The organism is Hyphomicrobium sp. DY-1, assembly GCF_047497105.1.
In the GTDB taxonomy this organism is placed as follows: domain Bacteria; phylum Pseudomonadota; class Alphaproteobacteria; order Rhizobiales; family Hyphomicrobiaceae; genus Hyphomicrobium_B.
This window is the reverse complement of record NZ_CP134870.1, coordinates 3,643,279-3,700,949: the sequence shown is the minus strand read 5'-3', so window position 1 is coordinate 3,700,949 and position 57,671 is coordinate 3,643,279. Positions and strand designations below refer to the sequence as shown.

Genomic DNA, 57,671 nt, shown 5'->3' with positions numbered 1-57,671 from the left:
CGATTTCGTACACAAGCATATTCGCTTCGACTATCAACAAGCGCGCTCCACCCGCACGGCGTTCGAAGCTTACAAAGAAGGGACCGGCGTCTGCCGCGACTTCGCGCATCTCGCCATCGCGTTCTGCCGCTGCCTCAACATTCCTGCGGCATACGTCAACGGCTACCTCGGCGATATCGGCGTGCCACCCGATCCGGCTCCGATGGACTTCAGTGCCTGGTTCGAAGCCTACGTCGACCATCGCTGGGTCACGTTCGACGCGCGCCATAATGTTCCGCGCACCGGCCGCATCGTCATCGCGCGCGGCCGCGACGCTGCCGACGTCGCGATGGTGACATCATTCGGCCAGCACTATCTGGCCGAGTTCAAGGTCATTTGTGAGGAAGTCGCGCCCCAGCGCGCCGAAGAACTCTCGTCACGCGCGGCTTAAAAAACACGCGCCGAGCGGCCGGCTGCCCGGGAGTCGCCGGGCGCAAACAAAAACTAATCCTTCGCGCGTTCGACGTACGAACCGTCTTCCGTCATGACGACGACGCGCGTGCCAGCGCCGATGTGCGGCGGCACCATCACGCGGGCGCCGTTCGAAAGCTTCGCGGGCTTATAAGAAGATGACGCCGTTTGGCCTTTGACGACCGGATCGGCTTCGACGATCTCGAACGTCACGCGCTGCGGCAATTCCACCGAAATCGGATTGCCCTCGTGCAGCGACACGAGGCACGTCATGCCTTCCTGCAGCCACTGGCCCTGATCGCCAAGCACATCCTTCGGAATGGTGATCTGGTCGAAAGTTTCGGGCTGCATGAAGTTGTAGCCCATATCGTCTTCATAGAGGAAATTGAAGTCTTTTTCGTCGAGGTAGGCGCGCTCGACCTGATCCGTCGTACGGTAGCGCTCGGTAACCTTCACGCCGTCGGCGATGCGGCGCATTTCGAGGTGCGTGACGGGCGTACCCTTGCCCGGATGGATATTTTCCGCATGCATCACGACGGCAAGCTTGCCATCCAGATCGAGCACATTGCCTTTGCGGACCGAGCTTGCAATAACCTTCACCACGGGTACGTCTCCGTTTTAATCAAAGCGCTGCGGCCGCCTCATGGGCGGCCAGCCGGCGGAAGCCTTCAGGGAATCTGTCGCGTCTCATACCCGCTTAGCCCCTTGCCGCCAAGTGCGGCAACCCTGTCCTGAACGCCCAATTTGCAAGCATGTCGCATCAATCCCCCTGGTGGAGCCCCGAACGCCACGCCGACCGCCGCCCATTTCTGGTTGGGCGGGGCCGTATCAAGGCCGCAATTCGCAATTGGTTCGTGGGCCAAGGCTTTACCGAGGTCGAGCCTAGCATCCTGCAGGGGTCGCCCGGGAACGAAACACACCTCCATGCCTTCCGGACGGATATGATCGGCACGGATCTTTCCCGGCACGAACTTTATCTGCATACATCGCCCGAACTTGCGATGAAGAAACTGCTGGCCGCAGGCGAAACTAAAATCTTCGCTTTCGCACCAGTGTTTCGCAATCGCGAACGCGGCAGCCTGCACAGCCCCGAATTCACCATGCTCGAATGGTATCGTGCCGACGAGCCCTACCAAACGCTCTGGGACGATTGCGCGACGGTCTTGAAAATCGCCTCCGAAGCAGCCGGGCACTTGGAATGGACCTTACGCGGCAAGACCTGCAATCCCGGCGCGGCGTTCCACGCGCTGACGTTGGAACAAGCTTTCCTTCAATTTGCCGGGATGCCGCTGCGCGAAGCGATATCGCAGAACATTCTCAACCGCGCAGCACTTGCCGCCGCCGCGGAAGCTGTCGGCATTCGCATTGCCGCTGACGATACATGGTCGGATATCTTCAGCCGCGTACTCGTCGAGAAGATAGACGACCGCCTCGGGTCGCCTGCGCCGACGATCCTCTATGAATATCCCGTCGCAGAGGCTGCGCTTGCACGCCCCGTATTGAGCGATCCGCAGGTCGCCGAACGCTTCGAGCTTTTCGCCTGCGGCGTCGAACTTGCGAATGGCTTCGGCGAGTTTACCGACGCCGACGAACAACGCCGCCGCTTCGAAATGTGGATGGCTGAGAAACAGCGCATCTACGGCGAGCGTTATCCGATCGACGAGGATTTCCTCGCAGCTCTACGCGTCATGCCGCCATCGTCAGGCTGTGCACTCGGCTTTGATCGTCTCGTCATGCTCGCCACCGGCGCCGAGCGGATTGATCAGGTTTTATGGACGCCCTTTCCGGAAACAGGCAAATAAGCTCAGCCAAAGTCCCCCTCTCCCCATCTAAAGTGCAGGAGAATGGGGAGAGGGAGAACAGACCGATGACCAAAGAGATCCACACCGGCGGTTGCCAATGCGGCGCGGTCCGCTTTCGCGTCGAGGGCGAACTCATCGACGCATCGGTCTGCCATTGCCGCATGTGCCAGAAAGCGTTTGGCAGCTTCTACGCGCCACTCGTCAGCGTGCGCGGCGCCAATCTCGTCTGGACGCGCGGCGAACCGAAAAAATTCCAATCGTCGAACGCGGCTGCGCGTGGCTTTTGCGCCGAGTGCGGCACGCCTCTGACCTACGAAGCGCCGGACGGCGTCGCGATCGCGATCGGCGCTTTCGATCACCCAGAAACAATCGTCCCGAAAATCCAATGGGGCACCGAAGCCAAGCTACCCTATGTCGATTGGGTTGCGGGTCTTCCGCAGCACGAGACGCTCGAAGACCCGAACGCGGCGCCGTTCCTTAAAACGCTCGTCTCCTACCAGCACCCCGATCACGATACGGAGATCTGGCCGCCCAAATGACGCTGCTCGAACGCAAGCTGACATCGATTGACGATCTCATCGACGCGGGCCTCGCCCGCGCCGAAGATCGCGCCGCGCTGCGTGATGTCGCCAAGCGTTACGCCGTTGCGATCACACCCGCCATCGCCAATGCGATCGATCCCTCAGCTACGGACGATCCCGTTGCCCAACAATTCGTCCCCAGCGCCCACGAACTCGAATTGCATCCGCGTGAGCGCGACGACCCCATCGGTGATCGCATCAAAAGTCCGGCCCCCGGCATCGTTCATCGCTACGCCGATCGCGTCCTACTGAAAATCGCGAGCGTCTGCCCGGTCTACTGCCGTTTCTGTTTCCGCCGCGAGATGGTGGGACCGGACAACGGCGAAGCGCTCTCCGCCGCGGAACTCAGCGCGGCGCTCGACTACATCGCGAAAACGCCGGCAATCTGGGAAGTGATCCTGACCGGCGGCGACCCCTTCGTGCTCTCGCCGCGCCGCGTCCGCGAGATCACGGAGGCGCTTTCAAATATCCCGCACGTTAAAATCCTGCGCTGGCACACCCGCGTACCGATCGTCGATCCCGAGCGCGTGACGGACGATCTCATCTCGGCGCTGAAAGCATCCCGGCTGACGGTATTCGTTGGTTTGCACACAAACCATCCGCAAGAGTTGACCGCTTCGGCACGCAGCGCAATCGCGCGTCTCGTCGATGCGGGCATTCCGCTCGTCAGCCAGACGGTGCTGCTCAAAGGCATCAACGACAACGCTGACACGTTAGAAACTCTGATGCGCAGTCTCGTCGAGCTTCGCGTGAGGCCCTATTACCTCCATCACGGCGATCTCGCGCCCGGCACCGCGCACTTCCGGACAACGATCGCCCAAGGTCGCCAGCTAATGCTCGAACTGCGCCGCCGTCTCTCAGGTCTTGCGCTTCCGACTTACGTGCTCGACCTTCCCGGAGCGCACGGCAAGGTCCCGGTCGAGCGCCATTCGAAGACTGCAGCAAACGGCAATGAAATTTTTATCGACCGCAATGGGGGGATGCACGTTTACGAGGACGCCTGCGCCGCTCCCGACGTTCCCTGATCGCGAACTGGAACTAAATCCTGCGCCATGCGCTCGATAGGAAGCGCTCCGGCGGCGGGACACCGTCTTCCAGGTCCAGCGCATCGACGGCATCGAACCATTCATCCCGCAGACTCTGCGGCAGGCGTGTCCCGCACCAGGGGCAGCGATCAATCAAGACATACGACGCCGTGCCGTCGTGGATGATCAGCCCGTATTCGTTCATGACCTCATTGTAGACGATCAGCGAATCCGCGCACGCGAAGGGATCATCATGGTCCTTGCAGTCGAATCGCAATGCATCGACCATTGAGGCGCAACAGTGCTGGACGGCCCGACTGGGAGGCGCCCAATCGAGATTCAAGGGCATCCAAAGCACCCGTCGCCCTGGAAATAGCGCCTTCGACATATCCTGCGACCCTTCCCACGCGGTCTTCCCAATTTGTCGTCTTAGCATGCCGGAAAAGCTAGTGAATTCATCTGAAGACAGAAGATGGCGCGCTTTCAGACTTTCGTGCCAATTCAGCCCAATGGCGGGACCACTTTTAATTCCCGCCGACCTCTGAACGCGTTTCCCCCTCTGTCGCCAAAACGCTTTCGCGTTGCGCTCTCCGTCGCTTCGGTGCCAAACTGACGCACGTTAAGAACACGCCTCAAGAATGGGCGGGCTTTCCACGGAGGAAACATGAACGAGCAACCGCAGCGGGAGAAATTCTTCGGCGCCTGCCCCCACGATTGTCCAGACACCTGTGCAATGGTCTACGAGGTCCAGAATGGCCGCCTCGTCGAAGTTCGCGGAAACAAACAGCATCCGATGACCCGCGGCGGCCTGTGTGTGAAGCTCAAGGATTTCGCCGACCATCATCATAATCCAGACCGCCTGCTCTATCCGCTGAAACGCACCGGCCCCAAAGGCTCAAAAGAATTCAAACGCATTTCCTGGGATGAGGCCATTTCCGAGATCGGCGCGCGCTGGCGCGACATCATCGCGGAGCATGGCTCTCAGGCGATCATGCCCTACAGCTATCTGGGCAATATGGGCCTCGTGCAGGGCATCAACTCCGGTGACCCGTTTTTCAATCGCCTGGGCACGACCGTGAACGAAAAGACGTTCTGCGCCTCGGGCTCTTCGACGGCATGGCTTCTGACCGTCGGACCGACCGGCGCGGTTGATCCGGAAAGCTTCGTCCACGCCAAATTCATCGTGATCTGGGCGTCCAATTCGATCTCGACCAATCTGCATCATTGGCCGTTCGTGCTCGAAGCGCAGAAACGCGGCGCGAAGCTCGTTGTGATCGACGCCTATCGCTCGCGCACGGCAAAAGCCGCGGACTGGCACATCTGCCCGAAGCCCGGCACCGATGGCGCGCTGGCGATGGGCTTCATCAATTCCATCATCGCCCAAGGCTTGGTCGATCAAGACTACGTCGACAATCACACCTACGGCTTTCCCGAGCTGAAAGAACGCGCCGCCGAATTCACGCCCGAGTACGTTGCACGCACGACCGGCGTCCCCGCCGGGGACATTGAAAAATTCGCTCGTGAATTCGCAACAGCGCAGCCCTCCGTCATTCGCTTGGGTGTTGCGCTCGAACGCAGCGCCGGTGGCGGCCAAGCGATCCGGGCCGTCTGCAGCTTGCCTGCCCTCGTCGGTTCCTGGCGTCACGTCGGCGGCGGCCTGCTGCAGATGCCGCTGTGGGATTTCCCGATCGATTGGGTAAAGGCCGCGCGCCCCGAATGGATCAAACCCGGCACCCGCGTCGTCAACAACCTGCGTCTCGGCGCGGCGCTCACCGGTGAAATGAAGCTCGATCCGCCGATCAAGAGCCTCTTCGTTTTCTGCACCAATCCGGTCAGTCAGGCGCCAGAGACGAACAAAATTGTCGAAGGCCTACAGCGCGAAGACCTGTTCACGGTCGTCGCCGAACACTTCCTCACCGACACGGCGAAATATGCCGACATCGTCCTGCCTTCGGCGATGGCGGGAGAAGCCGAGGATATGATGTGGTCGTGGGGCCATTTCTATCTGACGTACAATCAGAAGGCCGTCGAGCCGCCAGGCGAATGCAAGCCGACGAGCGATCTCTGGCGAATGCTTGCGAAGGAAATGGGCTTCGACGATCCCGTCTTCAAAATGACCGACAGCGAATTATGCGCCGAGTACATCAACTGGACCGACCCGAAGATGGGCGGCGTCGACATGGAGTATTTTAAGACCCACGGCTACTTCAAGATCGACGTCGGGGCAGCCGACACCCGCACACCGCACGCCAACGGCAACTTCCCGACGCCGTCAGGCAAGGTCGAGTTCCTGTTGCACGACGCCAAAAACTTTGTCGCCGGGCCCTTCCGCGCCATGTACGAGGGCGAGCAATCGGGCGAACCTGTTGATCCCCTTCCCGGCTTCGTGCCGCCGCGCGAAACACCAGAAACGAACCCGGAGCGCGCCAAACTTTACACGCTCAATATTATCTCGCCGAAGAGCCATGCATTCTTGAACTCGTGCTACGCCAACGAGCCGCACAAAGTTAAAATCCAAGGCGACCAGTTCGTGATGATATCACCGGGCGACGCTGAGAGACGTTCGGTGCGCGACGGTGATCCGGTTCGCGTCTACAACGATCGCGGCGACTTTGAAGGTGTCGCGCGCGTGACAGACGATGTCCCCGATGGCGTGGTGGTCGCGACGCTCGGGTATTGGCGGTCGCTCAATCGTTCGGATGGCTCCGTCAATTGCATCTCGTCGGACGCCTGGAGCGGATTAGGCCGCGCCCCGACGTTCTCCGACAACCTCGTCGAAGTTCAGCGCGTGAACTAAGGCGCCATCTGCAAACGGAAATCGGACCTGGGCGGCACCGCGTTGCCCAGGCCGCCTGTTCCCCAGGTGACATTCCAGACAGCCCGGTTACGCTAAAAACCACGAAAGGACGAAGCGAGCGGTGTCTGCCCATCGCCGTCCGGCAGCGATGGAGCTTCATGTCACCCGGTCACGCGGCGCTTGCCGCGATCACCTACCTGCTTGTGAAACATGCCGTCGCGGACTTCATCCTGCAATCGGATGGGATTTTCCGGCAGAAAGGGCACTATGGCGCGCCCGGCGGCCTGCTGCATGCCTTCATCCACATCGTATTGACGGCGCCCGTTTTTTGGCTGTTTCCGGGTGGCGGCCTGCCCCTTGCCGCCGCTCTCCTCGCTGGCGAATTTCTCCTGCACTATCATATCGATTGGCTGAAACAGCGGCTCGTCGCGCGCGAAGGCTGGACGCCGAAAGATACGGGCTTCTGGTGGGCCTTGGGGATTGACCAGCTTCTCCACGGACTGACCTACATCGCCATTCTCTGGCTTTGGCTGCCCGCTAACTAACCCCCAAAGTGCGTTTTTTTGCTTCGTGTCACCTTGCGCAGTTTATGGCATCCCTGCCATATGCGGCGCGGAGTCGAAAAATGCTGTTCGGCGGCAGCAGAAATATTTTCTTCACGATGTAACGTTTGCTCGTCGAGCAGCGAAGACGACGAAGAAGGGCTATTTTGGACCGAAAGGCTCGAGACGCTCAGTGGTCGGCCTTGATGCGCGCGGCGATCGCGGGCAACGAGAACGCTTACCATAAACTCCTGTCCGAACTGTCGATGGTTCTGAGAGGGGTTGTTCGGCGCGGCTTTGCCGGCGTCGGTGTGCCGCGTGATGACGTAGAGGATGTGGTGCAAGACGTTTTGCTTGCCATCCATTTGAAACGGCATACATGGGATCAATCGATGCCGCTGGGCCCCTGGGTCTCGGCGATCTCGCGCAACAAGATGATCGACGACCTGCGCCGTCGCGGCCGACGTCCCGAAGTGGCCGTTGATCTCACCGAATTCGACATCGAAGGCGACGATCAGCAGGCCTCCATCGACGCCCGCGACGTGGATCGCATCCTCGATGGTCTGTCGGAGAAAAACCGCGATATCGTGCGTTCCATAAGTATCGATGGGCATTCCGCACGCGACGTCGCGGAACGCCTTGGAATGACGGAAGTCGCCGTACGCGTCGCATTGCACCGAAGCCTGAAGGCCCTCTCGGAGACCTATCAAGAGAAGAAGATATGAGAACCGAAGATCTGATCAAAGCCCTTGCTGCCGACGCTAAAAGCGTCGAGCCGCCTGTCGCCCAGACCTTGGCGACGGCGGTTGGCGTTGGCACGTTGATCACGGCCCTCGTGTTTTACGGTCTGTTCGGCATTCGCGATCACTTCATGGAACTGGTGACCTCGTCGCCGCGCTTCCTGTTCAAATTCGTTCTGACGCTGAGCGTCGCCATTCCCGCGTTCTTCTTGGTTCGCGGCTTGGCGCGGCCGGACTTTAAGCCGGGCAAAATGATGTGGTGGCTGGCCCTGGCGCCGCTGGTGCTTGCCGTCGGTGTCCTCCTCGAACTTTTCGCGCTGCCGAGCGATGCCTGGCGCGCCAATATGGTCGGACACAACGCCGTCTTCTGCCTGATCGTCATTCCGCTGCTGTCGCTGACGCCGCTGGTCGCCGTGCTTTATGCCTTGCGCAACGGCGCGACGACCCACCCGGTCATTGCCGGTGCCGTCGGCGGCCTGCTATCGGCCGGCATATCAGCAACGCTTTATGCAGCGCATTGCCCGGATGACAGCCCGCTGTTTCTGGCGGTCTGGTACTCGATCGGCGTTCTCGTGATGACGGGCCTCGGCGCGTTGCTTGGACCGCGCGTCCTTCGCTGGTAGTTGGCGCCGCTGCGGCGCTTACATCAAATCGCGCATGCGGTAGTAGAGCATCCCGAGCGCCAGCATGTAGTTGCCGAACACGTCGCTCAGCGGCAACCGGATGTGCTTGATCCGCGACATCAGGTCGAACTGCTCTGTCGTACCGCAAATGGCGTCGGAAACGATTTCGGCCATGATGTGCGTAGCGTTGACGCCATGCCCCGAATAACCCTGGAAGTAATAAAGATTTGGCGATAGTCGCCCGACAGCGGGCACGCGATTGACGACGATCGCGATCGTCCCGCCCCACTTGAATTCCACCCGCGCATTCTTGAGCTGCGGAAACACCTGCACCATTCGCGGATGCATGACCGCAGCGATATCTTTCGGATCGCGGTTTGTATAGTTGCAGCGACCGCCAAACAGCATGCGGCGATCCGCCGACATCCGGAAATAATCGAGCACCACGTTACTGTCGGCGACCGCGAGATTTTGCGGATCGACGGACGCCGTCTCTGAGCCCGTCAGTGGTTCGGTCGCGATGATGTAGCTGCCCGCGGGCAGCATCAGCCCCTTGAGCCCGGGCTGGCCGAACTTTTCAAAAATCTCGCCGCCGATGATGACGGTTCCAGCTTCGACGCGGCCTCGCTCGGTCTGAACCCAGGGCTTTGCGCCGCCAGACAGATTGACGACCTTCGTTCCCTCGAAAATCTCGACGCCGAGCGAAGCCGCCGCCGCCGCTTCCCCGCGACACAGATTGAGTGGATGCACATGGCCGCTGCGCCGGTCGATGTAACCGCCATAGTAGGATTCCGTGCCGAGAACTTCGGGCATCCGATGCTTCTCGACGACCTCGATCTGATCGCCGTCGCCATCTTTCATTCGGCCTTCGACGTAGGCGCGCATATGATCCATATGCTTCGGCCGGGCCGCGACCTCCATCCAGCCGTAAGCCAGATCGCAGGCGATGTTATATTTAGCGACCCGCTCTTCGATAATCTGATGCCCGCGATAGCGCATGTCGCGCACGAGCTTGGCGCCCGCCGAACCAAGCTGCCGCTTGATTGCCTCTTCGCCGCTGATGCCGCCGATCATCTGACCGCCGTTGCGTCCCGACGCGCCCCACCCGATGCGATTGGCTTCGAGCAGAACGACTGACCGTCCGCGCTCCGCCAGCGTCAGCGCCGCCGCCACGCCGGAAAAACCGCCGCCAACGATGCAGACATCGGCTTTAACGGTGCCTTCGAGCACCGGATAGCGCGTCTGGTCATTGGCCGTCGCGGCGTAATAGGAACGTATGTAATCTTGTGCTGTCACGATGGCCCGGTGCTTAGCGCGCTCTGGCGCGAATGACAAATGCGACTTCTCATCCCCAGCATCGCGCGCCGCTCCCTATTCCGCGCAATCGTAACCACCCCGCAATGGCATGGAAACAATGCCGCCAAGCGGCCGTTGGGCCGCCCGCTCATCGCAACTCAGCCCGTCGCGCCGAAAGCCTTCCGCCGCTCGCGCTCAGCCCGATCCGTCTGCCGCTTGGTAAAGAACGCCGCCGAAAGGACGCCGACTGTCACGATGCCGATCAGGATCGTTGAGATGGCGTTGATCTCGGGCGTCACGCCAAGTCGAACTTGACTGTAAATTTTCATCGGCAGGGTCGTCGCACCGGGACCTGTTGTGAAACTCGCAATCACGAGATCATCAAGTGAAAGCGTGAACGCAAGCAACCACGCCGATACGACCGATGGCGCAATGATCGGCAGCGTTATTTGAAAGAACGTGCCGACGGGCGTCGCTCCGAGATCCATCGCAGCTTCCTCGACCGACTTGTCGAAGTCCTGCAGACGCGCCTGTACGACGACGGCCGCGTAGCACATCGTGAACGTGATGTGCGCGATCGTGATCGTCCAGAAGCCGCGATCGAAACCCAGCGCCACGAACACCAGCAGAAGCGATAGGCCAGTGATAACGTCCGGCATGACGAGCGGCGCGAAGATCATTCCCGAAAAAAGCGTCCGACCATGAAACCGTCCCATGCGGACAAGCGTGATGGCCGCAAGCGTGCCGAGCACCGTCGCAACCGTTGCCGAAACGACGGCGACACGAATGGTCACCCACGCCGCATCTTTGAGACCCTGGTTCTGAAGCAGCGAGCCGTACCACTTCGTCGACCACCCGGCCCATACGGTAACGAGCTTTGACTCGTTGAAGCTGAAGATCACCAACAGCAGGATCGGAATGTAAAGGAACGCAAATCCGAAAGTGATCGAAGTCGCGTTGAACCAGGAAAAGCGTCCCTTCATCGTCCGGCCTCCCGCTGCATTTCCTGCTGCCGCTGGAATAGGACGATCGGAATGATCAGCACCAGCAACAGCAGCACTGCCACCGCCGACGCCAACGGCCAGTCGCGGTTATTGAAGAATTCCGTCCACAGCGTCTTACCGATCATCAGCGTATCCGAGCCGCCAAGCAGGTCCGGGATGACGAACTCACCGACCGCCGGAATGAAAACAAGCAGGCATCCAGCGAATACGCCGGGCATCGACAATGGAAACGTCACTTGCCAGAAGGCGCGCCACGGCTGCGAGCCGAGATCCTGCGCGGCCTCAAGCAACGAGGGATTGATCTTCTCGAGGCTGGCATAGAGCGGCAGGATCATAAAGGGCAGATAGGAATACACGATGCCGATATAGACCGCCGTCGTCGTATTCATGATTTGCAGGGGCTCGCTGATGATGCCGAGCTTCATCAGGAACAATGACAGAAAGCCCTCGGGCTTCAGGATCGCGATCCAGGCATAAATGCGGATCAGAAATGACGTCCAGAACGGTAGGATAACGAGCATCATCAACGTCGGCTGCCAAGACTTCGGCGCCCGCGCCATGCCGTAAGCCATCGGGTACGCGACAAGCAGTGTCAGGATTGTCGAAAAGAACGCGATCTTGAGGCTCGAGAGATACGAATTGATGTAAAGAGAGTCGCTGAAAAGAAACGTGTAGTTCTCGAAATCGAGCTGCGAGAGGAACGTGCCGATTCCCTTCGACCAACTGAACGTTGGCGTGTACGGCGGGATCGCGGTCGCGACATCGGAAAGCGACAGCTTGAAGACGATAAAGAACGGGATGAGGAAGAAAACGAGCAACCAGAGAAACGGCGCGCCGATCACGTACCAGCGTTTCAGATCGGAAGTTTTTGAACGCATATGTGAAACCTCAGCCCGTCAGCACCACGCCAGCATCGACCGGCCAATCGAGCCAGACGCCGTCCTCCCAGGTGATCGATTGCTCGACCGTATGTGCCGCGTTGGCACGCAGCGCCGTTATGCGTTCGCCCGAAGCCGTACGAACGTGATAATGCGAAATTGAGCCAAGGTAGCCGATATCTTCGACTTTGCCAGGAATGGCGTTGACGTCTGATGCGGGCTTCTCACGCCCGATCCGGATTTTCTCAGGCCGCAGCGCCAACCCGACTTTCTGCCCAACGGTCACGGGCTCTGCACTTCTTGTCTTGAACTTGTAGCCATCCGCCGCATCGATTTCGACGCAGCCGTCCGAAACATTCGAAACCGTGCCTTCAAAGACATTCACGTCGCCGATGAAGCCCGCGATATACCGCGTCTTCGGATTCTCATAGATATCGCCCGGCGTCGCGACCTGCTGAAGCAGGCCCTTCTCCATCACGGCGATGCGGCTCGCAACCGTCATCGCCTCTTCCTGATCGTGCGTGACGATGATGAAGGTCGTCCCCGTCGTTTCTTGAATACGCATCAATTCGAACTGAGCCTGCTGCCGCAGCTTCTTGTCGAGCGCGCCGAGCGGCTCGTCGAGCAGAACAAGGCGCGGCTTCTTGGCGATGGCGCGCGCAAGCGCCACGCGCTGCTGCTGGCCGCCGGACAACTGATTGGGCTTGCGTTTCGCGAACTGACGAAGCTCAAGCATCCCCATGGCTTCATCGACGCGCTCTTCGATCTTGTCCTTCGGCATCCCCTCCTGTTTGAGGCCGAAACCGATGTTGCGCTCGACCGTCATATGAGGAAACAGCGCGTACGACTGGAACATCATGTTCACCGGCCGCTCATAGGGAGGCATGTCGGTGATGTCCTGCCCGGCGACGATGATGCGACCCTCTGTCGGCCGCTCGAACCCGGCGAGCATTCGGAGAAGCGTACTCTTTCCGCACCCAGAAGGCCCAAGAAGCGCAAAGAACTCTTTCTCATAAATATCGAGTGTCACATTGTTGACGGCGACAAAGTCATCGAACCGTTTCGTGATGCCTTCGAAGCGAACCATGGGAGGAAGGGCTGGATTCTTCCACGGCGCGAAGCCGGTCTGCGGTGCGGCCGTCCGCGGACCTGCACGTTGCGAGGAACCAGCGTTCGCCTGGGATGGAGCAGTCGCAACAGCCATGATGTGAGTTCCCTTCAACCGATCGAAATTGACCGCCGGGACACCGGCGACAGTGAAGAAAGAAAAAGCCGCGCCAGTATGTTTCTGGCGCGGCTCTGAACTTATTGGCCTGTCGTGATTTTCGTCCACATTCGCGTGGCGACACGTTGGGTTTTATTATCCCACGTCAAGTGGACGAACAATTTCTTCATCGTATCGGCATCCGGATAGACCGCCGGATTATCTAGGACGCTCTTATCGATGAACTTCTGCGAACCGAGGTTGCCGTTCGCATACTGGACGAAGTTTGAAGCCTTCGCCATGACCTCTGGCCGGTTGAGATAATTGATGAAGGTCAGAGCTTCGTCGACATCCTTGGCGTCCGCCGGGATCGCCATCATGTCGAACCACATCTGCGTACCTTCCTTCGGAATATTATACTTGATGACTTGGCCGTTCTTCGCTTCTTCAGCGCGCGACGCGGCCTGAAGAATATCGCCCGACCAGCCAAGCGCCATGCAAGCGTCGCCGTTCGCCAGCGCGTTGATGTATTCGGAGGAATGGAACTTCTTGATATACGGCCTGATCTTCAGCAGCATATCTTCGACTTTTTGTAAGTCTTCCGGATTTTTCGTATTCGGATCGAGGCCGAGGTAATTGAGCGCGACCGGAATGATGTCTTCCGGTGAATCCAGCATATAGATGCCGCAGTCCTTGAACTTCGCGGCAATCTCCGGCTTGAAGATCATATCGAGCGAGTTGACCGGCGCATCGGCCATGCGTTCTTTGATCTTACCTTCGTTGTAGCCGACGCCCGTGGTGCCCCACATCCAGTTGACGGCGTATTCGTTACCCGGATCGTACTGCGCGATGCGACTATAAACTTCGGGCCATGCGTACTTTAAGTTTGGAAGCTTGGCCTTATCGAGTTTCTGGAACACGCCGGCTTTGATCTGGCGCGAAAGGAAGGACGCTGTCGGCACAACCACGTCATAACCGCTGCCGCCTGCGAGAAGCTTTGTTTCCAGAACTTCGTTGCTGTCGAAGACGTCATAAACGACCTTGATACCGGTTTCCTTCGTGAAATCGGTAAGGATCGAAGGATCGATATAATCCGACCAGTTGTAGACTTTCACGACTCTATCAGCTGCCTGCGCGTGATGGCCAACGAGTCCGACTGTCGCTACAGCCGCAACAATAGAGTACGCGACGCTACGCGCCGCCTTACTGAGCCACAACATCCGAAATCCTCCACGGATCAGTCCCATACCCGGCCACGTTAAACGGCCGGACCACACCCAACGCCGCTCGCACAGCGTTTTGCTAAACACCGACCATACTGCGCATTTAAATTGCGAAGCACAACGGGGCTTGTGGGAGATTTCTTGTTTGCACTGCGACGCGCAACGAAAAACGTCCGTCCAATGGACGATTGCCCGATCTCAAGTCAGCGCGCCGCCCAATTGGGCGACGGCAACGATATTTGGCGATAAGGTATGTCATCGTGGCGGCTATTGAGGTCCCCCCATGTAAAAGGCTAAGTCTCTTCTAGCCTACCGAGCGACGGCTCAATGCGTCTGACCGATGTCTGAACTTAGAGGGCAAGCCCTCCTTATCAAAGCCATGGCTGTCACATGACTTCGACGCTTGGCGATGACGTTCGTGAGACCGAACATAACGCGTCAGCCGACAATATAGTTGAACAATACCTAGGTGCTTCATGAACGCCCCACCAGTACGTCCCATCCACGAGGAAAGTGATTTCGGCGTCGGCTCCACTCCTGAAGGACTTCGGGATTGGCTGCGCGAACATCGCATCGAAGAAATAGATTGTGCAGTGCCCGATATTGCAGGTGTCGCGCGCGGCAAGACCATGCCCGCCGAGAAATTCGTGAAACTCGACGCAGTTCACCTTCCGATATCGATTTTCCATCAGACCATCACCGGCGATTACGTAGGTTTCGAAGAAGACGGTCAGCAGCTTTACGCCGAGAGCGACCTGATGATGGTTCCCGATCTATCAACCATCCGCCCAGCTCCGTGGGCTTCGAGTCCAACCGCGCAAGTCATTCACGACGCCCAATGGCAGAGCGGCGATCCGGTTGAAATCGCACCGCGCAACGTCTTGAAGCGCGTCGTCGATCTCTACGCCAAGGAAGGCTGGGTGCCGGTCGTTGCGCCCGAACTCGAATTCTATCTGACGAAAACCAACCCCGATCCCGACTATCCCTTGGAGCCGCCGACGGGCCGTTCCGGTCGTCCTGGCGCAGGCCGCCAAGCCTACAGCCTTGGCGCTGTCGACGAATATGACAAGATCGTCGATGACATTTACGAATTCGCCGAGCGCCAGTACCTCAAGATCGACACTATCATCCAGGAAGGCGGCGCCGCGCAGCTCGAAATCAATCTCCTTCACGGCGACCCTGTCGACCTCGCCGATCAGGTCTTCCTTTTCAAAAGAACGATCCGCGAAGCCGCCTTCGCGCAAAACTGTTACGCGACCTTCATGGCCAAGCCACTCGCCAACGAGCCCGGCAGCGCCATGCACGTCCATCAAAGCATTGTCGACGCCAAGACGGGAAAAAACATCTTTACGCTGGACAACGGCGAACCAAGCAAGCTGTTCTTCAACTTTCTCGCCGGTCAGCAAACGTACCTTCCGGCCGCCATATGCCTGCTTGCGCCCTACGTGAATTCCTATCGACGCCTGGTGCCGAATGGAGCCGCTCCGATCAACGTCGAATGGGGTTTCGACAACCGCTCCGCAGGCTTGCGCGTGCCGGTCGCCAATACCTCGGCCCGTCGCGTCGAAAACCGCCTCGCGGGCGCCGATTCAAACCCCTACCTGGCGCTCGCCGCGAGCCTCGCATGCGGCTACCTCGGAATGAAGAATGCGCTTGAGCCGCGCCAAGCCGTGGTCGGCAACGCTTACCGCAACGATCATCAGTTGCCACGCGGTCTGCTCGAAGCGCTGACCGATTTCGAGGAAAGCACGGCCCTTCACGACATTCTCGGAAAACGTTTCTGCCACGTATATCTGGCTCTGAAGCGCAGCGAATTCGAAGAATTCATGCGCGTCATCAGTCCCTGGGAGCGGGAACATCTGCTGCTGAGCGTCTGAGACGCCGGCTGCACAGCCCCTATCCAATAGCGAGCGCCCGCGTCGGCGCTCGCCGGATCGACAGCGATTTCCTAATTTCCAAAAGATAAAGATACTGTCAGGCCGCCTCGGCTGCATAGGCAGACGTTAACGAGTTCCTTGCTCATCGGCTCCGCCCGCCTTAGCGAAGTATGCCTCCGCCATACGCCGAATTCCATTTTGTATCGCTATGAAAATAGCAGTCAGAAACTATTAAGATTGACTGCCAACATCTCAAATTTTCATTCAATCCGATATTGATTTTGAATATCAGTAGCCAGATTGAATTATCTAGGCACCTATATATATCCAAGGCATGCACGCAAATCAGAAGTCATTTTCACACTTCGCCTCAAGCAAGGCCTCTTGACCATGTCAAACCGCTCAGAGACGAGCGACAAGCAGAACCCCACAATTCTCTTTGTCGACGACGAACCCTTATCGCTGAAATACTTCAAGGCGTCGGTCGGCAAATATGCAAACGTCCGAACGGCCAGCAGTCCGGATGCGGCTATGGAAATCCTCGAGTCCGAGGGCGACGAGATTTCCGTCGTCGTCAGCGACGAACGCATGCCGCGCGACAGCGGCGTTTCGTTTCTCAGCGATGTCCGCAAGTCCTGGCCGTCAACCATCCGCGTACTGACGAGCGCCTACGCCAACATCGACAATCTGCAGCACGCCATCAACGATGCAGCAATCTACCGCTTCGTGCCGAAACCCTGGAACCTCGATGAGCTTTGCGCAGCAATGCAGGACGCGCTGAGCGTCGAACATTCTGCATCCAAGCTTGCAGAACCCGTCGTCGGCCCGATCTCAACCGGCGATGCCAGCGAAGCTAATCTCGCACTGCTGTCTATTCTTGCCGGTGGTTTGGACGCGCCTTTGAAATCCCTTCACAGCGAGGCCCAGCACTTGGCCCATCTCGCTGGACAAGGATCGCTGGAGGCGCCGCAGAATACGAATGCGTACCTCGAATCTTGGTCGGCGCGCCTTCGTCAGTCCAAGATCGCAGCATGCTCGGGGCAAATTTTGCAAGACGTGGAGCAATGCAGGTCCATGGCCAATTCAATCGGGAAACTCGCCCGCGGCCTCGTCCAAGCTTCGGCTGGCCAGTCCTCCTCCATGGCGGATACGCTGCACGAAGTCATCGAGCAAAATGTAAGAGGGCCTGCCAAAGGCCTCTCGCTCGCTACCTCCGGCGACTTCACCTATCGGATGCCGCGCGAGATTATGAAATTCATCCTCGCCAACCTGCTGCGAAACAGCGGCGCCAACGGCCGCCAGTCAACGCCATCGGGTGAAATCGAACTCTTTTGCGGTGCCGCACACAACGAAGTGCGGCTCAGCGTGCCGGCCAAGGATGTGCCTAGCACTCTGGAGGATCATCAGACGTGGCGGACGATCCGCAGCGCCCTTTGGGCCTTCGGCGGCGAACTGCTGACTTCCAGCGATGAAAATTTGTGCAAATCAACGTTCACGGTGTGCCTCCCTAAGGAGGCGTAGCAAAGATGTACCGCCAAGCCATTGATGCTTAGAAATCATCTCAACTGTTTCTAAATCACGCGGCGCAAAACTGAACGATTGTGGTAACCTTACGTTCGCGAAGTCCACATCGTTCAGTTGTAGGAGCACACCCCTTGCGCATCGAGCGAGATATTGATCGCACGGTTTCCTTTAGAAGTAGCCAGGGTACTATTTTCCGGGGCACCCTCAGAAAGCTGTCGCGGCGTAACATTGTTTTTGAGATTTACAATCCATTTTCGCCCGTCCAGACAAGCGAGGTATTGAGCGACCTTAAGGTGCGCCGCGGCAAGAACCTAGTCTACCAGGGAGACGCCGTCGTAACGGGGGTCGTCACAACGAGCATCTTGGTGGTTGTCTCCGCAACGCTCGTTAATCAATGGTCGGCAATCGACACTATTATCTCAGACCCCGCCGGGCTCGGATCGGAAGTCGGGCGCTTTGTCGAAGAATGGGAACGGGTCAACAAGCTCGATCCGAACTACCAGCTGAAAGTCGCCGATCTCCGGTCTTTTCTGAGTGACCTGAGCTTCTGGCTCGATCAGGTCGACTTGGCCATCGAAGGCGAACCCGGCGCAGGCAATACGATGCTCGATGCCGAACGCTTCGAGGAAATCAAGGCGCCGGTGATGCCGCGTATCACCGAACTCTTCCTTGAGCTTGAGAAGGCCTGCCGACAGCTCGAAGCCGACGAAGTCGAAAACCACAAACAGCTCGCCCAGCGCGATCTTCTGCCGTTAATGATGGCTTCGCCTTTCTTCAATCGCGTCTATTCGAAGCCGCTTGGCTATGCGGGCGACTACGAAATGGTCAACATGATGTTCCGCAAGGAGCGCGGCGGCAAGACTACGTACGGCCAGATCATCAACGATTGGCTGCTCAACGGCGGCCCGCCGGAAGCCCATCGCAACCGCATCTATATGCTCGAAAAGATGCTGTCGAAGGCCGCCGAGGACGCGGCAGCCGCCAATAAAGAAGTGCGTGTCCTCAATGTCGGCTGCGGTCCGGTTCAGGAACTCCAGCTGTTCTTTGCCAACAACAAGGAAGCCAAGCGTTTCTCGTTCGACCTGCTCGACTTCAATGCCGAGACGCTTGCCTATGCCCAGAATCAGATCGAGGCGATCACCAACAGTCAGGACGATCCGCCGAAGGTCAGTTACATCCTAAAGACCGTGCAGGAGCTTCTTCGGCAGGCCATCGAGCTGCCCGAAGCTGCCAAAACCTATGACATCATCTACTGCGCCGGCCTCTTTGATTACCTTTCCGATCGCGTCTGCACCAAATTGGTACGCCTCTTCTACCAGTGGTGCGAACCCGGCGGCCGGGTGATTGTCACAAATGTGCATTCGTCAAACCCTGTGAAAGGATTGATGGAGCACGTTATGGAGTGGCACTTGGTCCTGCGCGACGAAGCAGACATGGAAAGACTTGCCCCAGATCTCGGGCCGCTAAAGATTTATACAGACGACACGGGTATCAACGTATTCTTGGAGATCGACAAACCACTCGTCTGACCGCATGGATGACCGCACCGACCTGAGACGCGCCTTCGAGGCTGAGGAGCACGAGCTTCGGCTAAGGCAGTCGAAGGTCGCCTGCATCCTTGGCATCGTCCTCATACCTGCGGGTATCGCGCTCGATCGCATTACCTATGCCGATCAGCTCGGAACGCTGACCGTTATTCGCCTCGTCGCGGCCGGGCTGATCGCAATTCTCTATGCCCTGCATTTCTGGGCAAAATCGGCTGTCTACGTCCGCTATCTGACGATGGCGGGCCTACTGATCGCGGTCGCCTCGATCGCGGTCATCATCGGCATCACAGACGGCGCCAACTCGACCTATTACAACGGCCTGTTCCTTATTCTGTTCGCTGTCGGCGTCTTGGCGCCGATGCAGCCGTTCGAAGCGGCCCTGCTCTGCATTTCTACGCTTGGCATCTACATCATCGCCTGTTCGCGCGTGCCGAGCGCCCACGACACCACCAATACGCTTCTGAACAACCTGTATTTTCTCGTCCTGACCTGCATCATCTCGGTCACGGCCGTTCACTTCAACTACCGGCGGCGCTTCAACGAATTCCGCTTAAAGTACAAGCTGGCGTCCCAGCATCAGGAGCTGTCGGCGCTCGACCGCCTCAAATCCCAGTTCTTCGCTAACGTCAGCCACGAGTTGCGGACACCGCTGACGCTCATTCTCGCACCGGTCGAAAAGCTGAAGTCCGACGCCGCCCGTCTCGGCCCGTCGTCACAGCAGCTCCTGGACGTGATCGAGAACAACGCGCTGCGACTGCTGCGCCTCGTCAACGACATTCTGAGCCTCATTCGCTTGGAGGAAGGTCGGGCCACGCTCGCGAAGAGGCCGATCGACATGGGCCACTTCCTGAAGCACACCGCTGCCTCGATGAAGCATCTCGCAGCGCTAAAAGGCGTTCATCTCGATCTGCAGGAACCGCCAGGCGACCTGCTGATCAACGCCGATCAGGATGCGCTTGAGAAGATCGTCAGCAACGTCATCGCCAACGCCATCAAGTTTACGCCGCCCGAAGGCCGGATCGATATTTCAGCAGTCCGCGAAGAAAACTTCGTGACGGTCAAAGTCTCCGATACCGGCATCGGCATCCCGGCCGAGCAGCTTCCGCATATTTTCGATCGTTTCTATCAGGTCGATGGCTCCGCGACGCGACGCCATCAGGGCCTCGGTCTCGGCTTGGCATTGGTACGCGAGCTGATGACCCGCCACGGTGGCGACGTCACCGCCACCAGCGATACGGGCCACGGCACGACATTCGTTTTACGTTTTCCTCACGCCCTTGAGGGTACGCAATTTGACATGACCAACTCCGAAGAGAAGCCCGATCGCCTCGCTGACGATCCATTGCGGGCCTTCGACCGCAAAGCTTCCGCGCGAGCAATAATGGTTTCCGAGAACCCCAGCTTGACGCCGGATCGGACGGCGTCAAACGCCGCCAATCAGCTCGACGGACGATCCGAGCTTCCCCTCCTTCTCGTCGTTGACGACGAGCCCGACATGCGCCGCTACCTCGTATCGATGCTGCGCGAAAGTTATCGTGTCATTGAAGCACCCGATGGCATCAGCGCGCTGGAAAAAGCCAAGCAGGAAAAACCCGACCTCATCCTGCTTGACGTCATGCTGCCCGGCGTCAGCGGCTTGGAGGTTTGCCGATCTCTGAAAGAGCGCGCGGAAACGCGTGCCATCAAGATCATCGTCTTGACGGCACGCGTCGACGAGGACGCCAAGATCATCGCGCTGAAGCACGGCGCCGACGACTTCCTAATCAAACCGTTCAGCGGACTGGAAGTCCGCTCGCGCATCGCAAACCTCATCCGTGCCGCCCAGCTCGAAAGCGACCTGCACCGAACCAACGCCGAGTTGAAGCAGAGCTTGCAGCAGTTGCGTGAAACCGAGGCTGCCCTCGTCCAGAACGCACGCCTGAGCGCGCTCGGCACGATGGCCGCCGGCTTGCTGCATGAAATCGGCAATCCGCTGAACTTCATGGGCACCGCGCTGCAGCTCGCCGCCCGCGATCCGACGATTCAATCCGATCCCGATACCGCCGACACGTTGAAGGACATTCACGCCGGCTACGATCGCATTCATCGCGTCGTGACCGACCTTCGCGGCTTCACGGCGCCCCACCGCCCGGAGCATCCGCGGCCGTTCCATATCGAGTCCGCTATCGACCACGCGCTCCGCTTTACGGCACACGTTCAGAAAGGAATAACCATAAAGAAAGATATCGCCGCACAGGGTGAAGTCTTTGGATCGCAATCGACAATCGCGCAGGTGCTGGTCAACCTCATCGTCAATGCCGTGGCGGCCGTTCGCACCGTCGAAGAGCAGCGAAAGCCTGAAATCTCGATCACGACAGCCGTCGAAGGCAATGAAATCATCGTTTCCGTCCGCGACAACGGCACCGGCATAGACCCGAAAATCCAAAGCCAGATCTTCGATCCGTTCTTCTCCACCAAGGACGTCGGCGAAGGCATGGGCTTAGGCTTGGCGGTCAGCCACCGGATCATCGCCAACCACGGCGGTTCACTGAGTGTTAAGAGTAGTCTTGGAGAGTGGACCGAGTTCCGTTTCAACTTGCCGATCGCGTCGGAAAGAGAAGACCAGGTCTCCCATGGAGTCGTTTCGTATTGACCAGCCCGTCGAGATTCTCATCGTCGATGATGAACCGCAGGCAGTCAAATACTTCAAAAAGGCGTTTGGCGCGAAGTACGATGTACTGACCGCGACAAGCGCCGACGAAGCCGAAACCTTGATCCTGTCCGGCAATCACAACATCGGACTGGTTATTTCCGATCAGCGTATGCCCGGCCGCAGCGGCGTCAGCCTGCTGAATCGGATCCGCAATGAACGGCCCGACATCATCCGCATGCTAACGACGGCTTACGCCGATCTCGACAGCGCCATTGATGCGGTCAACAAGGGCGAGATCCTCCGTTACATCTCGAAACCCTGGGACCTACGCGTTCTCGAAGCCGAAATCGAGCAGGCGATCACGTTCTATCTGCTGAAGAACGAATACGATTTGCTTCTGCGCGACAAGCTCAGCGCGTTGCATCGTACGTTGCTGCGCGATCGCATGAACGATCTTGCGATGCTCTCGGGGCTACTGCCGTATAACAACGCCCCCCTGACGATGTATCACTACCTGAAGGACGCGATCGCCGAGACGTCGTGGCGCCCGTCCGCGCAGAAACTCTGGTCGCAGCTTCGTATTCGCGACCACTGGCGCATTCCTGTCGAGGAAACCCAGCGCGCCATCGATCTTTCTGAAGAACTGTCACGCGAAACGCTGCATGCCGATATCGGTCCGGGCCACGACGCCGACATCGTCTCGATCGTGACGTCGTGCGCGGAAGCAATCAATCGCGAGATTGGCGCACAGCAGATCTTTGTAAATGCCGATAAGCCTGAGATAATCGTCGCCGCCGACCCGACGACGATGCAAAAGATCATGATCCAGCTGATGGAGCCGATGAGCCTCTGGCCGTCGTCCGGCAGTACGGTTCAGGTCAACATCAAGAGCGATACGCGCAACAGCGAAGACGCCAGCGTGGAACTCCACTTCGAACTGCGCAACTGCGAACCTCAGCGTGCGATTCAGGATTGCGTGCTCTTTACGGCGCCACTGCACACCGCGCCGAAGCGCGCCAGCGACTATCTCCGCGCCGCACTCTCGATTGGCCACATCGGCGGCACGATCTCCTCGCCCCCGATGGAGAATGGCTACAAGCAGATCCTCGTGACGCTTCCTGTCCGCACCAATAACGGCGGCAAGAAGATCAACACTGTGCCCAAGCAGTGGCTGCAGGATCTGAGCGATGAGTACGAGAAGTGGGTTCTCGGCACGCTCGACATCGCCGCTTGATCGCTGCGTACCCTGACCGCCATTGCTCGAATAGACTCGTGGTCCCGGACCAGCCGCTTTCCCTTAGCGCGCATTTTTACTGTTGAGCATCGCTCACCAAAGAGTTGCAAATAAAATCTGCAACAATCTCAGAGTGAAGCCGCCGCATTGCTGGCGAGGATCTTATTTACGAAATTCCGGTGCCGCGCCGGTGGCTGCGCCACTTCGCGCAGGGTAAATTGCCGGCTATCCCGTCCACAAGCATACCGAGCGGCGTTTCAATTAATGCGCGCTTGAGATCGCCACGATCGTATGGTCGTTGGGCATAATCGCACGCGGACGATGCCGAAGGCGAAAGCCCAAAAACTCGTGTCGACGGAGAAACGTAGCGTCCTGAATCGCTATATGTTCTCACCGTCTACATTGGAGACCGATTAATGACTGCTCAATTCCCGGTCAAAGATGACTTCCTGCTGAGCCCGCTGCTGGCGAAGCAGCGAGCCGCGTTCATGCGCGACGGGCCGCCGTCTGCTGCACAGCGCCGAGCCGACCTTCGCAAGCTCAAACGCGCATTGCTCGCGCGCCGCGCTCAATTCGAAGCCGCCATCAGCAAGGATTTCGGCTACCGGTCCGCATACGAAACCCGGATCATGGAAGTCATTCCCATCATCCAGGCCATCAACTTCCTTCGCCGCAACGTCGCAAAATGGATGCGGCCAGAGAAACGGCGCATCTCGCTCCACTTCATTCCCGGTCGCGCCCGCGTCCATTACCAGCCGCTCGGCGTCGTCGGAATCGTGTCGCCGTGGAACTATCCGCTCTCGCTCGCCATCATGCCACTGCTGTCCGCAATTGCGGCTGGCAACCGCGCGATCCTAAAGCCCTCGGAGCTAACGGTCGCGACGAGCGAACTCTTGAAATCGACATTACGTGATATCTTCCCGGAAGACCAAGTGGCCGTCGTCACCGGCGGCCCGGAGCTTGGCGCCGCCTTCTCGCGCCTCCCCTTCGATCATCTCGTCTTCACCGGCAGCGCTCAGGTCGGCCGCATGGTCATGCGGGAAGCCGCCGAAAACCTCGTTCCGGTAACGTTGGAACTCGGTGGCAAATCACCGACGCTCATCGGGCCAGACGCCGATATCGAGACCGCGGCCAGCAGCGTCGCCTATGGCAAACTTGCGAATGCCGGTCAGACCTGCATTGCTCCCGACTACGTGCTCGTGCACGAGAAAGACGCTGCATCATTCGTCGCCAGCTACGACGCAACGGCAGCAACATTTTATCCCGACGGCGCCGCCGACAAGAACTACTCCGCCATTGCGAGCGCGAGACATTACACCCGTCTCCGCCGTCTCCTCGAAGATGCCGAGAACAAAGGCGCTCGCGTCATCCAGACTGGGCCTCAAACCGCTGTCCTGACGCGAAAGCTCCCTTCCGCGATTGTCCTGAACGTGACCGACGACATGGCGATCATGCGCGAAGAAATCTTTGGGCCGATTCTGCCCATCGTGACGTATCGCACGCTCGATGAAGCCATTGCCTACATCAACCACAGGCCCCGGCCGCTCGCGCTTTATTATTTCGGCAACAGCAGCGAGGATCGGCTGAAGGTTCTCACACGCACGACCTCAGGCAACGTCACCGTCAACGATACCTTGATGCATTACGTTCAGAACACGCTGCCGTTCGGCGGCATCGGCATGTCCGGCATGGGCGCCTATCACGGTATCGAAGGGTTTAAATCGCTTAGCCACGCGAAGGGCGTCTTCGAGCAAAGCCGCTGGAACCTTGGGGGTCTGTTGCGCCCGCCTTTCAACCGCACATCCGATTGGGTCATCCGCTATCTGCTGCGCTGACGACGCGGCCCGGCCTTTACATCCTTCGGCGAATTTCACACAGAGAAGGCAGTTGCGCGAATAGACGCCCACGCCCATTGCGTGGGATCGACGCGTGCTGAACGATTGATTGAAGGAAGTGCAAAATGCAGGAAACGATCGTGCGGGTCATCTGCGCGATTGGCCAATCGGGCCAACTCGGCCTTCATGGCCAACTCCCCTGGGAGGGTAATACAGATCCGGAATACGTCGCCGATGTCGCGCGCTTTTTCGATATCACCCGCGGCCATGTTTTAATGGCCGGGCCGAAGACCATCGGCGCTGTCCCCGAATTTGCACGTACCGATCGCACGCTCGTTGTCCTGCGTTCCCACATGGACCCAGAAGAGACACTGAAGCAGTTCGCCGGCCGCGTCGTCTTCATCGGCGGCGGCCCGCCTGTCTGGGACATCTACGCCAAATATGTGAGCCATTGGGACGTTACTCGTCTCCCGTACGATGGCCCAGCCGACCGCTGGTTCAATCCGAAATGGTTGACCGCTTCGAGCAGCGCCTGACGATGAAACGCGACAAGGCCGGAGCATCGCTCCGGCCTCGCGCTATGGTCTCCAATAATCACGCTCACACCATCAGTGCTGGCCGCCTTTCCGTCCGGCTTCGGCAGCGCGCTTCGGATCGTGCTTGAAATTGCCGCCGCTCTCGTGGCCGCCTTTGCGGCCGGCGGACACGGCAAGATCGTGATTCTTCGAAAAGCTGCGCTCATGATCGGGAACGCTTGCGCCGCCTTTCCGGGCGATCTCGCGCTGCTTGGCTTCATCCATCGAAGCAAAGCCGCGTTTTGATGTTCTGTCCTCTTGAGCCATCACAACTACCTTTTTGCTTTCGTGTTTCAGGTCGCCTGCTCTGTTTCAGGCCACTGCCGCCGGCCACGCGCCGCGCTTTTCAACACGCAGCTCGACAACTGCTTGGCCAACGGTCCCGCAGTAAGGCGGTTCCGATTTTTCCCGCAAAGCGTGTGTGACGATTTTGTAAGCGCGCGGACGAAGCGAAGCTTAGCCGTCGGCAGGCGGTAGAAATCCGCCATCCCCAATTTGCGAAGCAACGAAAAGCGCGTCCGCGGATTATTCCAATAAGGACGCGAAACCTGGACTGACCATAATGGCACAAACCAAGAAAAAGCCGGACATCCCGGCCTACCCGGCGGAAAAGGCATCGCAGGGCGAAATCATCTTGAAACAACCCTGGCAGCGCGCCGTCTTCATCGGCGGGATCGCTGCCGCACTTTTGTTGCCGCTCATCGTACTTGCCATCGCACGATGAGCGGAAACGTCAGTTAGCGTACTGAACGTTAGACATCCATGCTGTCGTCATCGGTCCACGTATCGTCGTAGTCGTCATCCTGGACGTCTTGCATCCGATCGAGCTCGGCGTCATCTGCAGCAAGGTCTTTCTGATCTTGCTTGTCATCGTCGCGAGCGTCTTGCAGTTGATCCTGTAAACTGTCGATGGTCGCTTGATCGTTGGCGTTTGTCCCACCGCCCGAGGCGTAGGCGTTGCCACCACCGAACAGGCTGCGGATTCCATCCGCCAGGAAAACGCCACCGGCGACGCCCGCTGCTGTCGATAGAGCTGATGACAGGAAACCGCCGCCCCCTCCGGATTGGGCCGCAGAGCCCCAAGGGCTACGCGACTGCTGCGGAGGCGGCATCGGCTCCGGTCCGCGCTGCGGCTCCGGCGCAGAACCGCCAAGGCCACCAAAGCGGGCACCGGCCGACGGAACCGATCCACCAGAAAGGAAACTGCCGCGACCCGACGCAGATTGCTGCTGACGCGCCGCTGCTTCCTCCAGGTCGCGCATACGGGCTTCCGCCCGCTCGAGCGCCTGCTGCTGAATAATGACCGTCTGGGCTAGGTAGTAAGGGGCATCCGGCGACCTGCGAATGAGATCGTTGATCAAGCCCTCGGCTTCCGGATCCTTGCCGCCCGAGCCTCCATAGCTGCGCAGGCGGGAAAACAAATCTTCAATTAGTTGCTGTTCTTCCCGGTTCATGGGATCGCCTCCGCTGTAATTAGCCGACATCGGCCAAGTATTGTGCAACGCAGGGAGATGTAGGAACGGACTGCACCAGCGACATGGGGGAGCAATTATATATTTCCGTCACTTTTTGTTCCTTCGCAGACATCCCGCGGCGTCCCGTACCTTATCGGCCGGCACATGGCGCTCTGATGAACGCTGCTCTGCAAATTGGTACAATGGCCGCAAAGCAATTATCGGCTATTTGGACTAGGCCGCAGCGACCGCCAAAGGCGCGCTCCTTGATCGCCCAACGCGCTGTAACAGCCGCACTCATGGCACCTGCTGTCACCGAACTTCTCCCCACCGGGACGATCATATAAAGAGGATGCTTCGATATATAACCTATTAGGAGTGCTCATATGGACAAGATCGCCATCACCCTGCTGTTCGTTCTCACCGCCGTCATCTGCCTGACTGTGTTTCACATGGCGGACGGTAAATTCTGAGTGCTTCGTCGCTGTCCAGGGCAGAAAACAAAGAAGCGGCGGACTTTGGGGTCCGCCGCATCGAGTTTCGGGATAGGTCTTAGAGGTACAGTAGTCTAGAACTTCACTTTTACGCCGCCATAGGCTGCGAACGGAATGGCCGGGACGACAGTCCGGGGATTGTTCTCATTGAAGGTGACGCCGGTAGCCGGCGTCAGATCGTTGGCGTCGTCCACGCTGAAATACGTTCCGTAGATATTATAATCTTTGTCGAAGAGGTTCTCGAACAGGCCATATATCTGCACGTGATCCGTGACGTCGTAGGACGTGTGCAGATTGACTTTTGCATAGCCCGCCAGCGGACGATTGAGATTTGCTTCGTCACCGAAGAAAATCTGGTCGCTGGCAGCCACCAAATCCGCCCCGACTTTCCACTTTTGCGTCATCCAGTAATCGACACCGGCTTTGAATGTGTGCGCCGGGACGCCAGGAAGCCGGTCACCTTTATGAACTAGGAAGCAGTTACCGGGACCGTCTTCATCATCCCCACCACCAGCTTCGCCGCACGAAACATTGCCCGGCAGCGGATTATTCGGTGATGGGAAGATCGCGCTCGAATCGAACGTGGCGTCCGTATAGGTGTAATTCGCGTAAGCGAAGACACGTTGTGTGCGGTACGCGATATTTGCTTCGACGCCCTGACGCAGCGTCTTGCCGACGTTCTGGAAGTAGCCGTGCCCGACATCGGTCGAGGCAGCGTTGAAAATGTCGTCAGTGTTGAGAGTACGGAACAGGCCGATGCCCCAATCCCACTGCGAACGATCCTGCCAGTTCTTGATCGTCCCGCGGAACCCCGTTTCCCAGGTATGGGAGACAACTTGCTTCAGCGGGGGATCGGCCGTCAGGAAGCTTTCGATCAAGCACGGGTTTTCAGGATCCGCGCAAGCGAGTTCGGCTGCAGTCGGAGCACGATTGGCTTCCGAGTACCCGCCGTACCAGTTGAGACCCGGCGAGAACTTATAGGTCAAGCCCGCGGATGGATTGAAGCGGTTGTACTTGTTGATCCCGTTGAGTTCATCATTTTCCGGACTGCCGGTATTCTCGATTTCAATTCGCGCAAAGTTGTAACGTCCGCCCACGGTCAAAGCCAACTGGTCGGTGATGTCGAACGTGTTCGTGAAATAAGCGCCGAAATAATCATTGGTCGTCGTGAGCGAGCGCGGATTGAAATCATCCGTACCGGTCATGATGATGCCTTGCCCGTCGACGACGAACTTGGGCTCCATGAAGCCAAGTTCGCTCTTCGCCGTATAGGCGACGCGGCCATGATCGTAGCTGACACCAACGATGAACTGGTTGGTGTGGCCGAAGAGCTTAGCGTTCTCTTGAGCCTGCAGCGTGACACCAGCGGTATCGGCATTTTGCGACGTCTGGTCGATCGAGCCGTAAACGTTATCCGTAAATGGGATCGGATTGCCGTTGGCGGCATTGAGAACCTGATCGTCTCCGGAACACAGCGTCCCAGCTTCGGCGCCGCCGCATTCTTCCGGATCGTCGAACAGGTTACCGTCGAGATGCTTCTGATTGAAATGGCGATAGTAGGTCACGCCGGACAGCGTCAACGTATCGGTCGCCCGCACCTTGCCGTTGACCGAGTACATCTGCAGCGTGTTTTCGGTCGTCTGCGGTGACGTGAACGTCAGGCTGCGGCTGATATCGAGAAGCTGCTCAGGCGCTGCGGCCGTAACGCCGACATTGTTGTCTGCGCCGGTGAAGTTGAAATGAAATTCGGCGTTATCGCCCTTCACGCCGACATCGAAGTAGCCTCGGCGGATTTGCGCATCGGAGAAATCGCGGAACCCATCATCATCGATGGCTTCAAACGCGCCGTATGCCGCCCAATTACCGCTCCGGTATCCGGCTTCAGTCGAGACTTGCTTGCGTCCGAACGAGCCGAACATCGTATCGACGTCCCAGCCCTGGTAATTGAAGCCGTCCTTCATATCGACGACGACGGCGCCGCCCAGAGCGTTAAGTCCGAACACCGGATTGCCGACGACAACCGCGACGTTGTTGATCGCGTTCGAGGGCAGGAAGTCCCAGTTGACGATATCGCCGAACGACTCGTTGATGCGGACGCCGTTCTGATAGACCGCAAGTCCCTGCGGGACGCCGTTGACAGGCGACGCTTCAAACCCGCGAAACTGAATGTTGGTCTGGAATTGGTTGCCCTGAAGATCGTTGACGATGAGGCCCGGGATCTGGCTCGTTAGGGCGTCCTGCAGAATGACCTGCTCGCCACGTTTGAGCGCTTCCGAATTCATCTGATAGACGCTGCCCGGCACCTTATCGACCGGGATCGTGCCGCCGACCGGCGACATCTTCACCGTGTTCGATTCAGGCGAAGCAGCAAACTCCTGCGAACTCTCGGTCGCAAATCCCGTCGTATCCGGCGCTGCGGATGGAGCCGTTACCGCCGCCGCGGTGGAGGGTTTGGCCTTTGGCTTGGTGGCCTTCTTTGCTTGCGTCGGCTTCGGCTTGGGCTGTCCCTGAATTACCTCGACCTGCGGAAGCTGTTGACCTTGCTGAGGCGCTGGCTGCCCTGCAGCCGTCCCGTCCGCATCCTGAGCAAAAACAACGGCCGTTCCGCTGGCTGCAAACAGCGCCACAGCCGCGGCCGAAGCCATTAACTGACGCATCATCCCCCGGTTCCCTTTTCTGCGCATCACAATCCCCGCTTCCCTGGCAGGCATTGCAACGCGAACTTCCCCTTTGGTCTCGACTCGGACCATTTTCCCCAAAGTCAGCAAAATGGATTTTGGTTGGGAGGGTCAATCCGATGCACAGGCTGACTTTTTCCCGGCTGCCGCATTCCCAACCCTCCCGTGGCATTGTGGCAACGGAATTGAAATTTACGGGAAAAAATCCCTCAAAATGCGGGAACTAAGGCTTCTTTCGAGCCTCACGCGAGACATTTCACAGCGACGATAGCGTCAGCTTCCTGCAACCGTTTGCCGGATAGAGAAAAGCCCTTAGCCACCATCGACGTCCGGTCGGGAATAAGTGGGAAAGGGCGATCCCCCCTTGAAAGGCGCCGACGATTGCGTTGCCGCTTTATCGTAGCAAGCGAGTCGCTCGGTATCGCCAACGATTTGAACGCAATCCATAAGCGCCACTTGCCGTTCAGCCGACATGAATTCCGTTAAAGCGATTCCGATCCCGGCAAAGAACAGAATGATCACGCCAAAGAGCATCGCAGCACTCCGCATCTGATCGTCTGTCAGGCCGATGGTCCGCGGCGACCAATCCACAGCGTGGGCGGGCGCATCCTTGAGTTCGCTGTCAGACCACTCTGCACATGCCTCAATGCAAGAAGGCACATCGGACGCCGTCGGGACGCTTTCGAGGTCTTTTTCCATGGCCGCCTCCAGTAGTGGGCGCTTTGCCATCAAACTAGGAACACCGGCATAGGGATTCCATGTGTCTCGACATGGAGAGATATAAAAACGCGATGGGCGTCCCTGCCGACATTTGCAGGAAGACCCATCGTAGGTTGGCGGACGACGCGTCCTCAGATGTCCTTCACGCCCTCACTCGGCGGCAGGAGCCGACTGATGATGCGTCGACACAGAGGCCATTGACTCGAACACGCCGTCACGCCGGACGAGCGCGTGATACAGCGCCGCCGCGATATGCAGCAGAACCAGTGCAAAGAAACAAAACGCCAGATAGTAGTGGGCGTTCCAGAACAGGGTATGAAGACTGTCGCTTTGCGGCAGCATCTGCGGAACCCAGGCACGCCCAAAGATCACGACAGGATAGTCTGCGGTAAACAACAGCGCCAATCCAAGCAACGGCATCGCGATCATCAGCGCATAGAGTGCGTAGTGAGACAGTTCTGCCGCGAGCTTCATCGGCTCCGGCAAATCCTTCGGCAATGCGGGCGCGCCGTACCGCAACCGTACCGCAAGCCGAATGAGCACGAGCACGAGGATGACGACACCGAGCGATTTGTGCGTCTCCATCAGCGGCAAAAACTTTGGTGTGACGGTCGAGAGCATCCCCACGCCGATGAACAGCATCGCTAGAATGCAAACGGCCATCACCCAATGCAGAAGGCGCTGCAATGGATTGAAACGCGGCGTTTCTCCGGTCATTGCTTTTCTCCAGTCGCGGTGCGGGGATAGTACTTCGATTCAGCCGTACGCAGATCATATGACTTCATATACGCCGCCGACCGCGCGGCCGGGAACGGATCGTCGGATGTCGTAATGCCCGTCGGCAAAACGGTTGGATCGAAGTTGATCTCACGACATGGACCGTCCGCCTCCGGTTCGATTTTCGTAACCGTCAGCGTGCCGACATCGATCTTGCGGCGGTCGGCAGGCCACTCCTTGCTTGGATCTGCTGTCGGATCTCCTGGATTTGCAACGATCACCACCAGCTTCCAGCGTTGAGGCGCAGCCGCAACACGCTTGGCGATATCAACGTCGAGAAAATTCGGCCCGAGCTTTTTCAGGTCATCCTGCGAGACCGTAACGACTCGCGCTTCCGGCACGATCCCCCATCGAACTGTCTTCTGCTCGCCCTCTTTGTTTGTCATCACGAAACTGTTTAGGCTGTTGTAGGGCTCCTCGGCGTAACTCGCTGTCCACGGCGCGCTACCCGCCCACGAAGCAAAATGCGAAAATTCGGGATTGGCCGCTATAAAGTTTTTCATCGCGTCCGCAGCCTTGTCCTTCGATGCTTTCAGCAAATCGTAGAACGCTTGCGGCGTCGAAACCGGGAAGAATGGCGGATCGATCATGGCGCTTCGCCAGACCTGCCCATCCGGAGTTGTTATCTGCAGACCGATGCCGCGAACACGAACAGTAGCGTCATCTACATTAGGGTCCTGAGTACCTAGATTGAAGCGCCCGACGACAGGATACTCCCCCTTCTCGAAAACAACTGCCTTCGAGATTTCGCTGCCCGCGCCGTTCGCTTCGAACTCACCAGTAAAGCAGATGCCTTTGGCGTGGTTACGGCGATGGCCCAGAGCCGGACCCCCAGGCGGGGCAAAAGCCTCGACCATTTTCATCGGAGTGAGGCGGTGTGGTGAAAACCAGCCGGCCGTGTAGGCGAACGCTGCCGCGCCGCCTGCGATGACGACAGCGATCAAGGCCAACGAACCAAGTGGCGGTGATCGGTGAGAGTCTGACATTGAGACCTCGCTATTGCTTGCGATGAAAGTATGCAGTGGCTTAGCGCAGCGATATCCTGCAACTGCGACGATAATCTTTCAAATATCGATCACGACTTGCGAATTCGCACGATTTACCATGCTGGGCAAACGCGAACCCGGTCGAGACACAACAAAACATATCGCCTTGTTCGACGCCCAGTCCACGGCTACCCCGCACCATCTCTAAAAACATAAGCATGCGAAGCGCGAGGCTGCCGTGTCCCCTTCCGAAATCTGGATTTGTGTCTCCCAACATCTCCGGCTTAGGCGCAAGTGCAAATCGCCTACCTCCCTACCTAGTTTCAATGGAGGTTGAACATGCTGACGGAGACCGATCGCAGAGTTGCGCTGAAAATTTTTGGAGCCGCAGCCGCCACCGCCGGGCTGACATTGCGCGCGAGTGCCGTCAATGCGAGAGACATCGTGACGTCAGGCAATTCCGTTCCTACGAATTCCGTTCATTATAAAACGGTGAAGATTGGCGATGTCGAAGTCTTCTACCGCGATGCCGGTCCTGCAGATGCGCCAGTCATCCTGCTGCTTCACGGCTATCCGACGAGCAGTCACATGTTCCGTGACCTCATTCCTCAACTCGCAGGCCCATTCCGCCTGATCGCACCGGACCTGCCGGGCTTCGGTCTGACGAAAGCACCCGATCGTGAGCATTACACCTATACGTTCGACAATCTGGCCAAGACCATCGATGGCTTCACTGATGCGTTAGGCCTGAAGAGATATGCACTTTACCTGTTCGATTACGGCGCACCGACTGGCTTCCGCATTGCCGCCGCGCACCCCGAACGTGTCGGCGCGCTGATCACCCAGAATGGTAACGCCTACGAAGAAGGATTGGGCGACGCATGGAAACCCATCCGGGCGTACTGGAAAGACGCTTCACTTGAAAACCGCAACGCGCTGCGCGCCGTGCTCACTCTGGACGCAACAAAAGACCAGTATCTCCACGGCGCCGATGCGGGCTTGGTGTCTCCGGACGGCTATATGCTCGATTACGCCTATCTTCAGCGGCCGGGCATCGATGAGATTCAGCTCGATCTCTTCTACGATTACCGCAACAACGTTGCGCTCTACCCGGCTTGGCAGAAATACTTACGGCAAAACAAGCCGCCGCTGCTGGCGGTCTGGGGCAAGAACGATCTCTTTTTCATTCCTCCCGGCGCCGAAGCATTCAAGCGCGATATTCCTGACGCAGAAATCAAGTTCGTCGACAGCGGCCACTTCGCGACCGCCACGCACAGCACGTTTATCGCCGCCCAGATAACGGATTTCATGCGTCGCAAAGCAAAGTTATAGGCATGCACGGTCCAAGATCGGCCCGCAAAATTAGTGGCGCTCACTTCTTGACCTGAAGCAGGCCCTCGCGAATACAGTCCTCGAGCGAGCCAACGGCGCCTTCGAGATCGTATCGAGATATGCCTTCGCTCCAAGCATCATGAAGACACTTCGCAGCGAGCGCGGGAATGTCCTCGGCGCTCGCGACACGCCCCACGACGTGCCACCGCAGCCAATCCGTCAGAAACTTTGTGGTCCTCGTTGACATCGACGTCCGGCAACGCGCAGAGCTGAGATATCCAACACCCAAGATCGGATCGCGAGCGCACCAAGAAGCGCCGGGCCGCCGCATATCCGAAACAGCACACTGGCCACTATCGTGCGAGTTCGCCCCCCGGCGCGTTTTCGCGTTCTTCTTTGGTGTCGGGCTATGATCCATCCGTAACCTACAGACCGCTGCGAACAGCTGCTGAATCGCAGGATTAGTGACTGATCATCCAGGGGCGGGACGAAGGAAAACTCTTCATCGCGGTCCCGCCGTCTTGTTTTGGCTTGGCTTTCGCCTTGGAACAGCAGCCGCACCCCGGCGCATGCCCTTTTGACTTTCGCGGTTCGTGCGATGAGCGCTCGTTTGTCTCGGCTGCAACGCGACGAGCCCGGCTCATTCCCGCTATGGCGGGTGCTGTTAAAATCGCTCGCGGCGCCTCGGTCCCACAATCCGGGCAATCGTGCGGCAACTCGAACTCAGACATCGAACGTAGAATTGAGAACGGTCCGCAACTGGGACAATCATAATCGTAAACCGGCATTATTGGCGGCTCCCTTGAGGTGGGTTGGCCAACACAGCCAACCCAGCTTTCGTGCACGTTCGAATGCGCTTACGCGTCGGGCGCAATCGGCATCTGGATCGATCCGTCAAGGAACTTTGTCGGTCCCGCGGCAGAGGGATTGATATCGAAATCGAAGATCTTGGTCGGCACCCACAGAGTGGCGCAGGCGTTCGGAATGTCGACGACGCCAGAGATATGCCCCTGAACGGGCGCCGTTCCCAGGATCGAGTAAGCCTGCGCGCCCGAATAGCCGAACTTCTTCAGGTATTCGATGGCGTTGAGACAGGCCTGACGATACGCGACGTGAACGTCGAGGTAGTGCTGCTTGCCCATCTCGTCGACCGAGATGCCCTCGAAGATCAGATAGTCGTCGTACTTCGGCGTGATGACCGACGGCTTGAAGATCGGATTTTTGATCCCGTACTTCGACATGCCGTCTTTGATCACGTCGACCTTGAGATGCAGCCAACCGGCCATCTCGATCGCGCCGCAGAACGTGATTTCGCCGTCGCCCTGACTGAAGTGAAGGTCGCCCATCGAAAGGCCGCCGCCGGGTACGTAGACCGGGAAGAACACTTTCGAGCCACGCGACAGATCCTTGATATCGCAGTTGCCGCCATGCTCACGCGGCGGAACCGTACGCGCCGCTTCGGCTGCAGCCTTATCCCGCGCATCGCCCTTGAGGCGGCCCATGTGCGCCGTCGGCGCAAAGGGCACCGTGCCGACGGGAGGCACACGATCTTTATTGGCCTCCACGAACGGAATTTCGCGATCGTTCCAGGTCTTGAGCAGTGCAGGATCGGGCAAGCAGCCGATCAGGCCAGGATGGATGAGACCCGGAAAACGCACACCCGGAATGTGGCGTGACTTCGTGAACATGCCCTCAAAGTCCCAGATCGACTTCTGCGCTGAGGGATAATGATCGGTCAGAAAGCCGCCGCCATTGTTCTTCGAGAAGAAGCCGTTGAAACCCCAGTTGCTCTCCGGCTTCGCCCCGATGTCGAGGATCTCAACAACGAGCAAATCACCCGGCTCGGCGCCCTTGACGCCAACTGGGCCTGAGAGAAAGTGCACGATCGTCAAATCTATATCGCGCACGTCCGACGCATCGTCGTTGTTCTTGATGAAGCCGCCGGTCCAGTCGTACGTCTCGATGATGAAGTCTGAACCAGGCTCGGTCCAGGCGACGATCGGAATGTCCGGATGCCATCGATTGTGAACCATGTCGTTTTCATATGCGGACTTCGACAGGTCGACTTTAATGAGCGTTTCGGTCATTCATACTGCCCCTTCCATTTCTGCAGACACCGAATTCAGACTTAAACTGAGAGATACCTCGCCACTTTCGCCTCATCGACTGATGAACGCGGCTCGTCGTGGACAATCTCGCCGTTCTCGACAACCAGCACACGGTCGGCGACATCGAGCGCAAAACTCAAAACCTGTTCCGACACGATGATCGACAGCCCGCGCTCATCGCGAATGCGCCGAAGCGTCCGCGCCATTTCACGAATGATCGACGGCTGGATGCCTTCCGTAGGCTCATCGAGCAGCAGAACCTTCGGCTTGGTCGCAAGAGCGCGCGCGATCGCGAGCTGCTGCTGCTGGCCGCCAGACAGGTTACCGCCGCGGCGCTTCTTCATTTCGAGCAGAACCGGAAAAAGCTCGTAGATATCGGGCGAAACCTTGCTGCCGCCGTGGACCACAAGCCCCGTCTCGATATTCTCTTCGACTGTCATGGTCGAAAAAATCATTCGACCTTGGGGAACGTAGGCCAAACCTTTCGCAACACGCTCATAGCTTTTGAGCTTGGTGATGTCGGCGCCGTTCATCGACACCGAACCCTGCTTCGTTGGCAAGATGCCCATAAGGGCCTTCATCATGGTCGTCTTGCCCATGCCGTTGCGGCCCATGATCGCGACGATCTCATTGGGCGCGATCGACAGATCGAGGCCGTGCAGAACTTCGCTCTGGCCATAGGCGACGTGGAAATCGGAGATATCCAGCATTGTCAATTTCTTCCTTAATGGCCGAGATAGACTTCAATCACTTTGGGATCGTTCTGGACCTTCTCCATCGAGCCTTCCGATAGAATTTTGCCCTGATGGAGCACGATCACCTTGTGCGCGATGTCTTCGACGAACTTCATGTCGTGCTCGATCACCAGCACCGAACGATCCTTGATGATCCGATGCAGAAGCTCAGCGGTCTTTTCGCGCTCGCTGACACTCATGCCCGCGACGGGTTCATCAAGCATCAAAAGCTCGGGATCCTGGATGAGGAGCATGCCGATCTCGAGCCACTGCTTCTGGCCGTGGCTCAGAAGCTGCGCACTCATGTTGAGCTTGTCTTTCAGGAAGATCATTTCCGCGACTTCCTCGACGCGCTGACGCACGGCAGCGTCGCGCTTGAACGTCAGAGCGCCGAACACGCTGCGTCCGCGCGGATAGGAGATCTCCAAGTTTTCGAAAACCGTCAGATCGTCATAGATTGACGGCGTCTGGAACTTCCGGCCGACGCCCGCATGCACGATGGCGTTCTCGGATAGCTTCGTGAGTTCCTTGCCGCGGAAGGTGATAGACCCGGAAGTCGCTTTGGTCTTCCCGCAGATCAAATCGAGCACTGTCGTCTTACCCGCGCCATTCGGTCCGATGATGACCTGGATCGCGTTCTCATCGACATAGAACGACAGATCGTTGACCGCTTTGAAGCCGTCGAAGGATACCGTTAGCCCACTGACAGCGAGTAGGAAATCCCGAGGTTGTTGACCGATCTCCATATCGCTCTCCTATTCTGCCGGTGCGCCGTCTGCGATCGGCTGGCCGCTCGCAAGAGACTTGCCTTTACTCCGCGAGAAGAGCCGGTCGATCCTCGGCTGCACATAGTCGTTCCAGGCGCCTGCCAGTCCACCTGGGAAGAGCAGCACAACGGCAATGAAGAGCGCTCCGAAGCCCAGCTGCCAGAGTTGCGGGAAGCTTTCGGAAAGGCTCGTCTTCGCATAGTTGACGAGCAGCGTGCCGTAGACCGCACCGAAGATGGACATGCGGCCGCCGACCGCCGCGAAGATTACCATTTCGATCGAGGGAACGATGCCGACGAACGACGGCGACATGAAACCAACTTCAAGCGTAAACAGAGCGCCGCCGATCGACGCGAACACGGCCGACAAACAGAATGCGAAAATCTTGAAGTTGGCGACGCTATAACCCGAGAACCGCACGCGATCCTCTTTCTCGCGCATCGCCACCAGAATGCGCCCGAGCTTCGAATGCTTCACGAACAGCGCCACCAGCAGACAGACGAACAGCACCGCGACTTCAACAAAATAGAGAATGACTTTGGCGCTGTCGGTCCGGATATCCCACCCATGTAGGGTGCGAAGATCTGTGATGCCGTTGATGCCGCCCGTATAGCCCTGCTGCCCGACGATAAGGATCGTCAGAATGGCGGCAATCGCTTGCGTGATGATCGCGAAGTAGACGCCGCTGACACGACGTTTGAACATCGCCGCGCCGATGATAAATGCAAACACCGCCGGCACGACGAATACGGCCAGGATCGCAAACGTTAAACTGTGGAATGGCTCCCAGAAGAAGGGAAGCTGCGTGATCTGGTTCCAGTCCATGAAATCCGGGATACCGGGCGTCGACTGGATTTTCGTGTTGGCGACGCTCGATGCTTCGAGCTTGAGAAACATCGCCATGCAGTAACCGCCGATGCCGAAGAACACCCCCTGCCCCAGGCTCAAAATGCCACCGTATCCCCAGCAGATCACCAACCCGAGCGCGACGAACGAATAGGTCAGATATTTCGCCACGAGGTTCAGGCGGAAATTGTCGAGCGTCATCGGCAGCACGACAACCAGCAGCAATGCCAGGACGGCGAGGCCGACCAACTCGGAACGGGAGAAGAAGCGAGGATTGGCGTTCATGTGAGTGTGCTCTCGCGCTTGGATCTGAAGTCGGCGGCGGCTATTTGCGAACCTTGAGGGCGAACAGTCCTTGTGGACGCAGCATCAGGATGATGACGACCGCAAGAAGCGTGATGACCTGCGCCATCGATCCGGAGGTGAAGAACTCCAGCGTCGAACGCGTCTGCGAGATCGTGAAGGCCGATGCGATCGTTCCAAGCAGGCTGGCTGCGCCGCCGAACACAACGACAAGGAACGTGTCGACGATATAAAGCTGACCCGACGTCGGACCGGTCGAGCCGATCATCGTGAAGGCACTCCCCGCGACGCCGGCAATTCCGCAACCGAGCCCGAAGGTAAAGCGATCCACGCGTTCGGTATTGATGCCGACGGCGCTGGCCATGACGCGGTTCTGCATCACGGCGCGAACCTGACGCCCCCAGCTGGAATAATACATGATGTAGCCGACGATCAGCGTAATGATTAATGTCAGCGCCATCACGAACATGCCGTTGATCGGAATCTGGATGGTGTCCGTCACCTGCCAGGAGCCCATCATCCACTCAGGCAGATCGACGCCGACTTCGCGGCCGCCGAAAACAGAGCGATAAACCTGCTGCAGAATGAGGCTGAGGCCCCACGTCGCCAGCAAGGTATCGAGCGGTCTCTTATAAAGATGTCGGATCAGCGCCCATTCGACGAACATCCCAAGCGCACCAGCCGCTATGAATGCCAGGATCATCGCGACGAAAAAGTATCCGCCGAAAAGCATCGGCAGGTGCGATTTGAAGAACTCCGACGTCATCCAGGTGACGTACGCGCCGAGAATCATGAACTCGCCGTGCGCCATGTTGATCACGCCCATCTGGCCGAAAATGATGGCCAGTCCGAGCGCCATAAGCACGAAGACCGAAAACAGGATCAATCCCGCAAAGCCTTGCATCACGAAGATTGAACCAAGATCGCTGAACGAGTAATCGCCGAACATTGCGCGCTCCGGAGTATCGGACGTTGATGGCTTCGCGCCGCGCATGAGCGTATCGGCGCGAAGCACTCAAGCGATGCGGGCTCCAAAGCCCGCTGGAAAGGGCCTTACTGATAGCCCTTTGGGAACGGATTGGGCTCGATCAGCTCGGGCGTCTCGTAGACCACATCGAACTGACCGTCGGTCCGCGCCCGACCGATACGTGCGCGGCTCCAGAGATGGTGGTTCTCGTGGATCTTGACGTAGCCTTCCGGAGCGCCCTTGAACTCGATGCCCGGCGATGCCGCGGCGATCTTGTCGACGTCGAAGCTGCCTGCCTTCTCGGCTGTGAGCTTCCACAGGTTCGGGCCGAGATAGGCCGCCTGCGTCACGTCGCCGATCACCGTCTTGTCGCCCCACATCTTGTGGAACGCCTTGACGAAGGCTTCGTTGTTCGGGTTCTTCAGCGACTCGAAGTATTTCATCGAGGCGTAGGCGCCCGCGATATTTTCGCCGCCGATGCCGTCGATCTCGTCTTCCGTAACCGAGATCGTCAGCAAAAGCTGCTTGTCGAGATTGATGCCCGCCGCCTTGAGCTGCTTGTAGAAGGCGACATTCGAACCACCGACGACGTCCATGAAGATCACGTCGGGCTTCTTCAACTTGATCTTGTTGATGACCGAGTTGAACTGCGTCGCGCCGAGCGGGAAGTACTCTTCACCGACGACTTTGCAGCCCGTCAGATGGTTTTCGATATGCTTGCGCGCGATCTTGTTGGACGTGCGCGGCCAGATGTAGTCCGAGCCGATCAGGTAGAAGGTCTTGGCGCCCTTCTCCTTGTTGATCCAGTTCAAGCTGGACAGAATCTGCTGCGTCGCCTCCTGGCCGGTGTAGATGACGTTCTTCGACTGCTCCAGGCCTTCGTAGAAGGTTGGATAGTAGAGCATGCCGTTGTACTGCTCGAGAACCGGCAGCACCGCCTTGCGAGACGCTGACGTCCAGCATCCGAAGATCGCCGCGACGTGGTCGTTGACGAGTAGCTTCTTCGCTTTTTCCGCAAATGTCGGCCAATCGCTGGCGCCGTCTTCCTGAATGATCTTGATCTGACGACCTAGCACGCCACCCGCATCGTTGATCTGCTGGATCGCGAGCTTCTCGGCCTCGACCGAACCCGTCTCGCTGATGGCCATCGTGCCTGTGACCGAGTGAAGAATACCGACCGTCACTTCTTTGTCGGTGACCGCCAATCCGGTCGTATTGATCGCCGACGTCGCTGGTGCGTCGGCAAATGCGGCTTTCGGCAACAACCCGGCAAACGGAGCCGCGGCCATACCCATCAACAATTTACGCCGTAGCCGCGATTGAGGTCCGTTATCTTCCGTCGCCATCAAGATCCTCCGTTCGAACTGCCCACCCCGGACATCGCGCGGACATAGGAAACCGATTTTGCGCCGCAGCACATACGTCAGTTAACGTATATGGTGCGCCGCACCCCCTGCGTAGGTTGCCTACGCGCGCCCGCGCGCGTGGCGGACGGCTCGACGAGAACCAACCGCATGATCGAAATAGGTTTGTCTCAGGGAGTGTGAGGGGTAGTTTTCAGCGACAGCCACATTTTTGCGGCGCGGTATGGTTACCGTTCGGGGGAGGCGATTTGAGTGAATGACTAACCGGCTTCGGATCGTTCCTGTTCGCCGCAGCTATAACCAATGGGTCGCCAACGAGACCCTGGAGGACTACGCGCTTCGCTTCACCGCCAAACGTGCGCGCCGGTGGTCCGCTGCGCGCGTTGCGAATACAGCATTCGGAACAGTGTCATTCCTGGCGCTCGAGGCCATCGGCGGCGCCATCACCATAAGTTATGGCTTCTCGAACGCAGTTACGGCCGTTCTGGCCGTCTCGATCCTGATCTTTTTGACGGGCCTTCCGATTGCCTATTATGCCGCACGCGACGGCGTCGACATCGATTTGCTGACCCGCGGTGCCGGTTTCGGCTACATCGGCTCGACGGTCACGTCGCTGATCTATGCCTCCTTCACGTTCATTTTTTTCGCGATCGAAGCCGCCATTATGGCTCTCGCGCTGAGCGTTTGCTTCGGGTTTCCGCTGTCCGTCAGTTACGTGATCAGCGCCATCGTCGTCATCCCAATCGTCACGCACGGCATCACGTGGATCAGCCGGTTCCACCTTTGGACACAGCCGTTCTGGATTCTGCTGCAACTGACCCCGCCCATTATCATTGCATTACAACACCGGGAGAATTTCGACGCCTGGATCGGCTACCGCGGCGATCTTGTGCCGGGCGCGACCTTCAATCTGCTGGGCGTCGGCGCGGCCGGATCCGTTGTTTTTGCTCTCATCGCGCAAATCGGCGAGCAGGTCGACATCCTGCGATTCATGCCGCCGAAGGAGAAAACGGGCCGCGTAGCGTGGTGGACGGCCCTCCTCGTCTCCGGCCCTGGCTGGATCGTCCCCGGCGCCATCAAAATCCTGATCGGATCGTTCCTTGCCGTCCTCTGTCTCCGGCACGGCATCCCCGTTTCACAGGCCGGCGAGCCGATGCAGATGTACTTGGTCGCATTCGGTTACGTGACGAACTCTCCGCAGTTGGCCCTCGCGCTGGCCGGAACGTTTGTCGTACTCTGCCAGATGAAGATCAACGTCACGAACGCTTATGCCGGGTCGATTGCCTGGTCGAATTTCTTTTCACGGCTGACACACGCCCATCCCGGTCGAATCGTATGGCTGTTTTTCAATGTTGCCATCGCACTCCTGCTGATGCAGGCGGGAATATACAAAACGCTTGAGCATACTCTGGGTCTTTATTCGGTCGTCGCAGTGGCGTGGCTCGGCGCTATCGTCGCCGACCTCTGCATCAACAAGCCCCTCGGACTGAGCCCCAAGCGCATCGAGTTCAAGCGCGCCCATCTCTACGACGTTAACCCCGTCGGCGTCGGCGCGATGATCATCGCAACGGCCGCGGCCATGTTCTCGTACAGCGGCACCTTTGGGATCTATGCCCAGTCACTGGCGCCACTGGTCGCCTTGATCGTGGCGCTTATCACGGCGCCTGCCATCGCCTATGCGACCAATGGAAAATACTATCTCGCCCGCAAGCCGCGCGCATCCTGGGGCCAGAAGTCCGCAATCCGTTGCATTGTCTGCGAGCACGAATTCGAACCCGAGGACATGGCGCACTGCCCGGTCTACTCGGGTCCGATTTGTTCGCTCTGCTGCTCGATCGACGCCCGCTGCCGCGACGGCTGCAAGCCGCACGGACGCTATCAGGTGCAGCTCGTCAAGCTCCTGCGCGGCGCGCTGCCCCCACATCTGGTCAAGGGGCTCAATTCACGAACGGGTCACTTCTTCGGCGTCTTCACGCTGTTCTGCACCATTCTCGGGCTCGTGCTTCTGCTCGTGCATTATCTTGCGGTGACAGCCGTTCCGCACGACGCCGGTGCGATTGCCGGCACGCTCTGGGCAACGTTCCTGATCCTTGCAATCATCGCGGGCGTCGCGAGCTGGCTTTTCGTGCTCGCTCAGGAAAGTCGCAAAATCGCCCAGGACGAGTCCGCCCGCCAGACGACATTGCTTACCCGCGAAATCGAAGCCCATAAACGCACGGACCGAGCACTACATAAGGCGAAAGAAGTCGCAGAAGCCGCCAACCTCGCAAAAAGCCGCTACGTCGTCGCCATCAATCATGAGCTACGCACGCCGCTTAATGCCGTGCTTGGCTATGCGCAGCTTCTCGATGTCGACGACATGCTGCCCGTCAAGGCCCAGAAAGGCGTCCGCGTCATTCGTCGCAGCGCCGAGCACCTCTCCGGCCTGATCGACGGCCTGCTCGACATTTCAAAGGTCGAAGCCGGACGGCTCGAACTTGCCACCAGCGAAGTCCGTATCCGCGACTTTCTCGATCAGCTCGCAGACATGTTCCGCCTGCAAGCCAATTCGAAGGGGATCGAGTTCATCTTCGAAGGCGCGTCGTCGCTTCCGCCCGTGGTGCGCACCGACGAGAAGCGCCTTCGCCAGATCTTGATCAACTTGCTTTCGAACGCCGTCAAATTCACCGATACCGGCAGCGTCGCGCTGCGCGTCACCTATCGCAGTCAAGTTGCCGAATTCGAAATCCAAGATACCGGCATCGGCATCATGCAGACAGATCTGGAACGCGTCTTCGAACCGTTCGAGCGCGGCGAGATCATGCGCGCCAAACTGAGACCCGGAATGGGGCTGGGCCTCACCATTACGAAGCTGCTTGTCGAAATCATGGGGGGCGAAATTTCAGTCAAGAGCACACCTGGCCAGGGGAGCCAGTTTCGCATCAAATTGCTGCTGGCGCACGTCGCCGACTCGCGTCCGCCCGCAAAAGCTCAGGAGCGTATCGTCGGCTATCTCGGCAAGCGTAAGCTGATCTTGATCGTGGACGACGACACCGATCATCGCGAGCTGATCAAGGAAGCTTTGGAGCCGGTCGGATTTTCCATCATCTCTGCGCCGGACGGTCCCTCCGCGCTCACCATTGCTGAAGAGTGCGCACCGGATCTTTTCGTTCTCGATATCTCGATGCCCGGCATGTCCGGCTGGGAGGTGGCAAGACGTCTGCGCGAAATTGGCCACACCGTTCCAATTTTGATGATGTCCGCCAACATCGGCGACCAGGCTCCACGTGGCGATGACGTACCGGATCACGATGCCGCCCTGTCAAAGCCGGTCGACATGCAGACGCTGCTCAATCACATCCGAAAGCTGCTGAACCTCCGAGTGGTCACAGCCACCAGCGCGCCTGAATATTCGGCCCCGCCCCAGGGAATCAAATACGCAAGCCGTCCTGATGCCCGGCATATCGAGGAACTCATGCGGCTTGGCGAAATCGGCTTTGTGTCCGGCATCGAGTCCAAGCTCGATGAGCTGGAGGCTGCCGGCAACGGCTCCATCGTATTCATCAATGCCGCACGAGATCGCATTCGCGCCTTCGACCTTCGCGGCTACATGGCGCTCCTCGCACAGCCCGCCGAGCCCGAGCACGCCGATGACTGACGCTGAAGCGAAAACGATCGTCCTCGTCGTCGACGACAATCCCGATACGCTCGCAATGCTCACAGCCGCCCTCGAGCAAATCGGCGCGCTAGTCCTGATTGCAACTGACGGCGAACGTGCCATGACAACCGTGGCGCGCATTGTCCCCGACATCATCTTGCTCGATGCAGTTATGCCGAACATGGATGGGTTCGAAACATGCCGGCGCATGAAGCGACTGCCGCCGCTCGCGGACGTTCCGATCATATTCATGACGGGGCTTCGCGACACTGACCGCATCATCGAAGGGCTCGAAGCCGGCGGCGTCGACTACGTGACAAAACCCGTCATCATCGAGGAACTTCTTGCACGAATCCGCGTCCATGTCGGTAACGCCCGCATGTCTCGCAGCGCACGCGCTGCCTTGGATACCACCGGACGTTACCTCTTTGCCGCCGATTCCGCCGGACGCCTCTTATGGTCGACACCTCAGGCGAGCAAGCTTCTCGGAACCGCATTTGAAGATTTCGACGAGCGAAGCTTCGCGTTCCCATCCCTAGTGGTCAAATGGCTCGCGGCACGCATCGAAGGTAGCGGCGATCCGTCGTCCAGCACACTCACGATCGGCGCAGAGCAGAAAACACTCAGTCTCTCATTCGTCGGCCGCATGAGCGGCGACGAGCATCTCATGCGTGTTTCCGAAGAAAGTTCATCCGCCGACGCAATCCTGCTGAAGGAAAAGCTGGGTCTGACGACGCGTGAAGCCGAGGTACTGTTATGGATAGCGCGCGGCAAATCGAACCGCGATATCGGCCAGATCCTCGGAATGAGTCCGCGCACCGTGAACAAGCATCTCGAACAGGTGTACGTGAAGCTCGGCGTCGAGAACCGCGCCGCCGCGGCCGCAACTGCCGTTCGCCATCTTCCCTGAGGTCAGCGCACGAGATCATTGCTTCGCGTGTCAGTTACCGCGCCGAGTGTTCTCGCGTCACGACACCGATCGCATCGCCGCCAATGGCGCGATAGACGATCGCGGAAATCATCCAGCTCGCCATGAAAATGCCGACCACGATGAAGCCAAAATTCGTCAGGTTGTCGTTCAACTCGCTGACGACGCCCCAGATCCCGTCCGTGCGCCCAAGCTTGTCCCCGATCAACCCGAGCGCCTCGACGCCGCCAATAAAGACGGCCACAACGACCGACGCCGCCGTGATCGTCATGTTGTACCAGAGCTTGCGGATCGGATTGACGAACGCCCAGCCATAGGCTTTCGTCATCAGAATGCTATCCGTCGTATCCATCAGCGACATTCCGGCCGTAAAGAGTGCCGGAAAAACCAGGATGGTCCAGAACGATAAGCCTTGCGCCGCCTGGGCAGCGGAAATTCCGAGCAATCCAACTTCCGTCGCGGTGTCAAAACCTAGACCGAACAGGAAGCCGACCGGATACATATGCCAGGATCGCGACACGACCCGAAATAGCGGCCGCAGAAATCTCGCAAAGACGCCCTGTCCCGCAAGTAACGTCTCGAGATCCGCGTCCGTAAGCCTCTCGCCGCGACGTGCGCGCAGAAACGCCGCCCAGACATTCCTCAGGATCATGAGATTGATGATCCCGATGACGAGCAGAAACAGTGCCGAAACAATTGTTCCGATAATGCCCCCGATGCCGTGAAACTCTTCAAGAGTCCCCTGCATGGCCGCTGCAGTCGCCGCAATGATGATCGAAGCGATAATAACGATGGTCGAGTGCCCGAGAGAGAAGAAGAAGCCGACGGAATACGGCGTCTTTCCCTCCTGCATCAGCTTACGAACGACGTTGTCGATAGCCGCTATATGGTCGGCATCGAACGCATGCCGAAGGCCGAACACGTAGGCGAGCAGCGCCGTCCCCATCAGCGTCGGCCGATCGGAAAAAGCCGCGAATGCCCACACCCATGCACCGACGTTCGACGCGATCAGCAACGCGTACATCGTCACGGCTTTCGCGACACCGCGAGTCGGCTGGTCGTCAAACGGATTGGCCAGCATGCTCATGGCCTGAGGTTGCGATGGGTCTCGTCAGCGACAGGCCGCCCGAGCGAATGATGAACTCGGCAACCTTGCTCACACCCTTGCCATCCTTGATATTCGTAAACACATACGGCCGTTCTCCGCGCATTCGCTTAGTGTCCTGCTCCATTACTTCAAGGCTCGCGCCCACATACGGCGCGAGATCGATCTTGTTGATCACCAAAAGATCGGAGCGCGTGATTCCTGGACCACCCTTGCGCGGAATTTTTTCGCCTTGCGCAACGTCGATCACGTAGATTGTTATATCGGCCAGCTCCGGTGAGAAGGTCGCGGCCAGATTGTCACCGCCCGACTCGATCAGAACTAGATCGGCATTCGGGAACTTGCCGCGCATTTCCGCTATCGCCATGAGATTGAGCGAGCAGTCCTCACGAATGGCAGTGTGCGGACAACCACCAGTCTCTACCCCCATGATGCGTTCCGACGGCAGCGCACCGGCACGCGTTAAGATCAACGCATCTTCCTTGGTATAAATGTCATTGGTGATCGCAATGATATCGAGCTCGCTGCGAAACTGTTTACACAGCGCTTCCATCAAGGCCGTCTTTCCGGCGCCGACCGGACCGCCAATGCCGACACGCAGAGGTCCGTGATCTAAGGATGTCATGAGCGAAAGAGCCTTGAATATTGCGTTTCATGCCGAAGGGCGGCGATGTCCGACTGAAACGCGGCGCCACCGATATCGTCAAGGGTAGCAGTTTCTGCCACAAGAACCAGCCGTCCGACCGCGGGAAGCAGCGACGCAATCGCGTGCTGTCCGTCCGTATGCCCGATGACGCTGAGGCGGATCACAGCCGACACCAGATTTTGAACCTGCGCGAGCACGAAGCAGCGCAGCATCTCATGCTGAGAAATCTTATGTGCCGCGCCGGTCAAGCCGACTGCGACCGGATAAGCGACATCTCCTCGTACCGATGCAATCCCCCAATCAAAATCTGGTGCACGCCATGCATCTCGGATAATGGTGACGAAGGCATTACCCTGCGCCGTCGTTTCCAAATACCGCTCTTTCGAACCTGCCATCGCTAGCGCCAGTTCGTTGATCTCAATGAGCGCGCGCGCGTCGCGAAGCATCGCAGCGTGCCACGCGTGCGCGGCAAAGATTGCGTCATTACGCATCCCCCCATGCTCAAGAAGAGCATCGAGCCACGCGATGACTGTAGCGATGTTTCTGACCTGCCCAGCTTGGACCGCCCATTCAAAGCCATGACTGAATGCAAAGCTTCCGACAGGAAACGCAGGAGAAAGCCAAATCAGCAGCTTCGCAGCCGCATCGGATGACTTACCTTCCTTCGAGACCGCCATAGACGCGTCTTGAGACGAAAGCTCGCCGCTTATTTTATGCGGACGCTCGGACACGTCATCCATGGTCGTGATCGTCGCCATGATGGTGGTGATGATGGCCGCCGCCCGCGTACGCGCCATCTTCCGGATCGAACGCTGCCTCGACCATCGCGACCGAAGCACCGAGAAGCCGGACCATATCTTCGATGACATGATCGCGGCGGATCAGGATGCGATCCGGCAGCAGCATGACCGGCAGATGGCGATTACCGAGATGCCAGGCAACACGCACGAGATCGACCGCCGATGTCGTCGTGATTTCCGCAAGCTCTTCTTTTGCCGCCATTACCCGAACTCTGCGGCCGTCTTCCAGCAGCAGCGTATCGCCCTGTCGAAGCCGATGCGCACGCGGCAGATCGAGCAAAAACTCGAGTCCATCTTTTCCCCTCATCGCCAAACGACGGCGATGCCGATTGTCGAAATCGAGCGTCACCTCATCATCGATCAATCCGTGACGGGCACCCTGGGACTCGCATGCAATGGCACGAAGCATCGTTCGCCTCAGAACAGAAAATAGCGCTGCGCCATCGGGAGCTCCTTGGCCGGTTCGCAAACAAGAAGCTCGCCATCTGCCGTCACCCGATAAGTTTCGCTGTCGATCTCGATATGCGGTGTTGCGCCATTGTGAACCATGCTCTTCTTCGAAATCCCCTCTCGCACGTTCTCGACCGGAATGAGCTTCTTTTCGACCTTGAGCCGATCCGCCAAGCCTTTGTCGAGCGACGTTTTCGAAACGAACGTCAGCGAGCTTCGCGTCAGCGATTTGCCGAAGGATGCAAACATCGGCCGGTAGTGGACAGGCTGCGGCGTCGGGATTGAAGCATTCGGATCGCCCATCGCCGCGACGGCAATCGAACCCGCCTTCAAGACAAGATTCGGTTTCACACCGAACAATGCCGGCGACCAGATCACCAAGTCAGCAAGCTTGCCGACCTCGACGGAGCCGATATGCTGCGATACACCGTGAGCGATGGCCGGATTGATCGTGTACTTGGCGATATAGCGCTTCGCCCGTTGGTTATCGTTCTCGCCATCGCCGGGAAGCGCGCCGCGCTGCTTCTTCATCTTGTCCGCGGTCTGCCACGTGCGAATGATCACCTCGCCGATACGCCCCATGGCTTGGCTATCCGACGACATCATCGAGAGCGCGCCGAGATCATGCAGAATATCTTCCGCTGCAATCGTCTCTTTCCTGATCCGGCTTTCCGCAAATGCCAGATCTTCGGGAATGGACGCATGAAGATGATGGCAAACCATCAGCATATCGAGATGCTCGTCGAGCGTATTGACGGTGAACGGCTTCGTCGGATTGGTCGACGACGGCAAGACGTTCGCGTATCCCGCAACCTTCATGATGTCCGGTGCATGGCCGCCGCCCGCACCTTCGGTATGAAACGCATGAATCGTGCGCCCCTTGAAAGCGGCAATCGTATCTTCCACGAAGCCGCTTTCGTTGAGCGTATCCGAATGGATCATCACCTGCACGTCGTGCTCGTCGGCGACGGACAAGCAGCAGTCGATGGCCGCGGGCGTCGTGCCCCAATCTTCATGCAGCTTCAGCGCGCACGCACCGGCTTCAACCTGCTCCACCAATCCTTGCGGCAGCGACGCATTGCCCTTGCCCGCAAACCCGAGATTGATCGGAAAAGCGTCGGCTGCTTCGATCATGCGCTGAAGATGCCAAGCGCCCGGCGTGCACGTGGTAGCATTGGTTCCGGTCGCAGGCCCCGTGCCGCCGCCGAGCATCGACGTGATGCCAGCCGCCAGCGCTTCGTCGATCTGCTGCGGACAGATGAAATGGATATGCGTATCGAACGCGCCTGCGGTAACGATCTTGCCCTCGCCCGCAATCACCTCCGTACCCGGCCCGATGACGATGTCGACGCCCGGCTGAACATCAGGATTACCGGCCTTACCGATGCCTGCAATCAATCCGTCCTTCAGACCGATATCGGCCTTGACGATTCCCCAGTGGTCGATGATCAGCGCATTCGTGATCACCGTATCGATGGCACCCTGTGAGCGGGACACCTGCGACTGCCCCATGCCATCGCGAATGACCTTGCCGCCGCCGAACTTCACCTCTTCGCCGTAGATCGTGAAATCCTTCTCGACCTCGACGAAGAGCGACGTATCGGCCAAGCGAACCTTGTCGCCGGTCGTGGGTCCGAACATGTCGGCATAAGCGGCGCGAGAAATGCGGGCGGCCATCAGAGTTTTCCCATCACGTCTTGGCGGAATCCATAAACCGTTCGGGCTCCCGAATAGGGAACCAGCGTTACTTCCCGCGTCTGTCCCGGCTCGAAACGCACGGCCGTACCGGAAGCAATATCGAGGCGCATGCCGCGCGCCATCTCGCGTTCGAATTCGAGCGCCGGATTGGTTTCGAAGAAATGATAATGGCTGCCAACCTGAATCGGGCGGTCACCTGTGTTCGCAACTTTCAGCGTCAACGTAGACGCGCCCACGTTAAGTTCAATATCGCCATCGGGCGTAATGAACTCGCCCGCGATGATCGTCGTCGCATCGCTGCCACCCCGGATCGGTTGATGGACGGTGACAAGCTTCGTTCCATCCGGAAACGTCGCCTCGACCTGCACGTCTTCGATCATCTCCGCTATGCCGTCCATCACCTGATCGCGCGTCAGTACACGCGCACCAAGTTGCATCAACTCAGCAACCGAACGGCCGTCGCGTGCGCCCTCCACCACTACATCGGTAATCAGCGCTATCGCTTCCGGATAATTGAGCTTGACGCCGCGCGCGAGCCTGCGCCGCGCCACATCCGCAGCCATCGCAATCAGCAGCTTGTCTTTCTCTCGCGGAGTTAGAAGCATTCGGCCCTCTAAAGCTAAATCGACCAGACACGTGGCAACGGAATTCGCGACAACTGCCGCAAAACCGCAGTGACGACACTTCGGACGTCGAATGGATCGCGACCGGCGAGACGCACGATCAGCATCCCGTTCCAGGCGCTGGCGCCGCCGTCGATCCTGTCAGTCTCGACAATGGACCGGACCATCGGCAAACGGTCTTCGGCATCCGGCGCGAGGAACACGAGTGTCGCGACGGCGCATGCGCCGTTACCAACCGCCGCCTTCTCCGCAATTTCTGAAATCGCGCCGGCCAGTCGAACGTCGTCGGCGAACACCAACCCAGCGCCGCGGCGAATACGCCAGCGATCGCGAAACACCCCCGTGCTCAATCTCTCGCCGCGCGCCACGCGACCAAATACTGTGCTTTCGACCGCAAGAACGGAGGCGTTCTCGGCCATCTCTATCGTCAGCGAGCGTTCGAGGCCGCTACCATCAAACAGTATCGTCTCCTGCGGCATCCATACGAGGCTCGCGCCGTCGCCGACGTGAATGTCCGCCGCCAGCATAACGGGCCTGTCTTCCGCGCGATAGATCTTCTCGGCCGATTGTGTGGTGATACAGACGTTGGCGTTACTCGCGGCAACAAAGCTCATCCGCACTTCATCGCCGCCAGCCAGCCCGCCAGCGGTATTCAACACGACCGCCTCGCACCATTCTCCGGCCTTCGGAGTTCTGAGGCGCAAGCCACCGGTTTCGAACGTATCGATCAGCTTGGTCGTGCGCTCGGCGCGCGCGAACGTGCCGCGCACCTCAGCGCTCGCACGCACATAAGAGGGGATGGCCGGAAGGCTAGACTGAAACGCGTTGGCGAACATCGGGCGATTGCAACTCTGCTTGGCCACCGGATAACACGATAAAGCCTCACTCCATGACTGCAAGGGACGACTGCAAGAAAAGCCGTCACTCCGCTCCCGCGCAAATTCGAAGTCCTGCTGACCGCGATGATGGCCATTTCGCCCTTCCTGCGCAAACAAGAAATCACCGGCGGCGGTCGTCCTGCGATTGGCTCACAGAGAACGAATGAAGGGTCTTTATCGTTAAATCATGAGAAAAATAAAAGGAGACATGCGAACCTCCCGGGAGAAGGGATGAAGGCGCATGTCTCCTAAGTGGCAGAAGTGTTTTCTTAGAACTGAAGCTGCAGACCGCCTATGAACCGGTCGATATCTCTGTCTCCTGCGTTGTCGACATTCTGCCGGGAATAGAGAGCGGACAGGCGCGCATCGTGGCCTTTGATGATGTAGTTGGTGCCCACCGAATATTCGCTGATGTCCGGACCGTGATCCTGGTCGAACTCTTGGTAGCGGAACACCGGCTGGAATTTGCCCGGCCCAACCTTCTGATTGATGAGATAGCTCGTGAGCAGCATGTAGCTTGTCCCATCCGCCAAGCCATTGCCCGTCGGGAGCGATGTATCGATGCCGCTCGTGTCATAGACGTAATAGGCACCTTCGAGCGTGAAGACGTCCCCGCCCCACACTTTCTTCTGCATCAATGCGTCAATGTTAAAGCCGCCAAAGTCACCAGAGTGCGTTCCGTCGCTCGCCGCGCCATTTTGATACTGCCCAACCACCGCGACTGAGAGAATCTCTTTCTCGCCGTAGTAGTCGCTCGACGTGTAGTAGCCGGACTCCTTGTCCCAGAAGTCATACTGCAACCGGCCCGCGAACAACGGCCCGCTTGCGGTCGGCGTGCTGCAGCTGTTGTCTCCGGCCGTGCAGCCTTGAAATCCGCCAAGCTCATATTTGAATTTGCCGATATCACCCCAAACGGCGCCGCCATTGTCGCGACCGGCGAAGATCGCGGGGTATGCGCTGACAAACGGATATTCCCAGGTTCCCAAATAGTACGGACCGTCAAGGTTGGCGCGATCGCTCGGGGCCAGCATGCGGCCTGCCCAGATGTTGAACGACGGTGTAAACTCGAGGCGCAAAATCGCGTCGAGCGTCCTTATGCGAGAAATGTCCGACGTGTCATCCGGCGCATGGTCGATTTCTGTATTGTAGGTGAAACCGATAATTTTGGTGAACTGCCCGTTGGCGTAGATACGAGCGCTGTTCAATGAAAAGTCATCGGTGTCTTTGGCATCTGGGTTGTAGATGTACTGACCTCTAATGCCAGCACCGAAGCTGATCCAGGAGTCATCGTCCCAAAGCTGAAATTTCTCTCCCGCAGAAGCGGCCGAACCGCTTGCGAGAACCAACGTGCAGACGGCCGCAGCCAATCCCCACCTAGATCGTGTCATCAGAAAATTCCCCCCGGAATTCGACGAGAGCCAAAAGCGTGAAATTCGAAGCAGACGGCAGTGCCAAGCTCGGCACCGTGGAAATCTGCAGCTTCAAGACTCTAGTCACGCTTCCGGAAATTCCGAAATGAATCCAATAGCTTGCGTGCTCGAAATTGGATCAGCGGATGCGTGCTTTTTGAGCACGCCGGGCACTCTCGAAAAGACGGACGAAAAATTTATAGATATCAAGCGCTTGAGTGAAAAAATCTAACATTAAACTTGAAGAATATACGTCAAACGCGATGAAAGTCCGGGCACTCATTTTCTGCCCGACAAAATACCCGATCCAGTAAAACCGAGCACGCCGTTGTGGTTTTGCGACAGATCCAAAAGGTGCGGGTATTGCTCGCTACGAATCTAAGAACCTCGGCGCCAGCATTTGTCAGGTGCACTTAAGTCCAGATGTGCGTCTCAGTGGTGCCGTGCAGCGAGCACACAAATCTCCGGCCACCATCAGGGAGACAAATCACAGTTCCTACTCGATCCCCATGACGGCCTTATGCCGGGCGATCTCCCCGATCAGCCACGCGCGGAAATCGCGGACCCCGGCATGGGAAGACGCCCCTGGTCGCTGAGCAAGACTGTAGCAGTTGGGAATGCGTCGCCGAATGCGAAATGGCTCGACCAGCAGCCCGCGGGCCAACAGATCTTCAGCCATGATATTATCGGCAAGCGCAACGCCACCGCCATTGACGGCCTCTCGAATGGCCAGCGACGGATCGTGAAAAATTGCGCCGGTGTTGGGATCGACACCCTTGGCGCCCTCTCCGACGATCCACTCCTCCCACCACGCCGTCGTGTTTTCGTGCAGCAGTCGATGTTTCGCCAAGTCGCGCGGGTTCCGGAGCGCCTTTCTGCCGGTCATCAGCGACGGCGCACAAACCGGAATGATGATCAGCTTAAGCAGAGGCGTCAGCGCTGGATCGTCAACCTCGTCGCTCGTAAAAAGCACGCGCAGATCGGCCCGCGCATTGCCACCCTTGCCGGCGTCGTCATGTGTCGAAACCTCTAGCTCGCACTCCGGATGCAACGCCCGGAAATGCGGCAGCCGATCCGCGAGCCATAGGTTCATGAACGTCGCATTGATTGACAGCGTCACCCGCTGGCGCTTGCGCCGCCGCGCCGGACCATACGCGCTCACTTCTTCCGTTGAATCCTGAATGATCTTGAACGCCTCGCCGAGACGGCGCGCGTAATGCACTGCCTTTTCCGTCAATTGCACCTGACGGAACCCGCGCTCGAAGAGAGGAACGCCCAGCGCATCTTCCAGCGTACGGATGTGGCGGCTCACAGCCGATGGGCTGAGCTTCAATTCCTCCGCCGCATCCTTGAAGCTCAGCAGCCGGGCCGAGTCTTCGAATGCGCGGATCGCGTTGAGAGAAGGCAATGGCATGCGAGACGGGCCTTCAGATGAGTTTTACTCAACTCATTCCCCAGGAAATACCGTTTGTCGCCGCAACGTGCAAGCCGCATCGTTTGCTTCTCATTCATTCGCAATTCCGGTCTTCAACCTTTTCTGGAGGGTGACGTCATGCGTCCGCTCGGCCTGCTCGCATCTTGTGCAATTGCACTTTCTCTGGTCGCAGCTTCGCCTGCAGCGAATGCCATTTCGACCGAAGACAAGAACGTCAACATCTACTTCTGGTACGACTACGTCTCGCCGGACGTGATCAAGGACTTCGAAAAGCAAACCGGCGACAAGGTCGTTTACGACACGTTCGAGTCGACGGAAATGATGACGACAAAGGTCCTGACCGGAAAAACCGGTTACGACATCGTCCTGCCAACCGCCTCGTCGATCGGTCGGCTCATCCAGGCAGGCGCGCTCCAGAAGCTCGACAAGAGCAAGCTCGCCGTACTGAAAGACTTTAATCCCGACATCATGAAGTTCGTCGCGACTGAAGATCCCGGCAATCAATACGGTGTGCCCTACGCTTATGGAACCACCGGCATCATGTATAATCCGGCATTGATCGAGAAGCGCATGAAGAACGCGCCGGTCAACAGCCTGGACATTATCTTCAAGCCCGAGCTTGCAGCGAAATTTCAAGACTGCGGCATCGCCATGATCGACTCGCCTGAAGGCGTCATGTCGATTGCGCTCAACTATCTCGGCTTCGATCCGTTTACGACCGACAAAGCCGAACTCGAAAAGGCGAGCAAGTTGCTCGACTCCATTCGCCCCTATATCCGTCACTTCAAAACCGGCGCAATCATCAACGACCTCGCCCAGGGCGACGTCTGCCTGGCGCTCGGCTGGAGTGGCGACGCTTATATCGCCGCAGGCCGCGCCGCCGACGCCAAAAAAGGCGTCGAGGTGCGCTATTCAATCCCGAAAGAAGGCACCGAAATCTTCGCTGACATGATCACGCTTCCCGCCGACGCGCCGCATCCCGAGAACGCTTATGCGTTCATCAATTTTCTTCTGGCGTCGAAGAACATCGCGACATTCACTAACAACTATTGGTATCCGAACGCAAACACCGCCGCGACGGAGTTCGTCACGGCAGAAATCAAGTCGGATCCGAACATCTATCCGCCCAAGGACATGATGGCCCAGCTCTTTGCCGCCCGCCCCCGCGATCCGAAATCGCTACGCGATGTCAATCGCATCTGGACGCACTTCATGACCGGCGAATAACGCCGACTGCAGCGCCCGGTATTCAACAACCTGCATATCAAGACAGGAGAGAAACAATGTCGAAAACATCTCAGGCTCCGCTCCGCCCGAGGGAAACCGACTCTGCCGTCTTCGCCCCAAACATCATGGGCGGCTCGCACGAACCGATGTACGGCGGCGTGCTGTCATTCATGCGCCGCAAGCTGTCCCGCGATTTGCGCAATGTCGACGTCGCCGTTTGGGGCATCCCCTTCGACGCCGCCGTCTCTAACCGGCCCGGCGCCCGCTTCGGACCGCAAGGCGTGCGCCGTGCATCGGCGATCCTGGAGGGCGACCCGCAATATCCCTTCCACGCCGACCCTTTCGAAACGCTGGCCGTCGTCGATTACGGCGACTGCTCGCTCGATTACGGCCGGCATTTCGACGTACCCGCGCAGATCGAAGGCCAGGCACGAGAGATCGTTCAAGCTGGTGCGACGCTCCTGTCGATCGGCGGCGATCATTACGTCACCTGGCCACTGCTGAAAGCACACGCCGAAAAGCATGGGCCTATGGCGCTGGTGCAATTTGACGCTCACCAGGATACCTGGTTCGACGAGGAGGAACGCATCGACCACGGCTCGTTTGTAGCGCGCGCAGTCCGCGCCGGCATCATCATGCCGGAACGCTCAATCCAGGTCGGCATCAGAACGCACGCGCCAGAGGATTGCGGCATCGAGATCCTTTACGCGCATGACGTCGCCAACCTCGGCGTCTCCGGCGTCCTGAAGCGCATCGCGGCGCGCGTCGGCGACACCAAGACCTATGTGACGTTCGACATCGATTCTCTCGACCCAGCCTATGCTCCGGGTACAGGAACGCCAGTGGCTGGCGGACTGTCATCGCGCGAAGCGCTGATGATCCTACGCGGCTTAGGCGATCTCGACATCGTCGGCGCGGATGTCGTGGAGGTTGCCCCAGCCTACGACCACGCCGACGTAACGTCGATCGCAGGCGCGGCCGTCCTGCAGCACTATCTCGGGCTGCTCGCCGAAAGAAAAGCAAAGCATGGCAAGAAGGACCTTCTCACGCGGGTCGCCGAACACTCACTCTGAGTTTGAGCCGCGACCGATGCCACGCCGCCTCGGTCGCGGCAACGTTTCAGGGGAGATCGCGATCGGGTTGGTTCACGAAGATCAAGACGGCGAGCACGGAGACATAAAACCGGAATGCCGCCTGCTGACCGTTCCAAGCCGGCGACTCCCACATCGCAAACCACTCGCCGCCCACCACCATGAAGCCGAAGAACCAGATCAGAAACGCGAGCGTGGATGCGGCAACAGCATAGCGTTTCGCGTCATTGAATGTTTCGGCGGAGGCGCGACGCACGCGCCACAACGCCGCCGCCCCCGCAACGAACAAAATACCGGTCAACGCCTCGGTTGTGATGATGGCGGCATACGCGATCTGCCAAAGCAGCGGTTCTGCTATCGCCCGATACTTGAGAGCGCTGGCAGTCGGTGTCGTGTCCATGCTCAGAACGTGCTGCACAAACACGTAATTCGTTTCGTAATCCGTGATGTTGTTGAATGCGACCAGCAGGCAAAACAGGCCCAGCACGAAACACATTATAATTTTCGCGTATCGCGTCGTTAGCATGCGCTCGTCCCCAAAAGTCGCCTCGCCGGCCGTTTCAGGCCGGATTCAAATACGTCAATCCTCTCAGGACCAAAAGACAGACATGCTTAAATAAGTATATATACGGTCAGCAAATCGTCTCCATTCGGATCATTTTTACTGCCGGTTTAATATCTAATTTAGAAAATATGCGATTATTAATTTATATATCGAATGTAACCTTCCACGCAGACAATTTTGCTTGCGTGGGTACCAATGTCCTCCCAACCCGTCGAACGCCGAACCGCATTTGCCCGCGGCGCGAAGATCCGCGCCGTACA

General features: G+C 58.3%; 53 protein-coding genes (2 of these 53 only partly in view). 22 read left to right on the top strand and 31 right to left on the bottom strand.

Annotated features, from left to right (window positions below):
• Positions 1-430: the 3' portion of a transglutaminase-like domain-containing protein gene (locus tag RLW41_RS17850; RefSeq protein WP_414462323.1), read on the top strand. It extends 410 nt beyond the left edge of the window; only the last 430 of its 840 coding nucleotides appear in the window; its start codon lies off the left edge, out of view; its stop codon occupies positions 428-430.
• 53 nt (positions 431-483) lie between these two features.
• On the opposite strand, the gene efp is transcribed toward RLW41_RS17850, so the two are convergent.
• Positions 484-1,053, bottom strand: coding sequence for an elongation factor P (gene efp, locus RLW41_RS17845; protein ID WP_013947220.1), 570 nt, complete (start codon positions 1,051-1,053; stop codon positions 484-486).
• A gap of 149 nt (positions 1,054-1,202) precedes the next feature.
• Here efp and epmA point away from each other — a divergent pair, with 149 nt between their 5' ends.
• From epmA to RLW41_RS17830, 3 genes are all read left to right on the top strand, one after another.
• A complete protein-coding gene (epmA, locus tag RLW41_RS17840; RefSeq protein ID WP_414462322.1) occupies positions 1,203-2,252 on the top strand; it encodes an EF-P lysine aminoacylase EpmA in 1,050 nt (349 codons plus the stop codon).
• Positions 2,253-2,317: 65 nt separating this feature from the next.
• Positions 2,318-2,791: a GFA family protein gene (locus tag RLW41_RS17835; protein ID WP_409563018.1), complete on the top strand. Its 474-nt coding sequence runs from the start codon at positions 2,318-2,320 to the stop codon at positions 2,789-2,791.
• The gene (locus RLW41_RS17830; RefSeq protein ID WP_414462321.1) at positions 2,788-3,858 is read left to right on the top strand and encodes a lysine-2,3-aminomutase-like protein; all 1,071 of its coding nucleotides are present in this window, start codon (positions 2,788-2,790) and stop codon (positions 3,856-3,858) included. The genes RLW41_RS17835 and RLW41_RS17830 overlap by 4 nt, the downstream gene beginning before the upstream one ends.
• Positions 3,859-3,871: 13 nt before the next feature.
• On the opposite strand, the gene RLW41_RS17825 is transcribed toward RLW41_RS17830, so the two are convergent.
• The gene (locus RLW41_RS17825; RefSeq protein ID WP_414462320.1) at positions 3,872-4,246 is read right to left on the bottom strand and encodes a DUF6980 family protein; all 375 of its coding nucleotides are present in this window, start codon (positions 4,244-4,246) and stop codon (positions 3,872-3,874) included.
• A 276-nt stretch (positions 4,247-4,522) separates the two neighbouring features.
• Between RLW41_RS17825 and RLW41_RS17820 the strand changes: the two genes are divergently transcribed.
• The 4 genes from RLW41_RS17820 to RLW41_RS17805 all read left to right on the top strand — a co-directional run bounded on the left by RLW41_RS17820 (position 4,523) and on the right by RLW41_RS17805 (position 8,560).
• The gene (locus RLW41_RS17820) at positions 4,523-6,655 is read left to right on the top strand and encodes a molybdopterin-containing oxidoreductase family protein (RefSeq protein ID WP_414462319.1); all 2,133 of its coding nucleotides are present in this window, start codon (positions 4,523-4,525) and stop codon (positions 6,653-6,655) included.
• Positions 6,656-6,813: 158 nt separating this feature from the next.
• Positions 6,814-7,200, top strand: coding sequence for a DUF3307 domain-containing protein (locus RLW41_RS17815; protein WP_013947214.1), 387 nt, complete (start codon positions 6,814-6,816; stop codon positions 7,198-7,200).
• Between the two features lie 164 nt (positions 7,201-7,364).
• A complete protein-coding gene (locus RLW41_RS17810) occupies positions 7,365-7,922 on the top strand; it encodes a sigma-70 family RNA polymerase sigma factor (RefSeq protein WP_409563014.1) in 558 nt (185 codons plus the stop codon).
• Complete coding sequence (locus RLW41_RS17805; RefSeq protein ID WP_414462318.1) at positions 7,919-8,560, top strand: NrsF family protein; 642 nt, start codon at positions 7,919-7,921, stop codon at positions 8,558-8,560. The genes RLW41_RS17810 and RLW41_RS17805 overlap by 4 nt, the downstream gene beginning before the upstream one ends.
• Before the next feature lie 18 nt (positions 8,561-8,578).
• Here the strand turns inward: RLW41_RS17805 and RLW41_RS17800 are convergent, their stop codons facing one another.
• The 5 genes from RLW41_RS17800 to RLW41_RS17780 all read right to left on the bottom strand — a co-directional run bounded on the left by RLW41_RS17800 (position 8,579) and on the right by RLW41_RS17780 (position 14,162).
• On the bottom strand, positions 8,579-9,856 hold the full coding sequence (locus RLW41_RS17800) for an NAD(P)/FAD-dependent oxidoreductase (RefSeq protein WP_414462317.1): 1,278 nt from the start codon (positions 9,854-9,856) through the stop codon (positions 8,579-8,581).
• Positions 9,857-10,014: 158 nt separating this feature from the next.
• Positions 10,015-10,839 carry an ABC transporter permease subunit gene (locus RLW41_RS17795; protein ID WP_409563011.1) on the bottom strand — a complete coding sequence of 275 codons (825 nt, stop codon included), beginning with the start codon at positions 10,837-10,839 and terminating at the stop codon, positions 10,015-10,017.
• A complete protein-coding gene (locus tag RLW41_RS17790; protein ID WP_409563010.1) occupies positions 10,836-11,738 on the bottom strand; it encodes an ABC transporter permease in 903 nt (300 codons plus the stop codon). Before RLW41_RS17790 ends, RLW41_RS17795 begins: the two co-directional genes overlap by 4 nt.
• 10 nt (positions 11,739-11,748) lie before the next feature.
• Positions 11,749-12,942 carry an ABC transporter ATP-binding protein gene (locus tag RLW41_RS17785; protein WP_409563009.1) on the bottom strand — a complete coding sequence of 398 codons (1,194 nt, stop codon included), beginning with the start codon at positions 12,940-12,942 and terminating at the stop codon, positions 11,749-11,751.
• A 101-nt stretch (positions 12,943-13,043) separates the two neighbouring features.
• Positions 13,044-14,162 (bottom strand): polyamine ABC transporter substrate-binding protein, encoded by a 1,119-nt coding sequence (locus RLW41_RS17780; protein ID WP_409563008.1) that lies wholly within the window; start codon positions 14,160-14,162, stop codon positions 13,044-13,046.
• 479 nt (positions 14,163-14,641) lie between these two features.
• Here RLW41_RS17780 and RLW41_RS17775 point away from each other — a divergent pair, with 479 nt between their 5' ends.
• The 7 genes from RLW41_RS17775 to RLW41_RS17745 all read left to right on the top strand — a co-directional run bounded on the left by RLW41_RS17775 (position 14,642) and on the right by RLW41_RS17745 (position 25,350).
• Entirely contained in the window at positions 14,642-16,042 is a 1,401-nt protein-coding gene (locus tag RLW41_RS17775; protein ID WP_414462316.1) for a glutamine synthetase family protein, read from the top strand.
• Positions 16,043-16,432: 390 nt separating this feature from the next.
• The gene (locus tag RLW41_RS17770) at positions 16,433-17,563 is read left to right on the top strand and encodes a response regulator (protein ID WP_409563006.1); all 1,131 of its coding nucleotides are present in this window, start codon (positions 16,433-16,435) and stop codon (positions 17,561-17,563) included.
• Between the two features lie 281 nt (positions 17,564-17,844).
• Positions 17,845-19,095, top strand: coding sequence for a class I SAM-dependent methyltransferase (locus tag RLW41_RS17765; protein ID WP_409563005.1), 1,251 nt, complete (start codon positions 17,845-17,847; stop codon positions 19,093-19,095).
• Positions 19,096-19,099: 4 nt separating this feature from the next.
• Positions 19,100-21,745: an ATP-binding protein gene (locus RLW41_RS17760; RefSeq protein WP_414462315.1), complete on the top strand. Its 2,646-nt coding sequence runs from the start codon at positions 19,100-19,102 to the stop codon at positions 21,743-21,745.
• Positions 21,726-22,979: a response regulator gene (locus tag RLW41_RS17755; RefSeq protein WP_414462314.1), complete on the top strand. Its 1,254-nt coding sequence runs from the start codon at positions 21,726-21,728 to the stop codon at positions 22,977-22,979. Before RLW41_RS17760 ends, RLW41_RS17755 begins: the two co-directional genes overlap by 20 nt.
• Positions 22,980-23,395: 416 nt before the next feature.
• Positions 23,396-24,814, top strand: a complete 1,419-nt coding sequence (locus RLW41_RS17750; protein WP_414462313.1) for a coniferyl aldehyde dehydrogenase — start codon at positions 23,396-23,398, stop codon at positions 24,812-24,814.
• 125 nt (positions 24,815-24,939) lie between these two features.
• Positions 24,940-25,350 carry a diacylglycerol kinase gene (locus tag RLW41_RS17745; protein WP_409563001.1) on the top strand — a complete coding sequence of 137 codons (411 nt, stop codon included), beginning with the start codon at positions 24,940-24,942 and terminating at the stop codon, positions 25,348-25,350.
• A 72-nt stretch (positions 25,351-25,422) separates the two neighbouring features.
• Here the strand turns inward: RLW41_RS17745 and RLW41_RS17740 are convergent, their stop codons facing one another.
• Positions 25,423-25,656, bottom strand: a complete 234-nt coding sequence (locus tag RLW41_RS17740) for a general stress protein (protein WP_013947199.1) — start codon at positions 25,654-25,656, stop codon at positions 25,423-25,425.
• A 295-nt stretch (positions 25,657-25,951) separates the two neighbouring features.
• On the opposite strand from RLW41_RS17740, the gene RLW41_RS17735 reads away from it, so the two are divergent.
• Complete coding sequence (locus RLW41_RS17735) at positions 25,952-26,113, top strand: hypothetical protein (RefSeq protein WP_409563000.1); 162 nt, start codon at positions 25,952-25,954, stop codon at positions 26,111-26,113.
• 28 nt (positions 26,114-26,141) lie between these two features.
• On the opposite strand, the gene RLW41_RS17730 is transcribed toward RLW41_RS17735, so the two are convergent.
• The 5 genes from RLW41_RS17730 to RLW41_RS17710 form a co-directional block, all read right to left on the bottom strand.
• Positions 26,142-26,843: a DUF2076 domain-containing protein gene (locus RLW41_RS17730; protein WP_414462312.1), complete on the bottom strand. Its 702-nt coding sequence runs from the start codon at positions 26,841-26,843 to the stop codon at positions 26,142-26,144.
• Between the two features lie 568 nt (positions 26,844-27,411).
• Positions 27,412-29,997: a TonB-dependent receptor gene (locus tag RLW41_RS17725; RefSeq protein ID WP_414462311.1), complete on the bottom strand. Its 2,586-nt coding sequence runs from the start codon at positions 29,995-29,997 to the stop codon at positions 27,412-27,414.
• A gap of 330 nt (positions 29,998-30,327) precedes the next feature.
• Entirely contained in the window at positions 30,328-30,714 is a 387-nt protein-coding gene (locus RLW41_RS17720) for a hypothetical protein (RefSeq protein ID WP_414462310.1), read from the bottom strand.
• A 171-nt stretch (positions 30,715-30,885) separates the two neighbouring features.
• A complete protein-coding gene (locus RLW41_RS17715; RefSeq protein ID WP_414462309.1) occupies positions 30,886-31,452 on the bottom strand; it encodes a cytochrome b in 567 nt (188 codons plus the stop codon).
• Complete coding sequence (locus RLW41_RS17710; RefSeq protein ID WP_414462308.1) at positions 31,449-32,498, bottom strand: catalase family peroxidase; 1,050 nt, start codon at positions 32,496-32,498, stop codon at positions 31,449-31,451. The genes RLW41_RS17715 and RLW41_RS17710 overlap by 4 nt, the downstream gene beginning before the upstream one ends.
• 339 nt (positions 32,499-32,837) lie before the next feature.
• On the opposite strand from RLW41_RS17710, the gene RLW41_RS17705 reads away from it, so the two are divergent.
• Complete coding sequence (locus RLW41_RS17705; protein ID WP_414462307.1) at positions 32,838-33,830, top strand: alpha/beta fold hydrolase; 993 nt, start codon at positions 32,838-32,840, stop codon at positions 33,828-33,830.
• A gap of 40 nt (positions 33,831-33,870) precedes the next feature.
• On the opposite strand, the gene RLW41_RS17700 is transcribed toward RLW41_RS17705, so the two are convergent.
• From RLW41_RS17700 to urtA, 8 genes are all read right to left on the bottom strand, one after another.
• On the bottom strand, positions 33,871-34,077 hold the full coding sequence (locus tag RLW41_RS17700; RefSeq protein ID WP_157135409.1) for a DUF768 domain-containing protein: 207 nt from the start codon (positions 34,075-34,077) through the stop codon (positions 33,871-33,873).
• A 214-nt stretch (positions 34,078-34,291) separates the two neighbouring features.
• Positions 34,292-34,618, bottom strand: coding sequence for an FmdB family zinc ribbon protein (locus RLW41_RS17695; protein WP_414462306.1), 327 nt, complete (start codon positions 34,616-34,618; stop codon positions 34,292-34,294).
• A gap of 69 nt (positions 34,619-34,687) precedes the next feature.
• Positions 34,688-35,917 carry a formamidase gene (fmdA, locus tag RLW41_RS17690; RefSeq protein ID WP_414462305.1) on the bottom strand — a complete coding sequence of 410 codons (1,230 nt, stop codon included), beginning with the start codon at positions 35,915-35,917 and terminating at the stop codon, positions 34,688-34,690.
• A 41-nt stretch (positions 35,918-35,958) separates the two neighbouring features.
• Positions 35,959-36,648: an urea ABC transporter ATP-binding subunit UrtE gene (urtE, locus tag RLW41_RS17685; RefSeq protein WP_414462304.1), complete on the bottom strand. Its 690-nt coding sequence runs from the start codon at positions 36,646-36,648 to the stop codon at positions 35,959-35,961.
• Between the two features lie 14 nt (positions 36,649-36,662).
• Entirely contained in the window at positions 36,663-37,418 is a 756-nt protein-coding gene (gene urtD, locus RLW41_RS17680; protein WP_409562991.1) for an urea ABC transporter ATP-binding protein UrtD, read from the bottom strand.
• Positions 37,419-37,427: 9 nt separating this feature from the next.
• Positions 37,428-38,570: an urea ABC transporter permease subunit UrtC gene (gene urtC, locus RLW41_RS17675; RefSeq protein ID WP_409562990.1), complete on the bottom strand. Its 1,143-nt coding sequence runs from the start codon at positions 38,568-38,570 to the stop codon at positions 37,428-37,430.
• 40 nt (positions 38,571-38,610) lie between these two features.
• Entirely contained in the window at positions 38,611-39,537 is a 927-nt protein-coding gene (urtB, locus tag RLW41_RS17670; protein ID WP_024275675.1) for an urea ABC transporter permease subunit UrtB, read from the bottom strand.
• Positions 39,538-39,641: 104 nt separating this feature from the next.
• Positions 39,642-40,901 carry an urea ABC transporter substrate-binding protein gene (gene urtA, locus RLW41_RS17665; protein WP_409562989.1) on the bottom strand — a complete coding sequence of 420 codons (1,260 nt, stop codon included), beginning with the start codon at positions 40,899-40,901 and terminating at the stop codon, positions 39,642-39,644.
• A gap of 274 nt (positions 40,902-41,175) precedes the next feature.
• Here urtA and RLW41_RS17660 point away from each other — a divergent pair, with 274 nt between their 5' ends.
• Positions 41,176-44,556, top strand: a complete 3,381-nt coding sequence (locus tag RLW41_RS17660; protein WP_414462303.1) for an ATP-binding protein — start codon at positions 41,176-41,178, stop codon at positions 44,554-44,556.
• Entirely contained in the window at positions 44,549-45,466 is a 918-nt protein-coding gene (locus tag RLW41_RS17655; RefSeq protein ID WP_414462302.1) for a response regulator, read from the top strand. The genes RLW41_RS17660 and RLW41_RS17655 overlap by 8 nt, the downstream gene beginning before the upstream one ends.
• A gap of 34 nt (positions 45,467-45,500) precedes the next feature.
• On the opposite strand, the gene RLW41_RS17650 is transcribed toward RLW41_RS17655, so the two are convergent.
• The 9 genes from RLW41_RS17650 to RLW41_RS17610 form a co-directional block, all read right to left on the bottom strand.
• Positions 45,501-46,565, bottom strand: a complete 1,065-nt coding sequence (locus tag RLW41_RS17650; protein WP_414464606.1) for a HoxN/HupN/NixA family nickel/cobalt transporter — start codon at positions 46,563-46,565, stop codon at positions 45,501-45,503.
• A complete protein-coding gene (ureG, locus tag RLW41_RS17645; protein WP_414462301.1) occupies positions 46,546-47,214 on the bottom strand; it encodes an urease accessory protein UreG in 669 nt (222 codons plus the stop codon). Before ureG ends, RLW41_RS17650 begins: the two co-directional genes overlap by 20 nt.
• Complete coding sequence (locus RLW41_RS17640) at positions 47,211-48,032, bottom strand: urease accessory protein UreF (protein WP_414462300.1); 822 nt, start codon at positions 48,030-48,032, stop codon at positions 47,211-47,213. Before RLW41_RS17640 ends, ureG begins: the two co-directional genes overlap by 4 nt.
• Complete coding sequence (gene ureE / locus RLW41_RS17635) at positions 47,968-48,444, bottom strand: urease accessory protein UreE (RefSeq protein WP_414462299.1); 477 nt, start codon at positions 48,442-48,444, stop codon at positions 47,968-47,970. Before ureE ends, RLW41_RS17640 begins: the two co-directional genes overlap by 65 nt.
• Positions 48,445-48,452: 8 nt before the next feature.
• The gene (ureC, locus tag RLW41_RS17630) at positions 48,453-50,162 is read right to left on the bottom strand and encodes an urease subunit alpha (protein ID WP_414462298.1); all 1,710 of its coding nucleotides are present in this window, start codon (positions 50,160-50,162) and stop codon (positions 48,453-48,455) included.
• Positions 50,162-50,788, bottom strand: a complete 627-nt coding sequence (locus tag RLW41_RS17625; protein ID WP_409562981.1) for an urease subunit gamma — start codon at positions 50,786-50,788, stop codon at positions 50,162-50,164. The genes ureC and RLW41_RS17625 overlap by 1 nt, the downstream gene beginning before the upstream one ends.
• Before the next feature lie 14 nt (positions 50,789-50,802).
• Positions 50,803-51,576: an urease accessory protein UreD gene (locus RLW41_RS17620; protein ID WP_414462297.1), complete on the bottom strand. Its 774-nt coding sequence runs from the start codon at positions 51,574-51,576 to the stop codon at positions 50,803-50,805.
• 377 nt (positions 51,577-51,953) lie between these two features.
• Complete coding sequence (locus tag RLW41_RS17615) at positions 51,954-53,072, bottom strand: porin (RefSeq protein ID WP_409562979.1); 1,119 nt, start codon at positions 53,070-53,072, stop codon at positions 51,954-51,956.
• A 517-nt stretch (positions 53,073-53,589) separates the two neighbouring features.
• The gene (locus tag RLW41_RS17610) at positions 53,590-54,507 is read right to left on the bottom strand and encodes a LysR substrate-binding domain-containing protein (RefSeq protein ID WP_414462296.1); all 918 of its coding nucleotides are present in this window, start codon (positions 54,505-54,507) and stop codon (positions 53,590-53,592) included.
• Between the two features lie 138 nt (positions 54,508-54,645).
• Here RLW41_RS17610 and RLW41_RS17605 point away from each other — a divergent pair, with 138 nt between their 5' ends.
• Both RLW41_RS17605 and speB read left to right on the top strand, forming a co-directional pair.
• A complete protein-coding gene (locus tag RLW41_RS17605; protein WP_409562977.1) occupies positions 54,646-55,755 on the top strand; it encodes a polyamine ABC transporter substrate-binding protein in 1,110 nt (369 codons plus the stop codon).
• A 56-nt stretch (positions 55,756-55,811) separates the two neighbouring features.
• Positions 55,812-56,828, top strand: a complete 1,017-nt coding sequence (speB, locus tag RLW41_RS17600; RefSeq protein ID WP_414462295.1) for an agmatinase — start codon at positions 55,812-55,814, stop codon at positions 56,826-56,828.
• 46 nt (positions 56,829-56,874) lie between these two features.
• On the opposite strand, the gene RLW41_RS17595 is transcribed toward speB, so the two are convergent.
• On the bottom strand, positions 56,875-57,372 hold the full coding sequence (locus RLW41_RS17595; RefSeq protein WP_409562975.1) for a DUF2165 family protein: 498 nt from the start codon (positions 57,370-57,372) through the stop codon (positions 56,875-56,877).
• 234 nt (positions 57,373-57,606) lie between these two features.
• Here RLW41_RS17595 and RLW41_RS17590 point away from each other — a divergent pair, with 234 nt between their 5' ends.
• A protein-coding gene (locus tag RLW41_RS17590) for an HlyD family secretion protein (RefSeq protein WP_414462294.1) crosses the window boundary here: on the top strand, positions 57,607-57,671 show its beginning. It continues 1,393 nt past the right edge of the window; only the first 65 of its 1,458 coding nucleotides appear in the window; it begins with the start codon at positions 57,607-57,609; its stop codon lies off the right edge, out of view.

Coding starts and splice junctions, on each gene's coding strand:
- RLW41_RS17760 (WP_414462315.1), top strand. CDS start 19,100: ATGGATGACCGCACCGACCTGAGACGCGCCTTCGAGGCTGAGGAGCAC.
- RLW41_RS17650 (WP_414464606.1), bottom strand. CDS start 46,565: ATGCTGGCCAATCCGTTTGACGACCAGCCGACTCGCGGTGTCGCGAAA.
- RLW41_RS17695 (WP_414462306.1), bottom strand. CDS start 34,618: ATGCCGGTTTACGATTATGATTGTCCCAGTTGCGGACCGTTCTCAATT.
- RLW41_RS17655 (WP_414462302.1), top strand. CDS start 44,549: ATGACTGACGCTGAAGCGAAAACGATCGTCCTCGTCGTCGACGACAAT.
- ureC (WP_414462298.1), bottom strand. CDS start 50,162: ATGGCCGCCCGCATTTCTCGCGCCGCTTATGCCGACATGTTCGGACCC.
- RLW41_RS17805 (WP_414462318.1), top strand. CDS start 7,919: ATGAGAACCGAAGATCTGATCAAAGCCCTTGCTGCCGACGCTAAAAGC.
- fmdA (WP_414462305.1), bottom strand. CDS start 35,917: ATGACCGAAACGCTCATTAAAGTCGACCTGTCGAAGTCCGCATATGAA.
- RLW41_RS17785 (WP_409563009.1), bottom strand. CDS start 12,942: ATGGCTGTTGCGACTGCTCCATCCCAGGCGAACGCTGGTTCCTCGCAA.
- RLW41_RS17825 (WP_414462320.1), bottom strand. CDS start 4,246: ATGTCGAAGGCGCTATTTCCAGGGCGACGGGTGCTTTGGATGCCCTTG.
- urtA (WP_409562989.1), bottom strand. CDS start 40,901: ATGGCGACGGAAGATAACGGACCTCAATCGCGGCTACGGCGTAAATTG.
- RLW41_RS17610 (WP_414462296.1), bottom strand. CDS start 54,507: ATGCCATTGCCTTCTCTCAACGCGATCCGCGCATTCGAAGACTCGGCC.
- urtD (WP_409562991.1), bottom strand. CDS start 37,418: ATGGAGATCGGTCAACAACCTCGGGATTTCCTACTCGCTGTCAGTGGG.
- RLW41_RS17830 (WP_414462321.1), top strand. CDS start 2,788: ATGACGCTGCTCGAACGCAAGCTGACATCGATTGACGATCTCATCGAC.
- ureG (WP_414462301.1), bottom strand. CDS start 47,214: ATGACATCCTTAGATCACGGACCTCTGCGTGTCGGCATTGGCGGTCCG.
- RLW41_RS17780 (WP_409563008.1), bottom strand. CDS start 14,162: ATGTTGTGGCTCAGTAAGGCGGCGCGTAGCGTCGCGTACTCTATTGTT.
- RLW41_RS17835 (WP_409563018.1), top strand. CDS start 2,318: ATGACCAAAGAGATCCACACCGGCGGTTGCCAATGCGGCGCGGTCCGC.
- urtB (WP_024275675.1), bottom strand. CDS start 39,537: ATGTTCGGCGATTACTCGTTCAGCGATCTTGGTTCAATCTTCGTGATG.
- RLW41_RS17745 (WP_409563001.1), top strand. CDS start 24,940: ATGCAGGAAACGATCGTGCGGGTCATCTGCGCGATTGGCCAATCGGGC.
- RLW41_RS17715 (WP_414462309.1), bottom strand. CDS start 31,452: ATGACCGGAGAAACGCCGCGTTTCAATCCATTGCAGCGCCTTCTGCAT.
- RLW41_RS17770 (WP_409563006.1), top strand. CDS start 16,433: ATGTCAAACCGCTCAGAGACGAGCGACAAGCAGAACCCCACAATTCTC.
- RLW41_RS17705 (WP_414462307.1), top strand. CDS start 32,838: ATGCTGACGGAGACCGATCGCAGAGTTGCGCTGAAAATTTTTGGAGCC.
- RLW41_RS17605 (WP_409562977.1), top strand. CDS start 54,646: ATGCGTCCGCTCGGCCTGCTCGCATCTTGTGCAATTGCACTTTCTCTG.
- RLW41_RS17700 (WP_157135409.1), bottom strand. CDS start 34,077: ATGTCAACGAGGACCACAAAGTTTCTGACGGATTGGCTGCGGTGGCAC.
- RLW41_RS17640 (WP_414462300.1), bottom strand. CDS start 48,032: ATGGCGCGTACGCGGGCGGCGGCCATCATCACCACCATCATGGCGACG.
- RLW41_RS17615 (WP_409562979.1), bottom strand. CDS start 53,072: ATGACACGATCTAGGTGGGGATTGGCTGCGGCCGTCTGCACGTTGGTT.
- RLW41_RS17735 (WP_409563000.1), top strand. CDS start 25,952: ATGGCACAAACCAAGAAAAAGCCGGACATCCCGGCCTACCCGGCGGAA.
- RLW41_RS17815 (WP_013947214.1), top strand. CDS start 6,814: ATGTCACCCGGTCACGCGGCGCTTGCCGCGATCACCTACCTGCTTGTG.
- epmA (WP_414462322.1), top strand. CDS start 1,203: ATGTCGCATCAATCCCCCTGGTGGAGCCCCGAACGCCACGCCGACCGC.
- RLW41_RS17775 (WP_414462316.1), top strand. CDS start 14,642: ATGAACGCCCCACCAGTACGTCCCATCCACGAGGAAAGTGATTTCGGC.
- RLW41_RS17795 (WP_409563011.1), bottom strand. CDS start 10,839: ATGAAGGGACGCTTTTCCTGGTTCAACGCGACTTCGATCACTTTCGGA.
- RLW41_RS17790 (WP_409563010.1), bottom strand. CDS start 11,738: ATGCGTTCAAAAACTTCCGATCTGAAACGCTGGTACGTGATCGGCGCG.
- RLW41_RS17755 (WP_414462314.1), top strand. CDS start 21,726: ATGGAGTCGTTTCGTATTGACCAGCCCGTCGAGATTCTCATCGTCGAT.
- RLW41_RS17720 (WP_414462310.1), bottom strand. CDS start 30,714: ATGGAAAAAGACCTCGAAAGCGTCCCGACGGCGTCCGATGTGCCTTCT.
- RLW41_RS17660 (WP_414462303.1), top strand. CDS start 41,176: ATGACTAACCGGCTTCGGATCGTTCCTGTTCGCCGCAGCTATAACCAA.
- RLW41_RS17750 (WP_414462313.1), top strand. CDS start 23,396: ATGACTGCTCAATTCCCGGTCAAAGATGACTTCCTGCTGAGCCCGCTG.
- RLW41_RS17595 (WP_409562975.1), bottom strand. CDS start 57,372: ATGCTAACGACGCGATACGCGAAAATTATAATGTGTTTCGTGCTGGGC.
- RLW41_RS17710 (WP_414462308.1), bottom strand. CDS start 32,498: ATGTCAGACTCTCACCGATCACCGCCACTTGGTTCGTTGGCCTTGATC.
- RLW41_RS17740 (WP_013947199.1), bottom strand. CDS start 25,656: ATGGCTCAAGAGGACAGAACATCAAAACGCGGCTTTGCTTCGATGGAT.
- urtC (WP_409562990.1), bottom strand. CDS start 38,570: ATGAACGCCAATCCTCGCTTCTTCTCCCGTTCCGAGTTGGTCGGCCTC.
- RLW41_RS17730 (WP_414462312.1), bottom strand. CDS start 26,843: ATGAACCGGGAAGAACAGCAACTAATTGAAGATTTGTTTTCCCGCCTG.
- RLW41_RS17725 (WP_414462311.1), bottom strand. CDS start 29,997: ATGATGCGTCAGTTAATGGCTTCGGCCGCGGCTGTGGCGCTGTTTGCA.
- RLW41_RS17625 (WP_409562981.1), bottom strand. CDS start 50,788: ATGCTTCTAACTCCGCGAGAGAAAGACAAGCTGCTGATTGCGATGGCT.
- urtE (WP_414462304.1), bottom strand. CDS start 36,648: ATGCTGGATATCTCCGATTTCCACGTCGCCTATGGCCAGAGCGAAGTT.
- speB (WP_414462295.1), top strand. CDS start 55,812: ATGTCGAAAACATCTCAGGCTCCGCTCCGCCCGAGGGAAACCGACTCT.
- ureE (WP_414462299.1), bottom strand. CDS start 48,444: ATGCTTCGTGCCATTGCATGCGAGTCCCAGGGTGCCCGTCACGGATTG.
- RLW41_RS17820 (WP_414462319.1), top strand. CDS start 4,523: ATGAACGAGCAACCGCAGCGGGAGAAATTCTTCGGCGCCTGCCCCCAC.